This is a genomic window from Pseudomonas sp. GD04091 (assembly GCF_029836165.1).
In the GTDB taxonomy this organism is placed as follows: Bacteria; Pseudomonadota; Gammaproteobacteria; order Pseudomonadales; family Pseudomonadaceae; genus Aquipseudomonas.
In genome coordinates, this window is sequence record NZ_JAOEBG010000001.1 from 286,912 (window position 1) to 342,956 (window position 56,045).

The following is a 56,045-nucleotide window of genomic DNA, read 5'->3' on the forward strand; positions in this document are numbered from 1 at the left end:
GCCGAACACCGCCGGGGGCATGTCGGGATGGCGCACCAGGTTGTGCGGCTGGCCGACCAGCTCTTCGTAGGTGAAGCCACTGATGGCCACGAACGCGTCGTTGCAATAGGTGATGCGGCTGTTCAGGTCGGTGGTGGAGATCAGCCGCTGGTCCTGGGGAAAGGTTCTTTCATGCTCAGTGACGGGCAAATTCATGCGCATCGTTCGCGGTCCCTTGCTTATCCAGATGAGTGGGGAAATTCATCAGAGCAAGTAGATATTTAGCAGATGGCCAGCACGCCATCGGTCAAGTTTTGTAGGAAATGGTCTGAAGCTGACGGAATGCGCTGAAGGATGTAGGAATCAACCTACGTTGAGCTGGCTCTTGAGCAGGTCGCGGAACGTCTGGATCAAGGGTTCACGGCTGCGGCCACGACGGATGATCAGGGAAAACGGCGCCTGGTAGCCAAAGGTCGCGGGCGACAGAACCCGCAGGTCGCCCTTGTCGACCCAGGCTTGAGCGTAATGCTCAGGCAGGTAGCCAATATAGGCGCCAGAGAGAATCAGAATCAGCTGCGCCTCCATGCTCTCCACCGTCGCGGCACTGTGCTTGAAGCCGTGCCGGGCCAGCTCCGCCTGGCTCCAGTAGCCACGCCCGACCATGCGCTGCTGGGTGACCACCGGTTCCGGGATGCGCCGCTCGGCGAACAGCGGGTGACGGTTGCTGCAGTAGAGCCAGTGCTGCTCGCGATACAGCGGCTGGTACACCAGCCCGCTCATGCGCGAGGAAAACGCGCCAATCGCCAGGTCCAGGCGGTTGTCCTGCACGCCCAGCTGCAGCTCGTAGGGGCTGGACACCGAGAGGTGCAGGTGCACGGCCGGGTGTTCCTGGCTGTAGGCGCCAATCGCCTCGGCCAGTGGCAAGGCGCGGTCACCGACGGTGGAGTCGATCACGCCCAGGTTGAGGGTGCCGCGCAGTTCGCCCTTGAGCGCCGCCGCGTATTGCTCGAAACCGTCCAGTTCGCCAAGCAGGCGCAACGTCTCCTGATGGAACAGCTCCCCCTTGCTGGTCAGGCTGAAGCCGCCGCGGCCGCGATGGCACAACACGATCCCCAGCGCCCCTTCCAGCTGGCTCATGTAGGTGCTGATGGCCGAGGTGGACAGGTTGAGGTCGCGCTGGGCATTGGCGAAGCCTTGGTGACGCACCACGCTGGCGAAGATGCGCAGTAGTTTCAGGTCAGGCAGCGATGAGGCCATGGGGCGGGGTTCCGCAGGCTGGAAATCGCCAGAGTCTAACCTGCCTTCACCTCGATAGTTCAGAATTTCCTGAAGTAAGTATTTGTCGGTAGCGATTCTTCCAGGGCACTACCTTGCGCAGACTTGGCCGAAATGTCCCTGCCCGCCGACAAGACCAGACGAACGAGGCGCGCGGCGGCACAGGTTCGAACAAACAGAACAATCGACCGACTGATGAGGCCCACCGTGGACAAGATTCTCCACCAACCACTGGGCGGCAACGAAATGCCGCGTTTCGGCGGCATCGCCACCATGCTCCGCCTTCCCCACCTGCAAAGCGCCGAAGGCCTGGACGCCGCCTTCATCGGCGTGCCGCTGGACATCGGCACCTCGCTGCGCTCCGGCACCCGTTTCGGCCCACGGCAGATCCGCGCCGAATCGGTGATGATCCGCCCCTACAACATGGCCACCGGCGCCGCCCCGTTCGACTCGCTGTCGGTGGCCGACATCGGTGACGTGGCGATCAACACCTTCAACCTGCTGGACGCCGTGCGCATCATCGAAGAGGCCTACGACGAGATCGTCGAGCACAATGTCATCCCGCTGACCCTCGGTGGCGACCACACCATCACCCTGCCGATCCTGCGTGCTCTGCACAAGAAGCACGGCAAGATCGGCCTGGTGCACATCGATGCCCACGCCGACGTCAACGACCACATGTTCGGCGAGAAGATCGCCCACGGCACCACCTTCCGCCGCGCCGTGGAAGAGGGCCTGCTCGATTGCGACCGCGTGGTACAGATCGGCCTGCGCGCCCAGGGCTACACCGCCGACGACTTCAACTGGAGCCGCCGCCAGGGCTTTCGCGTGGTGCAGGCCGAAGAGTGCTGGCACAAATCGCTGGAGCCATTGATGGCCGAGGTACGCGAGAAGGTCGGCGGCGGCCCGGTGTACCTGTCGTTCGACATCGACGGCATCGACCCGGCCTGGGCGCCTGGCACCGGCACCCCGGAAATCGGTGGCTTGACCACCATCCAGGCGATGGAGATCATTCGCGGTTGCCACGGCCTGGAGCTGATCGGCTGCGACCTGGTCGAAGTTTCTCCCCCCTACGACACCACCGGCAACACCTCGCTGCTGGGCGCCAACCTGCTGTTCGAAATGCTCTGCGTGCTGCCGGGCGTGGTGCGTCGCTAGCCGTCAAGCAACGCCCATTTGTAGGAGCGGCCTTGCGTCGCGAAAGGGCTGCGAAGCAGCCCCGGCGTCTTATGTGAAAACGCCGAAACCCGGGGGCGCTGCGCCCCCCTTTCGCGACGCAAGGCCGCTCCTACAGGGCGTTGCGCTGCAAGCGATTGCTTGACCCCGGCAGGAGCCATTCGGGAGGGCCATAGAGGCCCGCCAACACAAGACAGAACCGCCGGGCGCCGCACAGCGTCCGGACGGCCGATCTCGCCATAATAAAGATAATCGGGAGACCCCCAATGGCCTTGGACATCATCGTTGTACTGATCTATGCCGCTGGCATGCTCGGGCTTGGCTGGTACGGCATGCGGCGCGCGAAGACCCACGAAGACTACCTGGTGGCCGGGCGCAACCTCGGCCCGACCCTGTACATGGGCACCATGGCCACCACCGTGCTTGGCGGTGCCTCCACCGTCGGTACCGTGCGCCTGGGCTACGTCCATGGCATCTCTGGCTTCTGGCTGTGCGCCGCGCTGGGCCTGGGCATCATCGCGCTGAACCTGTTCCTCGCCAAGCCGCTGCTGCGCCTGAAGATCTTCACCGTCACCCAGGTGCTGGAACGCCGCTACAACCCGATGGCACGCCAGGCCAGCGCAGCGATCATGCTCGCCTACGCCCTGATGATCGCGGTGACCTCGACCCTGGCCATGGGCACCGTGCTGCAGGTGCTGCTCGACGTGCCGTTCTGGATGGCCCTGCTGTTCGGCGGCGGCGTGGTGGTGGTGTACTCGACCATCGGCGGCATGTGGTCGCTGACCCTGACCGACATCGTCCAGTTCGTCATCAAGACCGTGGGCCTGATGTTCATCCTGTTGCCGGTGTGCCTGTACAACGCCGGCGGCTGGGACGCCCTGGTGACCAAGCTGCCGGCGGCCAGCTTCAGCTGGACCACCATCGGCTGGGACACCATCATCACCTACTTCCTGATCTACTTCTTCGGCATCCTGATCGGCCAGGACATCTGGCAGCGGGTGTTCACCGCCCGCGACGAGAAGGTCTGCCAGCGCGCCGGCACCACCGCCGGCATCTACTGTGTACTGTACGGTCTGGCCTGCGCCCTGATCGGCATGGCCGCCCATGTGCTGATGCCCGACCTGGCGAACCCGAACAATGCCTTCGCCGAAATGATCAAGGGCCAGTTGCCCGAAGGTGTTCGTGGCCTGCTGATGGCCGCCGCCCTGGCCGCGATGATGTCCACCGCCAGCGCCGGCCTGCTGGCGGCCTCGACCACCCTGACCGAGGACCTGCTGCCCAAGCTGCGTGGCGGCAAGCAGTCGAGCCTGGGCATCAACCGTCTGTTCACCCTGCTCACCGGCCTGGTGGTGCTGGGCATCGCCCTGGCGGTGAACGATGTGATCAGCGCCCTGACCTTGGCCTACAACCTGCTGGTGGGCGGCATGCTGATCCCGCTGATGGGTGCGATCTTCTGGAAACGCGCGACCACCGCCGGTGCCATCGCCAGCATGTCGCTGGGCTTCGCCACCGCGCTGTTCTTCATGTTCAAGGATGGCCTGGATGCCAACTCGCCGATCTACTACAGCCTGGCGATCGGCCTGGTGAGCTTCGTGCTGGTCAGCCTGGCTTCGCGCAAGCCGGTCGCCACCGTGAACCTGGCCTGAAGACGAAGAGGCCGGCACAGGCAAAGATCAACACCAGAAACGCAAAAGGCCGCCGCATCGAGGAGATGCGGCGGCCTTTTGCCTGGTTGTCAGCGCCGACGCGGCTGGCGCTTGCGCTGTTCTTCGTCGGTAGGGATCGGCACCGGCTGTAGGGGTGGCGGGAGCAAGCCCAAGGCGACGGCGAGGTCGTGGAGCCAGTTATACATGCGTTCGTTCATATTGCCCCCTTGACGGGTCAGCCTCACGGTCAATCAATCCTGCGATGCGTCATACAGATCATAGTCCGATGTCCTGTATTGCGCATGCCTCTGCCTTTACAGATAAGGGCGATTTTGACCCGGATCAAGCCGAAGCGGCAGCTTCCGACGGCCGGTTAATCGTTTCGCTTTGTTGCAGGTCGATCCATGCCTGCAAGTTCGCTCCGCATTTGCCCTGTCGCCACATCAGCCAGGTAGTAGCCCGGTCGAACGGCGCCTGCAACCGATGTACCCTCACCCGATCGCGCCCAGGCAGGCTATCGAGCATCGATTGCGCCATCATCGCCACGCCGGCACCCGCGATGACGCAGGCCAGCATGCTCTGGTACGACTCGATCTCCATCACCCGCACCATCGGTGTGTGGACATGGGCGTACCAGGCCTCCAGGCGCATGCGATACGAACAGCCCTGGCGGAAGGTGAACACCGCCTTGCCGGCCACATCCCTGGCACTCTGCACGGTTGGGTGCTCGAGACTGGTGATCAGCACCAGTTCCTCTTCGCACAACGGCACGCCGTCCAGCCCGGCCAGGCTCAAGGGTCCGTCCACCAGCGCCGCGTCCAGCCGGTGGCTGAGCAACCCTTCCAGCAGGTCGCCGCTAGGCGCCGCCTGCACCTGCAGGTTCACCGCCGGGTAGGCCTGGTGGTAGCGCGCCAGCAAGACCGGCAAATGAGTGGCCGCCGTGCTGTACATGGTGCCCAGCACGAAATCGCCAGCCGGCTGCCCACCCTGCACCGCAGCCAGCGCTTCGTCATGCAAGGCCGACAGGCGATTGGCGTAATCCAGCAGGACCTTGCCGGCCGGGGACAGCTGCAAGCGCTGGCGCTCGCGCAGGAACAACTCCACACCCAGCTGCTCTTCAAGCTGGCGCAGACGTGTCGACAGGTTCGAGGGTACCCGGTGCAGGCGCTCGGCGGCGCGGGTCACCGAGCCTTCCTCGGCCACGGCCTGGAAGATACGCAGTTGGCTGAACTCCACGACATTCTCCAAAACAGAACAACTTGATCATCATTATTCAATTTTTTTGAAAGTCAATCCGCCCTACCCTGCCAGTCATCGCATCCCTTCGTGCAGGAGACTTTCCATGTCGCCCTTCGTGCAACTGCTGGCCAGCGCCGTGGCGCTGATGATGGCCATGGGCATCGGCCGCTTCGCCCTCACACCACAACTGCCCCGGCTCATCGCCGAGGGTCAGTTGGACCTGACCGCCGGCGGCCTGATCGCCGCCGCCAACTACCTGGGCTACTTCCTCGGCGCCGTCGACGCGATGTTCGTCCGCCAGCCGGCTCAGGTACGCCTGCGTCTGCATGGCGGCCTGTGGCTGTGCGTGCTGTTGACCCTGGCCTCATGGGCGGCCAATGGTTTCTGGAGCCACCTGTGGCTGCGCTTTGGCACCGGTGTGGCCAGCGCCTGGGTGCTGGTGATGATTGCCAGCCTCAGCCAGCAGCTGGCCGCGGCCCATGGCCGCCAGCGCCTGGGCGCGATGGTGTTCGCCGGGCCCGGTGTCGGTATCGCCGTCAGCGGATTGCTGGCGCTGGGCGCGCATCTGAATGGGTTGGATTCGGCGGCCCTGTGGCTGATCTACGGCGTGGCGGCGCTGGTGATGCTGCTGGCAGTGCTGCCGTGGCTGCCCCGGACGCTGGAGCCGGCAGCCGCCGTATCTGCCAGCACCAGCCAAGGCCGTGGCAATGGCATAGGGCGCCTGGGCCTGGTCTATGGGCTCTACGGAATCGGCTACATTCTGCCAGCCACCTTCCTGTCACAGATGGCCAGCCAGCAATTTCACGGACAATGGCTGGCCGACCTGTTCTGGCCGGCATTCGGCCTGGCGTCGGCGCTGGGGGTGGTGGTCGTCAGCCTGCGCCGGCCGGGACAGACCTCGGGCTGGCTGACCGTGACCCTGTGGTTGCAAGGGTTGGGCGTATTGGCCTGTCTGTTGGGCGGCGGTGTCGGCCTGGCCTTGGGGGTGATTCTGTGCGGCGGTCCGTTCCTGGCCTGCATGCAACTGGTGATGCAGCGCTCGCGGGAGCTGGCGCCCCACGCCACGCAACGCAATGCCGGGCTGCTGACCGCATGCTTCGCCCTTGGGCAGTTGAGTGGGCCATTGCTGGCGGCGTCGAGCAGCCACTTCAGTGGTGGGTTGCAGCCGGCATTGGTGCTGGCTGCAGCGGGGATGGGGGTGGCCGGGGTGCTGGCCGGAGGCTTCTCGAGTTCGCAACCCTGCTCCAGCCTGGGACAGGTGGGATGACCCAGCCGGCCGAACGCTTATCCCACCACCCTGCGCAACTGCTGCCGCACCCACGTCTCGGCGCTGACCATGATCACCCCGAGCAGTACCATCACCGCGCCGATCACAAAGTTCAGGCTCAACGGCTCATCCAGCAGCAGCACACCAAAGGTCACACCGAACAACGGCGTGATGAACGAGAACACCGCAAGATTCGAAGCCAGGTATTTGCGCAGCAACCAGAACCAGGTCAGGTAACTGACGAACGACACCATGATGCCCTGGAACAGCACACTGCCCACCGCCAGCGGAGTGAACGAGAAGTCGCTGATCTGCCCGCTCAACAGGGCCATGATCACCAACCCGACAAACCCCACCGCCAGCTGGTAGAACAGGGTCAGGGTCGCCGGCGCCTCCGACAGCCGCGAGCCGCGCACCACCACCGTGGTCGCCCCCCAGGCCAATCCCGCCAGGATCGCCAGGGCATCGCCCAGCAACATGCGACTGTCGAGGTGCTCGAGCGAAACACCGCCGGCAAAGGCCAGGGCAATCCCCCCGAACGCCAGCAGGATGCCCAGCCACTGCAACAGCCGCAGCCGCTCGCTGGGCATCATGAAATGCAGGCCCAAGGCAGTGAAGATCGGCGCGGTATAGAGGAACACCGACATATGCGCAGCCGAAGTCAGCTTCAGCCCCTCGGCGATGAACAGGAACTCCAGACCGAACAACCCACCGGCCAGCAACCCGGCTCGCCAAGTGCTACCCACCTGGCTCCAGCCACCGCGCAAACAGATCAGCAGCCCCACCAGCACGGCAGCGATGCCGTTGCGAAACGCCGCCTGCATCACCGGGGCGATGTCCTCCGCGGCCGACTTGATCAGCACCTGCTGGCAACCCCAGATCAGGCACAGCCCCAGCATGACCTGGAACGCGAAGGCATCGGGATTCTTGCGGGCGGCGGTCATGAGCGCCCCCTGTGCTGGTCGAATGTCATGGCAAGGCTCGGCAGTGAAAATGGATCCAGATTATCGGGTGCCCGGCGGCGCCGATGCCAGCCTAAATTTTCCCGCTTGCGATCCGTGCCGTAATGGCACCCCGGTCAGCCAGACTGAACTTCCTCGCGCTCATCCAACTCCACCGAGCATGCTCAACACCGGAGGTAAAAAGGATGAAACCACTGCGCCCCCTCATCTGCGCGGCCACCTTGCTCTGCGCCATGCCCAGCTGGGCATGCACACCGGAAGAAGCCACGCAAAAAAGAGAAGAGCTGGCCGGGCTGGTAAGTCGCCTGACCGAGCAGAACGCACAGAAGGCCAAGGAGATCAACGACGAGCTCCAGCACATGGAGCTCGGCACCGCCAGCAAGGACCTGCCGGACAAGTGCCAACTGATCGACAAGCGAATCCAGGAACTGAAGGAAGCGGAGAAAAAGACGTGAGCCGAACAAGGCTCAGCGGCGCTGCTGGGCCAGCATGTACTGGCGAAGCAATTGGTTGATGCGGGTCTGGTAGCCGGCGCCCTGCGCCTTGAACCACTCGAGGACATCGGCGTCCAGGCGGATGGTTACCGTCTGCTTGGCGGGTACCCGCAGTTCGGCATGATGGAAGAAGTCATCGCCGAGCTCCGGGATCTCCGAGGTATCGACTGTTCCCTGATCAGCGTTTTGGGATGGTTTCGACATAGCGCGTCACCTCGCGTCGGGTAGCTCTTCTGGCAGAGATGACGCGTATCGCATCCCCTTGCCGTTCGGTATAGGCAACCACGCTGACCCAGGCGTTGATCCCGCCCATGCTGATCCAGCGTGCTTCCTCGTAGTCGAACCGCTCATCCCACAATGCCAGCATGGGGTGCCGGAACATCTCGGGCACATCGTTGAAATCGACACCGTGCTTGCGGATGTTGAGCAGGTTCTTTTCTTCGTCCCATTCAAACCGCATGGGACACCTCGTATTTACAGATGTACATACGCTACTTCTCTTGACCAGGGCATGCCAGAGGAAGTGTGCAGGCCGAACGGCAAAATGCCTGGGCCAATGTGCGGTTTGGGAATCGAGCTACAAGCCTCGGGGAACAAGATGAAACAGCCCGCCACCGTTGCAGTGGCGGGCGCGTAGCGACAGAGCCTTATTCAGCCGCTGGCGCACGCTTCTTCAGCGGCGCCATGCCATCGGAGCTGGCCAGAGGTGCCTTGGCCTTGGGCTTGGCGGCCGGCTTGCGCTTGGCGGCGGCCTTCTTGTCGGCACCGGTCTTCTTCTCGACCTTCTTCTTCTTGGTACCGGCAGCCTTGCCCGAGGCCTTCACCTTCTTCGGCCCGCTGTAGGTGCCCTTGACCTCCTTGATGACGCGGCGCTCGAACTGCTGCTTGAGGTAGCGCTCGATGCTCGACATCAGGTTCCAGTCGTTATGGGTGATCAGCGAGATCGCCAGGCCTTCGCCACCAGCGCGACCGGTACGGCCCACGCGGTGCACGTATTCGTCGCCGCTGCGCGGCATGTCGAAGTTGATCACCAGGTCCAGCCCGTCGATGTCCAGACCGCGGGCGGCGACATCGGTGGCCACCAGTACCTTGGAGCTGCCCTGCTTGAAACGCTCGATGGCCAGCTTGCGGTCTTTCTGGTCCTTCTCGCCGTGCAGCACGAAGGCTTTCACGTCCTTGGCGACCAGGTGACCGTAGATGCGGTCGGCCAGGGCGCGGGTGTTGGTGAAGATGATCGCCTTGTCGAAGGTCTCGTTGGCCAGCAGCCACTGCGCGATCTGCTCTTTGTGCTGGTCGTGGTCGGCGGTGATGATCTGCTGGCGGGTGCCTTCGGCAAGCTGCGAGACGCTGTTGAGCATCAGGTGCTCAGGGTCCTTCAGCACCTTGCCGATGATGTCGCGCAGGGCCGCGCCACCGGTGGTGGCGGAGAACAGCAGGGTCTGCTCGCGCTGCTCGCACTCCTTGCACAGGCGCTCCATGTCCTCGGCAAAGCCCATGTCGAGCATGCGGTCGGCTTCATCGAGGATCAGCACCTGCACGTGGGACAGGTCGAGGTTGCCAGCGTTGAGGTGCTCCAGCAGGCGGCCCGGGGTGCCGATCAGCACGTCGGGGACCTTGCGCAGCATGGCGGCCTGTTCCTTGAAGTCTTCACCACCGGTGATCAGGCCCGACTTGATGTAGGTGAACTGGGAGAACAGCTGTACCTGCTTGAGGGTCTGCTGGGCCAGTTCGCGGGTCGGCAGCAGGATCAGGGCGCGGATCTCGACGCGTCGCTCGCGCAGGTCGACCAGGCGGTTGAGCAATGGCAGCACGAATGCGGCAGTCTTGCCGCTGCCGGTCTGCGCCGTCACCCGCAGGTCACGCCCTTGCAGGGCCAGGGGGATGGCCGCTGCCTGCACCGGCGTCGGCTCGACAAATTTCAGCTCGGCCACGGCTTTGAGCAGGCGTTCGTGCAGGGCGAATTGGGAAAACACGGGGGTAACCTCGGGCAAGTGCGAAAAATTCAAGTTGCATAGGGTAACGTTTTCCGTGACCAGAACCGAATTTCTTTTGGCAACTTTGCGCCGATCCACGCTCTAATGCGGCTTCGTACCGCAACACAGACTGTTTATACGCCTATGGACATCCAACGATTCTGGCGCGATGCCCTCGACCTCTGGGGCACCCTCGACCAACACCCGCTGCTGCACGCCACGCTCGGCCTGATCGTGCTGCTGCTCGTTTCGCTGCTGATCGGCCGCCTGGCCCGCTTCCTGGTGCTGCATTCCAGCCGCCTGCTGGCCCGCCAGCAGGCGCTCAGATGGCTGGACGACCTGCGCCACAACAAGGTGTTTCACCGCCTGGCGCAGACCACCCCGTCGCTGGTGGTGCAGTTCGGCCTGAAGCTGGTGCCGGAGCTGTCGGCCACCGCCCAGCACTTCCTCGGCAACCTCGCCCTGGCCGTGACCCTGCTGTTCATGACCCGCGCCCTGTCCTGCCTGCTCGACGCCCTGCTGGACATCTACGCCCGCACCGAACACGCCCGCACCCGCTCGATCAAGGGCTACATGCAGCTGGCCAAGATGATGCTGTGGATCTTCGCCGCCATCGTCATCGTCGCCACCCTGATCGATCGTTCACCACTGCTGTTGCTGTCGGGTCTGGGCGCCATGTCGGCGGTATTGCTGTTGGTCTACAAGGACACCCTGCTGTCGTTCGTCGCCAGCGTGCAGCTGACCAGCAACGACATGCTGCATGTCGGCGACTGGATCGAGATGCCCCAGGCCGGTGCCGACGGTGACGTGGTGGACATCACCCTGCACACGGTCAAGGTGCAGAACTTCGACAAGACCATCGTCTCGATCCCCACCTGGCGCCTGATGAGCGAGTCGTTCCGCAACTACCGCGGCATGCAGCAGTCGGGCGGGCGACGGATCAAGCGCAGCCTGTTCATCGATGCCGGCGGGGTGCGCTTCCTCAACGCGGAGGAAGAGCAGCGCCTGGGCCAGGTCCGCCTGCTCGGCGATTACCTCGCACAGAAGCGCCAGGAGCTGCACAGCTGGAACGAGGCGCTGGGGCCGGTGGCCGAACTGGCCGCCAATCGTCGCAAGCTGACCAACATCGGCACCTTCCGCGCATTCGCCCTGGCCTATCTGAAGAACCACCCCAACGTGCACCCGAACATGACCTGCATGGTCCGCCAGATGCAGGCCACCGCCGAAGGCGTGCCGCTGGAGATCTACTGCTTCACCACCACCACTGCGTGGGCCGAGTACGAACGCATCCAGGGCGACATCTTCGACTACCTGCTGGCGGTACTGCCCGAGTTCGGCCTCAGCCTGTACCAGCAACCCAGCGGCAACGACATGCGCGCCGGGCTGGCGGCCAGGCCGCAACTGGAGCCGCAGGCACGCAGGCTGAACGAACTGAGCGACGCCTGACCCTCAAGAAGGGGCACCTGCCAGGTGCCTCTTTGCTTCATGGCGCTCTCAGACCGCTCCCGGTACCCGGACGCGCGGGGTTCCCCAGCGACTCATCCACACTGACGCAAGGATGATCGAGCCGCCGATGGCCAGGCGCCCAAGTGGCTCGTCCTGGTTCCAGATCAACAGGTTGAGCAGCAGCCCCACCGGCACATGCAGGTTGTTCATCACCGCCAGGGTGGCACCGGAAACCAGGCATGCGCCCTTGTTCCACCAGTACAGCCCCAGTGCCGTCGGGCACAGGCCAAGGAACAGCAGCACCAGCCACTGGGTGTCGGTGCTGGGCAGGTGCTGGGCGTTGCCGAACAGCAGGAAAGCCGGCAACACCACCAGCAGCGCGCCCAGGTAGAAGTAGCCGAAACGCCGATAATGCGGCAGATCGCTCGGATGGCGGGCGACCAGGTGACGGTACAGCACCTGGCCGGCGGCATAAGTGAAGTTGGCCAGCTGCAGCAGCAGAAAACCGATGAAGAACTCGCCCGAGATGGTATCGAAGCGGATCACCGCAGCACCGGCCACCGCCACCAGCGCGGCGAGCAGCGCCCAAGGGTTGAAGCGGCGGTTCAGGGCATCCTCGATGAGCGTGACGTGCAGTGGCGTGAGGATGGTGAACAGCAGCACCTCCGGCACCGTGAGCACGCGGAAGCTGAGGTACAGGCAGACATAGGTGATGCCGTACTGCAGCGCGCCGATCAGCAGCATCGAGCGCATGAAGCGCGGCTCGACCTGACGCCAGCGGGTTAGCGGCAGGAATATCAGCCCGGCCAGGACCACCCGCGCCAGCACGGCGAAATAGCTGTCGACATGGCCGGCCAGGTATTCGCCAATCAGGTTGAAGGAGTACGCCTGGATCAGCGCGACGATTATCAGGTAGCCCATGGTTGGCCCTCGTGGATCAAGGCGGGGACCTTAGCGGGTTGGGCCTGGGCAGTTCAACCATGGGGATTGTGGGGCTGCTGCGCAGCCCATCGCCGGCAAGCCGGCTCCCACACCGGTCGTGCAGTTCTCAAGACCTGCGCTGTATCTGTGGGAGCCGGCTTGTCGTGGCGACGAACCGCGGCGAAAGGGCCGCAAACAAATCATTCGCCATCCCTTGCCAACGATCAGGCCAGCGTGGGATGGCAATTCCTGCGAGCAAAAAAAGCCCGGCCATCTCAATGGCCGGGCAGGCACACCCAAAGGAGCACAAGGTGTCAAGGTTGGGAATTCGTCGCGTATCAGGCCACCGCGGCCAGCTTGGCCTTGGCCTGGTTCAGACCCTTCTCATGGAACTCGCCGCTCATGTTCAGCCCTTCGGCGTGGATGAACTCCACCTCGTGGATACCGATGAAGGCCATCACCTGGCGCAGGTAGGGTTCCTGATGATCGCTGCTGGCACCGGCATGAATGCCGCCGCGAGCGGTCAGGACGATGGCGCGCTTGCCATTGAGCAGCCCCTGTGGACCGGTCGGGGTGTACTTGAAGGTGATGCCTGCGCGCAGCACGTGGTCCAGCCAGGCCTTCAGGGTGCTGGGTATGGTGAAGTTGTACATCGGCGCGGCCATCACCAGCACATCGGCGGCCAGCAGCTCGTCGGTCAGCGCGTTGGAACGCTCCAGCGCTTCGCGCTCGACGCCGCTGCGCTGCTCTTCGGGCTTCATCCAGCCCCCGAGCAGGTTGGCGTCCAGGTGAGGCACAGGGGTCACGGCCAGGTCACGCACCGTGATCTCGTCGGCCGGATGCGCCGCCTGCCACTGCCGGATGAAATCCTGGGTCAGTTGGCGGGAAACGGAATCCTGCTGGCGGGCGCTGCTTTCGATGATCAGTACGCGGGACATGGGTGCCTCCATCGGCGGTAAAGGGTGGCGATTCGATGGAGGTGAGATTAAATGTTGACCTATCGATAAAAAAGCGTAAAAAGTGGGATCAATCTATCGATTAATCCGTTTATTCCGCTTTGCAGTCCAGGGCGATGCGCAGCTTGATGATCTGCCGGTTGAACTTGGCGGTGACATCCACGCTCCTGCCGGCCGGGACATTGACCCGGCGCACGCGCGGGGCCTCGGGGCCATTGCGGAAGGTGACCTTGCAGGCGGCCGGGACCTGCCCATAGTTGTTGAGGCTGATCGAGCCGATGTCGTAGGCCGTGTCGTAGGCGGTGTAGTCCACCTTGACCCCAGTCATCGCCTTCTCCACATCGATAGGGTATGCCATGGCCCCAAGGGGCAGGCACAGCAGCAAAGCCGCACAACATTTCTTCATACGGGCGCTCTCCTTGAGAAGAGCGCAGCTTAGGACAACAGGAGCCTTGGATGAAAGCGCCGCGCGTAACTCTGGATCAGTGGCGGACCCTGCAGGCGGTGGTCGATCACGGCGGGTTCGCCCAGGCCGCCGAAGCCCTGCATCGCTCGCAGTCGTCGGTGAGCTACACGGTGGCGCGCATGCAGGAACAACTGGGCGTGCCGCTGCTGCGCATCGATGGGCGCAAGGCCGTGCTCACCGAGGCCGGCAGCGTGCTGCTGCGCCGCTCGCGGCAGCTGGTCAAGCAGGCCAGCCAGCTCGAGGATCTGGCGCACCACATGGAGCAGGGCTGGGAGGCCGAGGTGCGCCTGGTGGTCGATGCCGCTTACCCCAGCGCCCGCCTGGTCAGGGCCCTGAGCGCGTTCATGCCGCAGAGCCGCGGTTGCCGGGTACGCCTGCGCGAGGAGGTGCTGTCCGGCGTCGAGGAGGTGCTGCACGAAGGCATCGCCGACCTGGCCATCAGCAGCTTCAACATCGGTGGTTACCTGGGCACCGAGCTCAGCCCGGTGGAGTTCGTCGCCGTCGCCCACCCCGAGCACGCCCTGCACCGCCTGGGCCGCGAGATCACCTTCCAGGACCTGGAAAGCCAGCTGCAGGTGGTGATCCGCGACTCCGGCCGGGCCCAGCCACGCGATGTCGGCTGGCTCGGCGCCGAGCAGCGCTGGACCGTCGGCAGCCTGGGCACCGCCACCACCTTCGTCAGCAGCGGCCTGGGCTTTGCCTGGTTGCCCCGGCACATGATCGAGCGTGAGCTGCGTGACGGCGTGCTCAAGCCGCTGCCGCTGGATCAGGGTGGCAGCCGTCACCCGCTGTTCTACCTTTATTCGAGCAAGGAAAAGACCTTGGGCCCGGCCACGCAGATCCTCATCGAACTGCTGCGCAATTTCGACACCGCGCCGCTGGACGTGCCCTTCGCAGCCCCCCCGCAAGCCTGAGAGGACCGCGCCCATGGCCTGTTTCGAACACGACGGATGCCAGCTGCATTACCAGGAACACGGCCAGGGCGCCCCCCTGGTGCTGCTGCATGGGCTGGGCTCGAGCAGCCAGGACTGGGAACTGCAGGTGCCCGAACTCAGCCGCCACTATCGGGTGATCCTCATGGATATCCGCGGCCACGGGCAGTCATCCAAACCACGCGCGGGCTACCGGATCAAGGCCTTCAGCGAAGACCTGCTGGCCCTGCTCGAACACTTGGAAACCGGCCCGGTCCACTTCGTCGGCCTGTCCATGGGTGGCATGGTGGGGTTCCAGTTCGCCGTCGACCACCCCGAATGGCTGCGTAGCTTGTGCATCGTCAACAGCGCCCCGGAGGTCAAGCGACGCACCCGCGGCGACTGGATCTGGTGGCTCAAGCGCTGGAGCCTGGCGCGCCTGCTCAGCGTCGAGACCGTCGGCAAGGGCCTGGCCGAGCGCTTGTTCCCCAAGCCCGAGCAGGCCGAACTGCGGCGCAAGATGGCCGAGCGCTGGGCACGCAACGACAAGCGTGCCTATCTCAAGAGCTTCGACGCCATCGTCGACTGGGGCGTGCAGGAACGCATCGGCCTGATCCGCTGTCCCACCCTGGTGATCACCGCCGACCACGATTACACACCGATACAACTGAAGGAGCGTTACGTCGCCCTGATGCCCAACGCCAGGCTGGCGGTCATCGACGATTCGCGGCACGCTACGCCCCTTGATCAACCTGAAGTCTTCAATCGTACCGTGCTGCAGTTCCTCGCAGCCGCTTCCACCTCTCAAGGATCTTTGAGCCCATGCTGAAAAAACTTCTGCTCACCGCCTGCTCGGTCGCCTTCGCCACCAGCGTCATGGCCTCGGACAAGACCCCGCACGTGCTGCTGGACACCAGCTTCGGCCAGGTCGAAATCGAGCTGAACGCAGAAAAAGCGCCGATCAGTACCAAGAACTTCCTCGAGTACGTCGACAGCGGCTTCTACAACAACACCATCTTCCACCGCGTGATCCCGGGCTTCATGGTCCAGGGCGGCGGTTTCACCGACCAGATGGTGCAGAAGAGCACCAAGGACCCGATCCGCAACGAGGCCAGCAACGGCCTGCAGAACACCCGTGGCACCCTGTCCATGGCCCGCACGTCCGACCCGAACTCGGCCACCAGCCAGTTCTTCATCAACGTCGCCGACAACGATTTCCTCAACCCGGGTCGCGACCGTGGCTACGCGGTGTTCGGCAAGGTCACCAAGGGCATGGAAGTGGTCGACCAGATCGTCAATTCGCAGACCACCGTCAAGAAAGGCATGCGCGATGTACCGGCGGATCCGGTGTACATCAAGTCGGCCAAACGCATCGACTGATCCCGCGCCACACAGGGACGTGAGTCGGGTCGAACAGGAGTGTCGTCACCCATGCTGTACCGTCGTTTCGAACAGTTGATCGACATTTTCCGCGAGGCGCCGAGCGAGGCGCCTCCCGGCAAGGTCTGGCCGTTCTACCTCTACTACCTGCGCCAGGTCTGGCCGAGCTTCCTCGCCCTGCTGATCGTCGGGCTGATCGCCTCGTTGATCGAAGTGGCGCTGTTCAGCTACCTGAGCCGGATCATCGACCTGGCCCAGGGCACGCCCAACGTCAACTTCTTCAGCGAGCACAGCGGCGAGCTGATCTGGATGCTGGTGGTGGTGCTGGTGCTGCGGCCGGTGTTCTTCGGCCTGCACGACCTGCTGGTGCACCAGACCATCAGCCCGGGCATGACCAGCCTGATCCGTTGGCAGAACCACACCTACGTGCTCAAGCAGAGCCTGAACTTCTTCCAGAGTGACTTCGCCGGGCGCATCGCCCAGCGCATCATGCAGACCGGCAACTCCCTGCGCGACTCGGCGGTGCAGGCCGTGGATGCCTTGTGGCACGTGCTGATCTATGCCATCAGCTCGCTGGTGCTGTTCGCCGAAGCGGACTGGCGGCTGATGCTGCCATTGCTGGCGTGGATCGCCTGCTACATCGGCGCGCTGTTCTACTTCGTGCCCCGCGTCAAGGAACGCTCGGTAATCTCTTCCGACGCCCGCTCCAAGCTGATGGGGCGCATCGTCGACGGCTATACCAACATAGCCACCCTCAAGCTGTTCGCCCACACCGACTACGAGCAGCAGTACGCCCGTGAAGCGATCAGCGAGCAGACCGAGAAGACCCAACTGGCCTCGCGGGTCATCACTAGCATGGACGTGGTGATCACCTCGCTGAACGGGCTGCTGGTGGTCACCACCACCGGCCTTGCCCTGTGGCTGTGGAGCCAGTCGCTGATCACCGTGGGCGCGATCGCCCTGGCCACCGGCCTGGTGATCCGCATCGTCAACATGTCCGGCTGGATCATGTGGGTGGTCAACGGCATCTTCGAAAACATCGGCATGGTCCAGGACGGCCTGCAGACCATCGCCCAGCCCGTCACCGTCAGCGACAGGCCCGGCGCTCCCGCGCTCAAGGTCAGCCGCGGGGCGGTGCGCTTCGACCATGTCGACTTCCACTACGGCAAGGGCGGCAAGGTGATCGACGCGCTGAACCTGGACATCCGCCCTGGCGAGAAGATCGGCCTGATCGGTCCGTCCGGCGCCGGCAAGTCGACCCTGGTCAACCTGCTGTTGCGCCTGTACGACGTCGACAGCGGGCGCATCCTCATCGACAACCAGGACATCGCCGAGGTCAACCAGGCCAGCCTGCGCGCGCAGATCGGCATGATCACCCAGGACACTTCGCTGCTGCACCGGTCGATCCGCGACAACTTGCTGTACGGGCGGCCGGATGCCAGCGACGAGGACGTCTGGGAGGCGGTGCGTCGGGCGCGGGCCGACGAGTTCATCCCGCAACTGTCCGACGCCCAGGGCCGCACCGGCTTCGATGCCCATGTCGGCGAACGCGGCGTGAAGCTCTCCGGCGGCCAGCGCCAGCGCATCGCCATTGCCCGGGTACTGCTGAAGAACGCGCCGATCCTGATCATGGACGAGGCCACCTCGGCGCTGGATTCGGAGGTCGAGGCGGCGATCCAGGAAAGCCTGGAGACCCTGATGCAGGGCAAGACAGTGATCGCCATCGCCCACCGCCTGTCGACCATCGCCCGCATGGATCGGCTGATCGTGCTGGACAAGGGGCATATCGTCGAGAGCGGCAGCCACGCCGAACTGCTGGCCCAACGCGGTTTGTATGCGCGGTTGTGGCATCACCAGACGGGCGGGTTCGTCGGGGTGGACTGAGCGGGCTGGGCGCAAGTGTACTTGTGAGAGCGGGCTTGCCCCGCGATGGCGGCAGCCTGGGCGGATGCCATCGCGCGGCAAGCCCGCTCCCACGCCGCCATCGTTTCAGCCTTGGCGATACGGCAACATACCCCTGGCCTCCTCGGCATACGCCCTCACCCCCACCCGCTCCTGCTCCAGAAATTCATCCACCGCCCGCCGCAACCCCGGATGCAGCAGGTAATGCCACGAGCGCGTGATCACCGGCTCGAACCCGCGAATCAGCTTGTGTTCGCCCTGGGCACCGGCATCGAAGCGCTGCAAGCCTGCGCTGATCGCGTAGTCCATGCCCTGGTAGAAACAGGTCTCGAAGTGCAGGCGATCGAATTCATCCAGACACCCCCAGTAGCGACCGTAAAGGCTGTCGCCACCGACCAGGCTGAACGCCATGGCTACATCGCGCCCGTGCTGTCGGGCAATCACCACGCGAATCGCGTCGGGCATGCGCTCGGCAACAAGGCCGAAGAACTCGCGAGTCAGGTACGGCGCCCGTCGTCGCACGGCATAGGTGTTGGCATAGCAGCGGTAGACGAAATCCCACTGCGCCTCGCTCAGCTCATCGCCGCGGTACCAGGTGAAGTCGATCCCCTGTCCCGCCACCTGCTCGCGCTCCTTGCGCATCTGCTTGCGCTTGCGTGAGCTGAGCGTGTCGAGAAAGTCCTGGAAATCCCGGTAGCCGCGATTGCGCCAATGGAACTGGCAACCCAGGCGCTCCATCCATGCCGGCACGCCGGCAATGGCCTCATCCAGCACACTGTCGGTGAAATTGATATGCGCCCCGGACAACCCGCCCTTGCCCAGGTACTCCGGAATCGCCTGCAACAGCAACGCGCCATCGCCAGCATCGGCCGCCAACAGGCGGGGTCCGCTCACCGGGCTGAACGGTACCGCGCCCAGCAGCTTGGGGTAGTACGCGATGCCCGCGCGCTCGCAGGCATCGGCCCAGCCATGATCGAACACATACTCGCCGAACGAATGCCACTTGCGGTAGGCCGGCAGCAACGCCCGCACCTCGCCGTCGCGCTCCAGCACCAGGTGCTCGGCGGCCCAACCGGTAGCGGGCACGACACTGCCGCTGTCCTCCATGGCCGTCAGGAAAGCATGGCGCAGGAACGGTTGGCCGGCGGGCACCAGGGCATCCCAGGTGGCCGCCGGCAGATCGCGCAGATGGGCAAGGCTATGAAGGCTGATCACGATACCGACTCGCTTGAGAACAGGGCGCCAGTATTGCCAAACCGGCCGTGACACTCAAATGACGCCCCGTTTACTTAACAACAGTGCCACTGTTTAGACATTATTCTGTCATCCGCCCCCGCAATACTTGCGCCTGTTTTCCGGAACCCCAGAACCTGTCTATTCAGGCCCTTTCCGAAGACATGCCAACTCGGGGGCGGGCGCTTGAGCCTCCCCACTTTTTCCAACAGGGAGAACCTTATGCGTCTTGTTTCTACACTTACTGGAGTGAGCCTCACCGGCATGATGCTGGCTCTGAGTACTCCGGCCAGTGCTGCTGTCGACGCCAAGCTGCTCGAAATGCTCCGCGCCAATGGCTCGATCAACCAGGCGCAGTACAACGAACTGCAGGGCGACCTGGCAAAGGAAACCAAGGAAAAGGCCGACCAGAAAGCCCAGTCCGAGCGTCTGAGCTCCTTCGAACAGAAAGTGGCATGGGCCGCCAAGACCCAGATCAAAGGTGACGTGCGCCTGCGTTACGAAGACGTCAACGTCGACAACCCCAACAGCCGCAGCGGCAACCAGGACCGCGAGCGTGTTCGTGCCCGCGTCGGCTTCTACAGCGAGATCAACCCGCAGGTCGACGCCGGTATTCGCGTGGCCACCGGCAGCAGCTCGGACGCCCGCTCGACCAACCAGAGCCTGGACAACTACTTCGACAAGAAATCGCTGTGGGTCGACCTGGCCTACCTCGACTGGCACCCGACCGCCGTGCCCAACCTGCACCTGATCGGCGGCAAGATGATGCAGCCTTGGGTGAGCATGGGCGACATCATCTGGGACAGCGACATCAACCCCGAAGGCGTGGCCGTCACCTACAAGACCAACCTGGGCGGCGCCGAGCTGTTCGGCAGCGCCGGTCACTACACCCTCAAGGACAACGTCGACGGCGACGGCGTGCAGTTCAAGCATGACGCACAGCTGTACCACGGCCAGCTGGGTACCAAGTTCAACCTGGCCGATACCGTCAAGGTCACCGTCGGTGGCAGCCTCTACGGCTTCGACAACGACAAGCGCTCGGCCGTGCTGCGCAGCTTCGGCAACACCACCACCGAATTCAACCTGGCGGAAGGTTTCGGTCAGGTGGACTTCACCGGCTTCGCCATTCCGCTGTCGGCCTACGGCCAGTTCGTCAAGAACACCGACAGCACCGACGGCGAGGACAAGGCCTGGTTGGCCGGTCTGAAGACCAAGGTGGGCGCCTGGAGCCTGGACTACAACTATCGCGACGTACAGCGCAACGCCGTGGTCAGCCTGTTCACCGACTCCGACTTCGGCGCCGGCTTCACCGGTTCCCGCGGCCACAAGTTCAAGGTCGGCTACGAGATCGACAAGAACTTCTCCCTGGGCGCGGCCTACCTGATGGCCAAGACCGACCTGTCGCAGCTGCCGAACAACAATGCTGATGTCGACACCCTGCAGGTCGACCTGGAAGCCAAGTTCTAAGCGCTACGCTCCTTTGCTCCACCCTGAAGCGGGAAATGCTGACCCCATCCAGCATTTCCCGCTTTTTTTGCCTGTCAGAAAGCCGGGGCTGCTTCGCAGCCCTTTCGCGACACAAGGCCGCGCCTACAGGAGAATGCAAATCCCTGTAGGAGCGGCCTTGTATCGCGAAAGGGCCGCAGAGCGGCCCCGGCATTCTCGAATCAGAAATCAGCGCTTGCGCAGCACCACGCTCCCGATCGAATACCCTGCACCAAACGAGCTCAACACACCCAGCGAACCCTTGGCCAAATCATCCTGATACAGGTGGAAGGCAATTACCGAGCCCGCCGAACTGGTATTGGCATAGCGATCCAGAATCACTGGCGCATCTTCCTCGGCCACTTCACGCCCCAACAGCTTCTTGACGATCAGGTGATTCATGCTCAGGTTGGCCTGGTGCAGCCAGAAGCGCTTGACGTCCGACGGCTGCAGGTCGTTCTCGGCCAGGTGCTGACCGATCAGCTCGGCAACCATCGGGCAGACTTCCTTGAACACCTTGCGGCCTTCCTGCACGAACAGCTTGTCACGGGCACCGATGCCCTCTTCCGCGGCGCGGTTGAGGAAGCCGAAATTGTTGCGGATATTGTTGGAGAACGCCGTCAGCAGCTTGGTGCTGACAATATCGAACTGATGCTTCGAGGTAGCCAGGTCGGCACGCTCGACCAGCACAGCAGTAGCAGCGTCGCCGAAGATGAAGTGGCTGTCGCGGTCGCGGAAGTTCAGGTGTCCGGTGCAGATCTCCGGGTTGACCACCAGAACAGCGCGCGATTGCCCCAGCTGCACGCTGTTGGCGGCGGTCTGGATACCGAAGGTGGCCGACGAACAGGCCACGTTCATGTCGAAGGCGAAGCCCTGGATACCCAGTGCCTGCTGTACTTCGATGGCGATGGCAGGGTACGGGCGCTGCAGGTTGGAGCAGGCGACGATCACCCCGTCGACATCGGCGGCGCTGCGACCGGCACGCTCCAGGGCTTGGCGGGCGGCGGCCACGCCCATCTCGCAGAGGATCGACTGCTCATCGTTGGAACGCTCCGGCAGGCGCGGCTTCATGCGCTGCGGGTCGAGAATGCCGGCCTTGTCCATGACGAAGCGGCTCTTGATGCCCGAAGCCTTCTCGATGAAGGCGGCGTCGGACAGCGGCGCCGCCTCGACCTCGCCACGCTCGATGGCGGCGGCATTGTCACGGTTGAAACGCTGCGCCCAGGCGTTGAAGGATTCCACCAGTTCTTCGTTGGAAATGCTCTGGGCCGGGGTATACAGGCCGGTGCCGCTGATCACGACGTTGTGCACGGTCGTTCCTCTGGTCTGGGGCCGGCGCCGGACGGGCGCAGGCCAAAAATTGGGGTTCGATACTGGCACCTTGGTACCAGTTTGCAATCGTAATAATCCGTATCGGCGAGGGCGTTGCCCTCGTACGCTGACAAGCCAACGCCTACAGGGGCCATTACCGGAACCTGTGGGAGCGGGCTTGCCAACGATGGGCCGCGAAGCGGCCCAAATTCCACCAAGTTTGCCACAACTTGGAGGTTTTAGGCTTCCACCAGACTCCACTGCTTGCTCAGTCGTTTGTCGGAAACCGGCACCTTCGTCCCCAGTTGCTGGGCGAACAACGACACCCGGTATTCCTCCAGCAGCCAGCGGTACAGCAGCAACTGCTCATCGCGCTTGCCTTCCTGGGCATGCTTGTCGGCGCGGGCCTGGTACTGCGCCCAGCAATTGGCCAGTTCGCCACTCCAGACCCGATCCTTCTGCACCTGCGAACCCAGCTTCTCCAGGCGCAGTTCCACCGCCTTGAGATAGCGCGGCAGCTCCTTGAACCAGGCACCCGGCGTCTCCCGCACGAAGCCCGGATAGACCAGGTTGGCCAACTGCTGCTTGATGTCATTGAGCGCCACGGCCTGGCTCAGGTCGATCTTGCCCTTGAAGCGCTTCTGCAGGCCATGCCACAGTTTCAGCACCTCGAGCGTCTGGCGCGCCAGACGCTCGGCATGTTCGCTCCAGTTGCCACGCTTGCGCTCGGCCAACGAGGCCAGGCCGGCGCCATCGCGCGGCAGTGGGTCTTCGCCTTCCAGCACGCAGCTATCGAGGCTGGCGAGCAGGATGTCTTCGACCAGCGCCTCGACCCGCCCCAGCTCGCGGTACAAAAGCCCCAGTTCGGTCAGCCCCGGGAGCTTGCCGCGCAGGAACTTGGCCGGCTCGGCCAGTTGCTGCAACAACAGGCGCTGCAGCGCGCGACGGTGCTGGAACTCGGCTTCGGCCTGGGTCGAGAAACGCCCTTCGCGCACGGCGCCATTGTCCTCCACCAACGCCGGATAGACCGTCATCGACAGCCCGGCGATCTTCTGCTGGACGGTCTGCGCGACTTGCGCAAAGGCCTTGGCCTGCACCGGCTGCTCGGCCTTCTCGTTGCGCGGCAGGGCCAGCGCCGCCTGGCTGGCGGCGGCGAAGCGGGCAGTCAGCTCGACCAGGTCGCGACCCTCGCCAAGGAACTTGCCCTGGGCATCGACCACTTCGATGTTCATGCGCAGATGCCCCTCGACCAACCCGGCGGCTTCCGCCCAGGCCTCGTCGGCCACCCGCGCCCCGGTCATGCGCAGCAGTTCCTGACCCAGGGCCTGAGGCAGCGCGCCCTGACCGAACGCCATGCGCGACAGGGCCGCCTTGACGAAGTCCGGCACCGGCACGAAATTCTTGCGCAGGGCCTTGGGCAGGTTGCGCACCAGGGCGATGCACTTGGCCTCCAGCAAGCCGGGCACCAGCCATTCCAGGCGCTCGCCCGGCAGGTTGGGCAGCAACGGTGCCGGCACCCGCACGGTCACGCCATCGCGCGGGTGATTCGGCTCGAAGTGATAGCTCAGCGACAGGCGCAACTCGCCCACCTGCAGATGGTCCGGGTACTGCGCGGCGGTGACTTCGCTGGCTTCGCGGGCCAGCACGTCCTCTTCGCGCATGATCAGCAGGTTCGGATCCTTCTGGCTGTTCATCCGGTACCAGCTGTCGAAGGTCGCGGTCTGGTGGATCTCTTCGGGCAGGCGCGCCTCGTAGAAGGCGTACAGGGTTTCCTCGTCGGCGAGAATATCCCGCCGGCGGGCCTTGGCCTCCAGCTCGTCCAGTTGCTCCAGCAGACGCTTGTTGGCCGCCAGGCATTTGGCCCGCGACTGGATCTCGCCACCGACCAGGCCTTCGCGGATGAACAGCTCGCGGGACGTGACCGGGTCGATCGGGCCGAAATGCACCGGGCGTCGACCGACCAGGATCAGCCCGTACAGGGTGATCTGCTCGTACGCCACCACCTGGCCACGCTTTTTCTCCCAGTGCGGCTCGAAATGGTTCTTCTTGATCAGGTGCGTGGCCAGCGGCTCGATCCAGTCCGGCTCGATCTTGGCCACCATGCGCGCATACAGCTTGGTGGTCTCCACCAGCTCGGCGGCCATCACCCACTGCGGGCGCTTGCGACCGATTCCGGACGAGGGGTGAACCCAGAAACGACGCTGACGCGCGCCCTGGTAGTCGCCCTCTTCGGTCTTGTGGCCGATCTGGCTGAGCAGGCCACTGAGAATCGCCTTGTGCATGCGCTGGTAGTCGCAGGCGTCCTTGTTCACCGCCAACTGCAGATCGCGGCAGATCAGCGCCAGTTGGCGATGCGCGTCGCGCCATTCGCGAAGACGCAGGTAGTTCAGGAAGTTCTTCCGGCACCAGTTGCGCAGCGGGTTGGCGGTCAGCGCCTGGCGCTGCTCCTCGAAGCCGCGCCACAGGTTGACCAGCGCGGCGAAGTCGGAATCGACGTCCTTCCATTGGGCATGGGCCTGATCGGCAGCCTGCTGACGCTCCGGCGGACGCTCGCGAGCGTCCTGCACCGACAGCGCGCTGGCGACGATCAGGACTTCCTGCAGGCTGCCCTGGCGGGCGCCTTCGAGCAGCATGCGGCCCAGCCGCGGGTCGATCGGCAAGCGCGCCAGCTGGCGCCCCAGGGGCGTGAGCTGGTTCTCGCGGTTGACCGCCGACAGCTCCTGCAACAGGTTGAAGCCGTCGCTGATGGCCTTGCCATCCGGCGGTTCGATGAACGGGAAGGCATCGATGGCACCCAGACGCAGGTGCAGCATCTGCAGGATCACCGCCGCCAGGTTGGTGCGCAGGATCTCCGGATCGGTGAACGCCGGCCGGCCGTTGAAGTCCTCTTCGCTGTACAGGCGGATGCAGATGCCCGGCTCGACCCGGCCACAACGGCCTTTACGCTGGTTGGCGCTGGCCTGGGACACCGCCTCGATGGGCAGGCGCTGGACCTTGGCGCGGTAGCTGTAGCGGCTGATGCGCGCGGTACCGCTGTCGATCACGTAGCGGATGCCCGGCACCGTCAGCGAGGTTTCCGCGACGTTGGTGGCCAGCACCACGCGCCGTCCGCTGTGGGACTGGAAGATCTTCTGCTGCTCGGCCGGTGACAGCCGCGCATACAACGGCAGGATCTCGGTGTGACGCAACTGGGCCTTGCGCAGGATCTCGGCGGCGTCGCGGATCTCGCGCTCGCCGGGCAGGAACACCAGCACATCGCCCGGGCCCTTGCCCTGGCTGCGCTCGTGCTGGGCGATCTCGTCGAGGCTGGCGAGGATCGCCTGGTCGACGGAAAGGTCTTCCTCGACCTGGTTGCCCTCCTCGTCCTGCTCGCTGGTCAATGGGCGATACCAGGTCTCCACCGGATAGGTGCGGCCGGACACCTCGATGATCGGCGCGCCATCGAAGTGCTTGGAGAAGCGCTCCAGGTCGATGGTCGCCGAGGTGATGATCAGCTTCAGGTCCGGGCGGCGGTGCAGCAGAGTTTTGAGATAGCCAAGCAGGAAGTCGATGTTCAGGCTGCGCTCGTGGGCTTCGTCGACGATGATCGTGTCGTAGCGCTCGAGGAAGCGGTCGTGCTGGGTTTCGGCCAGCAGGATGCCGTCGGTCATCAGCTTGACCAGGGTGTTCGAATCGCTCTGGTCCTCGAAGCGCACCTGGTAGCCGACCAGCGCGCCCAACGGCGTGCCCAGCTCCTCCGCGACCCGCGCCGCCACGCTGCGCGCGGCGATCCGCCGAGGCTGGGTGTGGGCGATCAGGCCATGGCTGCCACGGCCCAGTTCCAGGCAGATCTTCGGCAACTGGGTAGTCTTGCCCGAACCGGTCTCGCCGGCGATCACCAGCACCTGATGCTCGGCCAGGGCCTTCTTGATCTCGTCGCGCTTGGCGGCGATCGGCAGGCTGTCGTCGTAGCGGATGGTCGGCACGCTCTGCTGGCGCGCAGTGACCTGGGCACAGGACGCCTGGACCTTTTCCACCCACTGCGCCAGCTTCGCTTCGTCAGGGCGCTTGCGCAGCTCGTGCAATTGCCGACGCAGCCGATGGCGGTCGGTGATCATGGCGTGGTCGAGGTTTTTCAGCAGTTGATCGATGGCGTGGTCTGTCATGGGGCTTTTTAATGATGCAGGCAAGTGCTGCTTTTTCATGATCGGCAGGCGTAAGTGGCGCGATTGTCGCAGATTTGCCAGCTGGATGCTGCCTGTTACGCCCCTGTCGCGGGTCAAGCCCGCTCCCACGCCCTTCCCCTCGATGAGCCAGGAGTCATCAATCCCTATCACGCTCGAAACAAGATGAGCGTTTAAAGAGTAGCGGCGTGCCAATCGCTAAAAAAACGGTCATCCACTCAAGACCATCGAGCAGCAAGAATTCCCGATCGACAAGTTGCGTACAACTCGTCATGGCAGCACTCATGAAAATCACATATAGGAAAACCCTGACTCGTGTTGACCGGCATGCCCAATCAACGAATAGCCCGACAACAAGAACAATGAGCATGAGGAAAATCCACGACATGACCATTCCCCCCTTAGACAATCAACAGCATGCTGCTGGATTGAGGGCCGATGCCGCCACTGACCTTGGCAAACAGTGACACCAACCTATCCCCCGCATGGAACGTAGGGATACTTTTCTGTGCCAACCATGCCGCCGCTCCAGTGGCCGCGAAGCCAGCCACAAAACCCGCCGGGTTGCCGCCCAAGAACGCTACAGCTGACCCCGTCGGATTGCCGACTGCGCTCCCGACAAGCCCGGAAATTACGTGCCTCTGCTGATTGAGAAGGTCCCCTTGTTCTCGCGTCAGCGGCCGAGAAGCGGCCACCCGCACCTGACAAGGCCGTTCGCCTACCTGCATCCGCTCATAAAGCTCCACCACTTTCTCCACCACCTGATCGTGCCCTCGATGCACGAACGGCAAGCCTAGCTGCCTCAACTGACAGCAAGTTCCGGGCTGAATGGTGAGTTCGCCGACGTCGAAAACGATCCCGTGATGTGCAATGACCTGATACACCCTCTCGATCCGCATGCCCGATCCTGCTGCCCGCTTTTCATGGAGCACGGACAATGATCTCGAGCGAGCTAACCGCCTATCAGGGTGCTAGCGGTTCTACTGTGGGAGGGTTCTTTTTCCATAGCAGCTGTCGCCATCGCAGGAGCGCACAACCTCCACCTGGAGAAGCTCGCCTCAAATGTTTAGCCAAACCTGGAATGAAGGTTGCCATTCACTGCTTTAATCAACCTTACGGCCCATGTGAGGATCCAAGGCATGCTTCCCGTCCCGCTGCCCGCCCGCCCGCTATCCCGCCCTTCGCTGCCGAAGGCCCGGGCCCGTGCCGGCGAGAATCCGCTGGTGCACATCATCCTCGCCTTCTGGGCCCTGTGGCACTGCCGCCACGCGCGCCCACCGGATACTCCGCTCGCCACGCACTGACCCGTGCCGGCCTCGCTGCCGGTCTTTCAGTCCGACCGATCGTGGCTATCACGACGGTCTCGTGCGCCCGTGGGCGCGAGCGAACCCATCATGCATTTTGCTCCTGCAGAACACGCCAGGCGTTTCCTGGCCGACAACCCCGATATCGACCTGATCGAACTGTTCATCCTCGACGCCAACGGCGTGCCACGCGGCAAGCTGCTGCACCGTGACGAGTTGCTGGCGGTGTACGAGAGCGGCCGACCGCTGCCCAGCACCATCCTCGGCCTGACCGTCAACGGCGATGATGTCGAGAACTCCGGCCTGGTCTGGGATGTCGGCGACATCGACTGCCGCGCCTACCCGCTGGACAACAGCCTGGTACGCCTGCCCTGGCGCCGCGTGCCGACCGCCGCCGTGCAGGTCAGCATGCACCCCAGCGAAGGGCTGCCGGCCAGCGTGGCCGATCCGCGCCATGTACTGCTGCGCGTGATCGACGCCCTCAAGGCTGATGGTTACCACCCGGTGATGGCCTGCGAGCTGGAGTTCTATCTGCTCGACCAGCAACGCGATGCCCAGGGCCGCCCGCAGCCGGCACTGGACAGCGACGGTGGGCGTCCGCGTGGCACCCAGGTCTATGGGCTACGTGAGCTGGAACAGATCGAGCCGTTCCTCGCCGACCTCTACGCCGCCTGCAAGGCCCAAGGTATTCCGGCCCGCACGGCCATCTCGGAGTACGCGCCGGGCCAGGTGGAAATCACCCTGGAGCACGGCGACGCACTCGAAGCGATGGACCAGGCCGTGCGCTACAAGCGCCTGGTGAAAGGCATCGCAAACGCCCACGGCATGCAGGCCTGCTTCATGGCCAAACCCTTCGCCCAACTGGCCGGCACCGGCATGCACATGCACCTGAGCCTGGCGGACGCCGAGGGCAACAACCTGTTCGCCAGCGAAGACAAGGCCGGCACCCCGCTGCTGCGTCAGGCGGTGGCTGGCATGCTCCGCCATCTGCACGAGTCGCTGCTGCTGTTCTGCCCCAACGCCAACTCGTTCCGCCGCTTCCAGGCCAACAGCTACGCACCGCTGGCGCCGACCTGGGGCGTCGACAACCGTACCGTCAGCCTGCGGGTGCCCGGCGGTCCGGCCAACAGCCGTCATGTGGAACACCGCATCTGTGGTGCCGACGCCAATCCCTACCTGGCCGCCGCGGCAATCCTCGCCGCCAGCCATGCCGGGATCCGCCAGCTGCTGGATCCCGGCGCGCCGGTGGAAGGCAACGGCTACGCCCAGGCCAGCGAACACCTGCCCACCGACTGGCTGACCGCCCTCGATGCCCTGGAACGCTCGAACTGGGCCCGCGAAGCACTGGGCGAGGCTTTCCTCGGCGTCTACCTGAAGGTCAAGCGCGCAGAGTACCGCCAGTTCATGGCCGAAGTCGGCGAACAGGACTGGCGCTGGTACCTGCACCAGGCCTGAGACACGCATTACCACAAGGAACATTCATGAACGCAGCAACCAGCAATGGATCGGCCCAGCGCGCGCCGTCCTATTACAGCGCCACCCTCAACGACCACACCGAATACCCCACGCTCAAGGGCACGGTGCAAGTGGACGTGGCGATCATCGGCGGCGGCTTCACCGGCGTGGCCACCGCGGTGGAACTGGCCGAGCGCGGCCTGAAGGTGGCCATCGTCGAGACCAACCGCATCGGCTGGGGCGCCAGCGGGCGCAATGGCGGGCAGGTCACCGGTAGCCTGTCGGGCGACGAAGCCATGCGCAGCCAGATGCGCGAACGCCTGGGCACCGAGGTGGATGATTTCATCTGGCACCTGCGCTGGCGCGGCCACCAGATCATCGAGCAGCGGGTCGCACGCTACGGCATCCAGTGCGACCTCAAGCACGGCCACCTGCATGCCGCGATGAAACCCTCGCACATGAACGAGCTGCGCGCCTTCGAGGCCGAGGCTCAACGCCGCGGCATGGGCGACCAGGTGCAGCTGCTCGACCGCGCCGAAGTGTCCCGCCACCTGCAAAGCCCGCTCTACCTGGGCGCCTTGAAGAACCTGCGCAACCTGCACCTGCACCCGCTCAACCTGTGCCTGGGCGAAGCCCGTGCCGCCCATGGGCTGGGTGCACTGATATTCGAGCACTCGCAAGTGCTGGAGATCGTCCATGGGCCGCGCCCGGCGGTGATCACCGCCCAAGGACGGATCGAGGCTCGCCAGGTGATGCTCGCCGGCGACGTCTACCACAAGCTGGAAAAGCGCCAGCTCAAGGGCAAGATCTTTCCGGCCATGGGCGGCATCGTCACCACCGCGCCGCTGGGCGAGCTGGCCGAGCGGATCAACCCGCAGGACCTGGCGGTGTACGACTGCCGCTTCGTGCTCGACTACTACCGCCTGACCGCCGACAAACGCCTGCTGTTCGGCGGCGGCGCCAACTATTCCGGGCGTGATTCGCGCGATATCGAAGGCGAGCTGCGCCCGTGCATCGAGCGCACCTTCCCGGCGCTCAAGGGCGTGCCGATCGAGTTCCAGTGGAGCTGCGCCATGGGCATCGTGGTCAACCGCATCCCCCAGCTGGGCAAGCTGTCGGACAACGTCTGGTACTGCCAGGGGTACTCCGGGCACGGCATCGCCACCAGCCACATCATGGGCGAGATCATGGCCCAAGCACTGACCGGGACACTGGAGAAGTTCGATACCTTCGCGGCATGCAGGCACATCAAGGTGCCGATGGGGGACTTGCTGGGGAATCCGCTGCTGGCGGCGGGGATGTGGTACTACCAGATGCTTGAAAAGTTGCGCTGAATCTCATATCGCCAACGTGGGAGCGGGCTTGCCCCGCCCCCACGTTTCAGTCCCACAGCAGACTGCAGATCAGGCGATCTTCTTCAGCCCTTGCTTCTTCAGTTCTTCGTCACGCAGTTCGCGGCGCAGGATCTTGCCGACGTTGGTGGTCGGCAGCGCGTCGCGGAACTCGATGGCCTTGGGCACCTTGTAGCCAGTGACGTTGGCACGCATGTGCTCCATCACCTGCTCCTTGGTCAGCGTCATGCCCGGCTTGACCACGATGAACACCTTGATCACCTCGCCGGACTTCTCGTCCGGGATACCGATGGCCGCGCACTGCAGCACACCCGGCAGCGCGGCGAGCACGTCTTCGAGCTCGTTGGGGTACACGTTGAAGCCCGACACCAGGATCATGTCCTTCTTGCGGTCGACGATGCGCATGTAGCCGTCCGGCTGGATAAGGGCGATGTCACCGGTCTTCAACCAGCCATTGCTGTCGAGGATTTCCGCGGTGGCCTCTTCACGCTGCCAGTAGCCCTTCATCACCTGTGGCCCCTTCACGCACAGCTCACCCACCTCACCCAGCGGCAGCTCCTGGCCACTGTCGTCGATGATCTTGCACAGGGTCGAAGGCACCGGAATGCCGATGGTACCGACCTGGTTGGCCTCGGACGGGTTGACCGCCGCCACCGGGCTGGTCTCGGTCATGCCGTAGCCTTCGCAGATGGCGCAGCCGGTCACGGTCTTCCAGCGCTCGGCCACGCTCAGTTGCAGGGCCATGCCGCCGGACAGGGTGATCTTCAGCGCCGAGAAGTCCAGGCTGCGGAACGCCTCGTTGTTGCACAGGGCGACGAACAGGGTGTTCAGGCCGACGAAGCCGCTGAACTTCCACTTGCCGAGCTCCTTGACCATGGCCGGCAGGTCACGCGGGTTGCTGATCAGCACGTTGTGGTTGCCGATCAGCATCATGGCCATGCAATGGAAGGTGAAGGCATAGATGTGGTACAGCGGCAGCGGGGTGATGAGGATCTCGCAACCTTCATGCAGGTTCGAGCCCATCAGCGCCCGGCACTGCAGCATGTTGGCGACGAGGTTGCGGTGCGTGAGCATCGCGCCCTTGGCCACGCCAGTGGTGCCACCGGTGTACTGCAGCACGGCGACATCGCCGGACTGCGGGTTGGCCTCGGTGACCGCGCCACCCTTGCCCAGCGCCAGGGCATCATTGAAGCGCACGGCGCCCGGCAGGCTATAGGCCGGCACCATTTTCTTCACATACTTGATGACGCTGTTGATCAGCAGACGCTTGAGCGGTGGCAACAGGTCGGCTACTTCGGTGACAATGACGTGTTTGACCTGGGTCTTGGGCACGACCTTCTCGGCCAGGTGCGCCATGTTGGCCAGGCACACCAGCGCCTTGGCGCCGGAGTCGTTGAACTGGTGCTCCATCTCGCGCGCGGTGTACAGCGGGTTGGTGTTGACCACGATCAACCCGGCACGCATCGCGCCGAAGACGGCGACGGGGTATTGCAGGACATTGGGCAGCTGGACGGCGATGCGGTCACCGGGTTTCAGGTCGGTATGCTGCTGCAGCCAGGCGGCGAAGGCGCCGGACAGGGTATAGAGCTCGCCGTAGGTGATGGTCTTGCCCAGGTTGCTAAAGGCAGGTTTGTCGGCAAAGCGTTGGCAGGATTGCTTGAGTACCGCCTGGATATTGGGGAATTCGTCAGGATTGATGTCCGCCGTAATTCCGGCTGGGTACTTATCCTTCCAAAAATGTTCGATCATGGAAGCCCGCTCCTTCAGCAACAGCGAATTCGGTACGCGTCGATGCGCTTATTATTGATATGAGAGGCCGGTTCATTGCAAACCGGATCCTCCGAAAGCGCGCCGAGAGTAACAGCTTTGCCAGGGGTCGCCTAGAGGCCGAAATGGGCTGACAGGTCACAAAAATGACTCTATGAAGAATACAGGTCATTTTTAGAGTAATTATACAAAATGTCGCAATTCAGGCCGAAAGCGGCAGGCTAGAGGGGCCAGAGCCACTCTAGCCTGCCGCTTCATCGTTTCAGGCGATGTCACGCAGTTCACGGCGCAGGATCTTGCCCACCGGGGTCATCGGCAACGATTCACGCAGCACGATGTGCTTGGGCACCTTGTAGCCGGTGAAGTTGGCCTTGCAGAACGCCTTGAGCTCATCGACGCTGACCCCACCCGCCCGCGGCACGACGAACAGCTTCACCGCTTCGCCGGAGCGCTCGTCGGGCACGCCGATCGCCGCGCAACTGGCCACCTGCGGATGACTCATCACCACGTCCTCGATCTCGTTGGGATACACGTTGAAGCCCGAGACGATGATCATGTCCTTCTTGCGGTCGACGATGCGGGTGTAGCCATCCGCATCGATGATCGCGATGTCGCCGGTCTTGAACCAGCCATCCGCGTCCAGCGCCTGGGCGGTGGCTTCCGGCTGCTGCCAATAGCCCTTCATCACCTGCGGCCCCTTGATGCACAGCTCGCCTCGCTCGCCCAGAGGTTGCTCGCGGCCTTCGTCGTCGACCACCTTGAACGCGGTGTCGGGTACCGGGATACCGACAGTCCCCAGACGCGCCAGTTGCCCATACGGGTTGGTACTGGCCACGGGCGAGGTCTCGGTCAGGCCATAGCCCTCGACGATGCGGCAACCGGTCAGCGCCTCCCAGCGCTCGGCGGTGGCCTTGACCAGCGCGGTGCCACCGGAATTGGTGACCTTGAGCGCCGAGAAGTCGAGGGACTTGAAACCCGGATTGTCCATCAGCGCGACGAACAACGTGTTGAGCCCCAGCAGCGCCGAGAAACGCCACTTGCCCAGCTCCTTGATGAAGCCCGGGATATCGCGCGGATTGGTGATAAGCACGTTGTGGTTGCCGGTGACCATCATGCACATGCAGTTCGCGGTGAAGGCATAGATGTGGTACAGCGGCAGCGGCGCGATCATCACCTCCTGCCCTTCCTTGATCAGCGGCTGGCCATCAGGGCCGTGCTGGGCGAAGCAGGCCAGCACCTGGAGCATGTTGGCGACCAGATTGCCATGGGTGAGCATGGCACCCTTGGCCAGGCCCGTGGTACCGCCGGTGTACTGCAGCACCGCGACATCCTCGAGTGCCCGCGCAACCGGCTTGTGGCTAAGCGCGCGGCCCTGGCGCAGGACCTGCTTGAATGAAACGGCCTGGGGCAGTTGATACGCCGGGACCATCTTTTTCAGCTTGTCGACCACGGTATTGACCAGCCAGCCCTTGGCGGTGGGCAACAGATCGCCCATCTTCGCCTCGATCAGGTATTCGATGCCGGTATCCGGCAGGACCTCCTGAACCCGCTTGCCGAACATGTTCAGGTAGACCAGGGCGCGCGCGCCGGAGTCCTTGAACTGGTGGCGCATCTCGCGCTCGGTATACAGCGGGTTGGTGTTGACCACGATCAGCCCGGCGCGCATCGCGCCGAACACGGCGATGGGGTACTGCAGGACGTTGGGCATCTGCACCGCGATGCGATCACCCGGCTGCAGGTCGGTGTGCTGCTGCAACCAGGCGGCGAAGGCCGCCGAAAGACGCTCCAGCTCCGCGTAGTTCAGGGTGACCCCGAGGTTGCTGAAGGCCGGGCGATCGGCGAAGCGCTTGCAGGACCGCTCGAAGACGTCGACGACGGACCTGTATGCATTCATGTCAATGGTGGAAGGCACGCCCGTCGGGCGCTTGTCATTCCAGAAATCGGCTTGCATTTATTGTTGTTCCTCTGCCGGGACCGTCCCTGACCTGATCGCCTGATGGCAAAAAGGCGTTGCGCCGACGTTAGCAGCAATGTCGAAGGTGGCAAATACGCCAAGTGCCGCCATTAACATTGTGAATCTCTTTTCTGGCCTTCCTGCAATCGGCCGCTTTGCGCATACACTGTTGACCAATCTCCGCGCGCAAGGACCCGCCATGCCCCATGACGCCTTCTGGCTGCCCGCCAGTGAGCACTGCAGCCTGTACGTGCACCAGTGGCTACCGGCCACGCCGGTCAAGGCCGTGGTGCTGCTGGCCCATGGCATGGCCGAGCACGCCGGGCGCTACCAGCGCCTGGGCCATGCACTCAACGAGGCGGGTTATGCCCTGTTCGCACCCGACCTGCGCGGCCACGGCCGCACCGCTGAACTCGGCAGCCTGGGCCTGTTCGCCCGGAAGAATGGCTGGAATGCCGTGGTCAACGACCTGGGTCTGCTCGCCCAGCACATCGGCCAGCAGTTCCCTGGCACGCCCCTGTTCCTGTTCGGCCACAGCATGGGCAGCTACATTGCCCAGGCCTTCCTGTTGCACCACAGCGCCAGCCTGCAGGGTGCGATCCTCAGCGGTTCGAACTTCCAGCCGGCGGCGCTGTACCGCGCCGCGCGCCTGATCGCCCGGCTCGAGGCCTGGCGCCAGGGGCCGCTGGGCAAGAGCGCGCTGATCGAATGGCTGTCGTTCGGTTCGTTCAACAAGGCATTCAGGCCCAATCGCACGGCATTCGACTGGCTCAGCCGCGATGACGGGGAAGTGGACAAGTACATCGCCGACCCGTTGTGCGGTTTTCGCTGCAGCAACCAGCTGTGGCTCGACCTGCTGCAAGGCCTGACGCAGATCAGCCAGGCCAAGCACCTGGCGCAGATCGATCCGAACCTGCCGCTGCTGGTGACGGGCGGCGAATGTGATCCGGTGAGCCTCGGCAAGCGTCTCACCGATCTGGCCAATGCCCTGCGCGCGACCGGCAACCGTCATGTACAGTTGCGCATCTACCCTGGTGCACGCCACGAAGTGCTCAACGAAACCCATCGCGACGAGGTGACCGCCGACATCATCGCCTGGCTGGAGCAGGCGCTGGCCCTTGGCCGCCCTGCCCGCAGCGAATGACAGGCGCCCTCGTCCCCCACAAGGAAGCCCCGATGACCCAGGTCAGCAACACGCCTTACGAAGCTCTAGAAGTCGGCCAGAAAGCCGAGTACAAGAAGTCCGTGGAAGAACGCGACATCCAGCTGTTCGCCGCGATGTCCGGTGATCACAACCCGGTACACCTGGATGCCGAATTCGCCGCCAAGAGCATGTTCAAGGAGCGTATCGCCCACGGCATGTTCAGCGGCGCGCTGATCAGCGCCGCGGTGGCCTGCACCCTGCCTGGCCCCGGCACCATCTACCTGGGCCAGCAGATGAGCTTCCTGAAGCCGGTGAAGATCGGCGACCACTTGACCGTGCGCCTGGAAATTCTCGAAAAATTGCCCAAGTTCAAGGTGCGTATCGCCACCAACGTCTACAACCAGAACGATGAGCTGGTGGTCGAGGGGGTCGCCGAGATCCTCGCGCCACGCAAGCAGCAGACCGTCGAGCTGGTGAGCCCGCCGAACTTCGTCGCCAGCTGATCATCGGGTCGCAAGCGAGACGCGCCTGTGGAAGCGGGTTGGCCCGCTCCCATAGCGCCTTGGCTCATGATCATGCGCCCAACTCGCGCAAGCGCCGCTCGATGTGCCGCCGCTCCGGCCCCTGCCGCGTCAACGTCAGCGCCTGCTGCCAGGCCTCGCGGGCCTGCGCCGTGTTGCCCAGCTGGCGATGCAGTTCAGCCCGCGCCGCATGAGCCAGGTGATACTCGCCCAACTCTCCCCGTCGAAGAATCGCCTCCACCGCCTGCAACCCCACCGCTGCTCCGTCACGCCTGGCCAACGCCACCGCCCGGTTCAACTCCACCACGGGCGAAGGCCAGTGATGCTGCAACACATCGTACAGGCCGACGATCTCGTCCCAGTCGGTGGCATCGGCACTCGGGGCTTCGGCATGCAGCGCGGCAATCGCCGCCTGCACGCTGTATGGACCGAACGCTCGGCTGCGCAGCGCCTGGCGCACCAAACGACAGCCCTCGTCGATCTGCGCCCGGTCCCACAGGCTGCGATCCTGCTCGTCAAGCAGCACCAGGTCGCCCTGGGCATCGCTGCGCGCCTGCTGGCGCGAAGCCTGCAACAGCATCAGTGCCAGCAACCCGAGCACTTCGGCATCCGGCAGCAACTGCGCCAGCAAGCGGCCCAGGCGGATAGCTTCGTCGGTCAGCTCTCGGGTGGTCACGTCCTCGCCCGAGGAGGCCGAATACCCCTCGTTGAACACCAGGTAGATAACGCGCAGCACACTCTCCAGCCGCCCGGGCAGCTCACCCAGTTCCGGCACCTGATAAGGGATTCCGGCATCGCGGATCTTGGCCTTGGCACGCACGATACGCTGGGCGATGGTCGCGGGGCTCTGGAGGAAGGCGCGGGCGATCTGCTCGGTGGTCAGGTCGCAGACTTCCCTCAAGGTCAGCGGCACCTGGGCGTCGAAGGCCAACGCCGGGTGGCAGCAGGTGAAGATCAGCCGCAGCCGGTCATCGGCGAGCAGTTCTTCCTCGCCTGGATCCTGCGCCTGGCCCTCGAGCAGCATGATCAGGTCCGCCTGGGAACGATCGAACCGGGCACGCCGACGCAGGCCGTCGATGGCCTTGAAACGGCCGGCGGAGACCAGCCATGCCCGCGGATTGTCCGGGATGCCGTCGCGCTGCCAGCGCTCGACGGCGATGAAGAAGGCATCGTGCAGGGCCTCCTCGGCCAGGTCGAAGTCCCCCAGCAGGCGGATCAGGGTCGCCAGGATGCGCCGGGAATCGCGGCGATAGACCGCCTCGACCTCCTGGCGCACACGCGCATCGCCGACCATCAGTCCGGCATCCGCTGGGTCACCACCTCCACCAGGCGGTCCAGGCTTTCTCCCCAGCCCTGGTGGAAGCCCATCTCCTCGTGGGCCCGGCAGTCAGCGGCGCTCCAATGCCAGGCGCGCGCGGTGTAGCGGGTCTTGCCCTGCTCCTGCTCGAAAGTCACCACGGCGGTCATGAACGCCTTGTCCGCAGGCACCCAGCCAGGGCGGAAGGCATCGGTGAACACCAACCGCTCGGGCGCATGGATCTCGAGGAATACGCCCTGATGGGGGTATTCGCTGCCATCAGGCGCCCGCATCAAGGTTCGGAACAGGCCACCAGGCCACAGTTGCATCTCGCACTCAGGGGTCGTCATGCCGTGCGGCCCCCACCACTGCTTCAGCCACTCGGGGTCGGTCCAGGCACGGAACACCTTGGCCGGTGGCGCATCGATCAGGCGGCTGATGGACAGTTCATGCTGCGCCGCCACAGGTTGTACCAGCGTCATTCTTGTTGTTCTCCGTCTGGGTCAGGGTTGCAGGTCACGCACCGGCCGCACCTCGACGCTACCCACGCGCGCCGCCGGAATGCCCTTGGCGATGTTCAGCGCTTCGTTCAGGTCGCGGGCATCGATCAGGTAGAAACCGGCCAGTTGCTCCTTGGTCTCGGCGAACGGGCCATCGGTCAGGCTCATGTGTCCGCCGCGCATGCGCACCGTGGTGGCCGTCTGCACCGGCTTGAGCGCCTCGGCGGCCAGCATGCGCCCGCAGCTCAGGATCGACTCGGCGTAGGCCATGCATTCGGCGTCTTCGGGGCTGTCGGGCAGGCTGTGCAACAGTGCTTCATCACAATAGACCAGGCACAGGTATTTCATGATCGTCTCCAGCGTGGCAGTGGGCGATGAATGGCGGTGCCATCAGGGCTTGAGATCGAACAGCGCTTTCTGCGTCTGCATGTCGAACGGCGCCGACCAGTGTTCGTGGATCACCTGCCATTGTCCGTTGCTACGCCGGTAGCCGACAGTGACGCGTATGAAACCGCACTGGCTTTCATCGCTGGACGGGCCGCAGCGATTGAGCCAATGGGCCAGGCCCAGGTCGCCGTCGGCATGCACGGTCAACTGCGCCACCTCGAACACCATCGGACCGGGGCAGTAGCTCATGCACATTTTCCAGTGCTCGAGATAAGCGGCCTTGCCTTTGAATTGCAGGGCCTGGATCGCATCGAAGGCCAGGATGTCGTCGGCGTAAGGCGCGGCGATGCCGTCCAGATCACGCTCGCGCACTGCTTGTATCCAGCGCTCGATCAGTTGACGGATTTCGGTTTCGGCTGCGGTGTTCATCGGTGTTTCCTCCGAGGCTTCATCAGCGGGGGAGCCGGGCGATCCGGCGCCTTCAACACTGGTCGAACGGGAAAACGGCAAATCGACAACAGACGGAAAAAATAGTCGAAGCATCCGGGACATTGCAGTGCCCCCGGCAGGTTCGATAGCGTAGCGCGGACTCTTCAGGTGGAACCGATCGATGCCGCTGACCTGCTCTGCCCTGCACGCCTGCACCGAGCTCGAACTTTCCTGGGTACGCGCCGGGGGTGGTGCCAGCTTTGCGCGCCATACCCACGACGAGTACGTACTGGGTGCCAACCTGCGTGGCCATGAGCAGATCTGGCTGGATGGTCGCGAGCTCGATGTGCCGGTACGCCAGGTCACCTTGTACAACCCGCTGGCGGTGCAGGGCTCGACGTTCGGCCCGGACGGCGTGGAATACGTCAGCCTGCATCTCTCCACCGACGCCCTGCGCCAGGTCATCCGCGACAACAACCTGCGTTCGACCGACCAGCCTCCGGTTTTCCAGCAGGGCATCCTGGAACACCCAGCGCTGTTCACCGCGCTGACGGACCTGGCGCAGTCCGCTGAGGCCGAGCGGGAGCAGGCCCTGCTGTCGCTGTTCGCCCAGTTGCTGGAGCAACCCTGCGCCACGCCGGGCGAACAGTCAGCCGCCATCGCCCGTAGCCAGGCGGCAATGAGGGCCAACCTCGACTGCCGCCTTGGGCTGGACCAGCTGGCCGCGCTGGCGGGGCTGAGCAAGTACCACTTTGCGCGCTGCTTCAAGAAGGCGACGGGCCTAGGGCCGTTGCAATACCACATGCAACTGCGTCTGATCGAGGCGCGGCGCCGCCTGCGCCGTGGCCAGCATCCGCAGGACGTGGCGCACGACCTGGGCTTTTACGACCAGAGCCATTTCATCACGGCCTTTCGCCGGGTCCACGGCTTCACCCCACAGCAGTACGCGACGCGCTACAGCGGTGGACTGACCAGAATGAACTCCCGGTAGCCGGAAACGATCACGTACACCGCGAAGTAGCAGAAGATCGCCGCAGACAGCAGATACGACCACGTCAACAGCCGGTCGCCGAGCAAGCGCCCGCCATGGCTGGCGATACCGCACAGCGACACGCACCAGAACAACCCCGCGGCGAAGAACCCTGCCAGGAACGACCCGGCCTCCAGGAGGCTGCCGCCCCCCGAGCGTGAAATCAGCACCCCGCCCACCGCGGCGAACCAGAGAATCGCGCTGGGCGAGGACATGGCCAGGAAGATCCCGCGCAGGAACTCGCGCCAGCCCGACTCCACCACCACGTGTCCGCGTGACTCCAGGTGCCCGCCGCGCCAGGCCGCCAGCAGCATTTTCAGCGCGAACCACACCAGCAGCGCAGAGCCGCCCACCCAGAGCGTCCAGCGCACGGCTTCGAACTGCAGCAGCACGGCCATCCCGGCCAGGGCGGCGATGGCGTAGATCAGGTCACCGACGCAGGTGCCCAGGCCCAGCCAGAAACCCTGCAGAAAGCCGCGCTGCATGGCCAGGGTGATCATCGCGATATTGGCCATGCCGATGTCCAGGCACAGGGAAAGGCTGAGGAGAAAACCGTTGGAAAATGGCATGCAGCGCTCACGCATTGGAAAAGTACGGCCATTGAATCCTGGCCGGGGCGCGGGGGTATTGGAAAAAATTGCGCCCCGTCATCCCGCCAGCACGCGCGCATACCGCTCGCGATCAACGTTCGCCCCACTGAGCACCACGGCCACGCGCTTGCCGGCTTGACGCTCGCGCTCCTGCATCAGTGCGGCCAAGGCCGCGGCGCCGGCACCCTCGGCCGTGTTGTGAGTGGTTTCGTGGTAAAGGCGCATGGCCTCGGCGATCTCGTCATCGGTCACCCGCACGATACGCGCGGCATGCTCGCGCACCAGGGCGAAAGCCTCCGGGTGCGGAACGCGGCAGGCCATGCCATCGGCAAAGGTGTCGGCGCTGGCAGTGGTGACGATGCGACCCTGCTCGAAGCTCAGGGCATAGGCATCGGCGGCGCTGGACACCACCCCGACGATCTCGGTGGACAGCCCCAGCAGGTTGCGCGCCTGGATCAACCCGCAGATGCCCGAGCCCATGCCGATCGGAACATACACGCAATCCAGGGCGGCCACGGCCTCGAACAGCTCCAGAGCATAGGTGGCCACGCCACGCACCAGCTCCGGGTGGAACGACGGAACCATCGCATATCCCCGCGCATCGGCCAGGCGCGCCGCCTCCTCACGGGCGACGTCGAAATCCGCCCCATGCTCGACCAGCTCCGCCCCCAGAGCGCGCATGGCCGCATTCTTCTCCCGCGAATTGCCTTCCGGCACCACGATCAGCAACGGTAACCCGGCCTGGCGTGCCGCCAGGGCCATGCTCTGGCCGTGATTGCCTCGGGTGGCGGTGACCAACCCACGGGGCGTATCACCAGCGGCCAGCAGCGAACGCACATAGACCAGGCCCCCGCGCACCTTGAAAGCGCCGGTGGGCGCATGGTTCTCATGCTTGACCCACAGCTGGCAGCCCAGCCGCTCGGCCAGCAGTGGCCAGGCATGCTGCGCAGTCGGTGGCACATGCTGGTGAACGAACGCAGCAGCTTCACGCAGGGCGGGCAGGTCGAACATGGCGATCATCCTTCATCGGTGTGGGGTTGAACCGATCCTACGTGCCGGGCATTGTATGGGTCCAAGCTTATATTGCATGGGAGGCAATTTCGTGTGGATCCCGACCCTGCCCGACACCCACCAGCCGCGTTACCTGGCGTTGGTCGAGGCCATCGCCGCCGCCATCGAGCAGGGCGAGCTGAAGGTGGGCGAGCGCCTGCCACCCCAGCGTCGCCTGGCCTGGGCGCTGGGCCTGAACCCCAGCACCACGCAGCAGGCCTATCGGGAAGCGGCCGCGCGGCATCTGGTGGCAGGGGAAGTGGGCCGCGGCACCTATGTGCTGGCCAGCAGCAAGGAGGCGACGCTGTTTCGCCTCAAGCAGCGAGACCGGCAACGCCAGGTAATCGACCTGTCGACCAACGTGCCGGCGGTCGACCCGCACAATCAGGATTTCAACAACAGCCTGCGCACCCTGCTGGGGCAAGGCCAGGACACCCTGCTCGATCACTACCCCGGCCCCGAGCAACTGCTGCTCGGACGCATCCAGGTAGCTCGCTGGCTGGCCAATCGCGGCCTGGAGCTGTCGGCGGACGACCTGTTGCTCTGTGGCAGCGCCCAGCAGGCACTGGCCCTCGTCCTGCAGTCGCTGTGCCAGCCGGGCGAGCCGGTGATGGTCGAAGCCCTGACCGCACCCGGCATCAAGGCCGCGTGTCGCCAGTTGCGCCTGCCGGTCCACGGCGTGGCCCTGGACGCGCAAGGCTTGCGTGCGGAGGAACTGGATCGCGTGGCCCGCGCCAGCGGTGCTCGGATCGTGATCGCCACGCCTACCCTGCACAACCCCACCGGAGCCTGCATGAGCGAGGCGCGGCGTCAGGCCATCGCCGAGGTGGTCAGGCGGCACCGGTTGCTGTTGATCGAGGACGACGTGTATGGCGCGCTGAGCGACCATGCACCGCTTCATCCCCTGCTCGAAGGACGCGGGATCCTGGTTGGCAGTCTGTCCAAGACCGTCGCCGCCGGCCTGCGCCTGGGCTGGATTGCCGCCAGCCCCGAATGGCTGCGGCAGGTCGACCCCTACACCCAGGCGACGCACTGGCCGGTGTCGCCGCTGACCCTGCACATCGCCTGCCAGTGGCTCGGCGACGGCACGGCGGCACGACGCCTGGCCTGGCAACGGCGGGAAACCGAGGAACGCTGGCGGCTGGCCCGCGCCCTGTTCCCCATGCTGGAGGGTATGCCTTCGCCCCATGCCTGGCTCACCGTGCCAGGGGACACCGAGGCACTGGTCAGCGCCTGCCGGGAACACGCTGTGGAAATCGTGCCGGCCAGCGTGTTCGCCATTGGCACACAGGCGGTTCAGGCGGTGCGCATCAGCCTGTCGGCGGCAGCGAGCCGCGCGCTGTTGAAGCAAGGGCTGGAGATCGTATCAGCCGCATCGCAGGCACGCCTGCGATGCGTGACAGGCAATCAACCCTGACGGCAACCCTCGCCCATGGCCCGGTACTGCAGGACATGCACCTGCCCCTGGTGGTCTTCGTAGGTCATGGTGGCGGGCACCACTTCGCAGACGTCGGGGATGGTCGACAGGCTGATGACACGCTTGATGTCGAGGTTGGTGGAATAGTCGTACTGCTCGACCACCGGTGGGTTGGCGGCGGTCTTGGCCTCCTCGGCGAGGGCGAACGAGGACATACCGACCAATGCAAGAATCAGTAGGGCTTTCATGGATATCGACCTTGATGGCTATCAAGCTGATCGCGTGACTTCTGATGCCGTCAATGGCGCGGAGAAGTTGTCATCGACTGCGAAGATGACACGAAGTACCGATCCCGCTTTCTCGTACTGCTGGGGGGATGAGGAAAAGTCTACTCCCGGGATGGAATAGTTGAACCCCAAAGTCGGACATTCACCCTTGCCGGATTTGCAACAATCTGCGACAAAGCGTGCGCCGAAATCGGCCTGCTCGAGCCTCAGGATGGGCTCCATCGTGACTCTGTGAACCCCATGCCGCCACTGACCTGCACCCACCTGCCCTCCCTCCAGCGCCGCCTGCTGGAGCAGTTCTACCGCCAGCATGGCTCGCGCATGCGCGCCGCAGGCGACGGCCAGCAGTGGGTGGCCCGTGCCGGAGAAATCGTCGCGGGAATGAACCTCACGCCCATGGCCGGCGGCCAATGGCTGACCGGCCTGTTCGTCGCGCCGTCGTGGCGCGGCCAGCAGGTCGCCTCGCGGCTGGTCGAAACCGCGCTGGGTGACGCCGCTACTGCGACTTGGCTGTTCTGCCATCCGGACCTGGTGCGGTTCTACCAGCGCCTGGCCTTCACCCCGGCAACCACCCTGCCCGAGATGCTCGCCTCGCGCCTGGCCCGCTACCAGCGCGGCAAAACCCTGGTGGCGATGGTGCGGGGTCAGTCGTCGGCCACGTCAAGCCCGGGGAACAGCACTTCGGTGTAGCCGAACTTGCTGAAATCCTGGATCCGCGAGGGGTACAAGCGGCCGATCAGGTGATCGCACTCATGCTGCACCACCCTTGCGTGGAAGCCATCGGCGAAGCGGGTGATCGGCTTGCCCTGCGGGTCGATGCCCGAGTAGCTGATGTGCTTGTAGCGCGGTACCACGCCACGCAGGCCCGGCACCGACAGGCAGCCCTCCCAGCCATCCTCGACTTCCGTGGCCAGCGGCGTGATCACCGGGTTGAGCAGGATGGTCCGGGGGACCGGCTCGGCGTCCGGATAGCGCTCGCTGCGCTCGAAGCCGAAGATCACCAGCTGCAGGTCGATACCGATCTGCGGCGCGGCCAGGCCGACACCGCCGACATGGGCCATGGTCTGGAACATGTCGTCGATCAGTTGCTGCAGCTCGGCACTGCCGATCATGTGCTCGGGAACAGGGGGCGCGATGCGCAGCAGGCGTTCGTCGCCCATCTTCAGGATGTCTCGGATCATCGGGGACTCGGCTCGGATGGCTGGGGATCGGATTCTACCGGATGCTCGTGGCCGAGCACGGTGATGGTCTCCTTGCGTTGCTCGCCCGCGAAGTCCTTCTCGCCAGGGTTCTTGCCCTCGGCCGACATGTGCTCGATCACCGCGTTCATCTCCGCCCCGAGCAACAGCACGGCGGCGGAAATGTAGAAGTACAGCAACAGCACGATGATCGCCCCGATGCTGCCATACATGGCGTTGTAGTCGGCGAAGGTCTTCACGTAATAGGCAAAGCCCAGTGACGCGACGATCCATACCACCACCGCCAGTACCGAGCCCGGGGTGATGAAACGGAATTTCTGTTTCACATCGGGCATCACGTAGTAGATCAGCGCCACCGCCACCATCATCAGAATGATGATGGCCGGCCAGCGCAGCACGGTCCACACGAAGACGACGGCTTCCTGCAGCCCCACCTGGGCGGCGATCCACTCCATCACCTGCGGCCCCAGCACCATCAGCGCGGCGGCCGCCAGCAACATGCCGGCGATACCGACGGTGTAGATGATCGACAGCGGGATGCGCTTCCACACCGGGCGCCCCTCCGGCACGTCATAGGCGGCGTTCATCGCGCTCATCATCAGGCGCACGCCCGCCGAGGCGGTCCACAGGGCAATCACGATACCCACCGACAACAACCCACCCTTGGATTGCTGCAGCTGGTCGATCACCGGGTTGACCTGTTCCAGCGCCTGGGGTGGCAGCACCAGCTCCGACTGCAGGCGCAGCCAGGAGAAGAAGTCCGGCAGGTGCAGGAAACCGATCAGGGCGATCAGGAACAGCAGGAAGGGGAACAGCGAGAACAGCATCTGGTAGGCCAGCGCGGAGGCATAGGTGGACATCTCGTCGTCGAGGAATTCCTTGACGGTGCGCACCAGCACACGGTGCAGGGGCAGGCCGCGCAGGTCGGGGAAAATCATAGCGTCTCCTTTCGCCGCTTGATCGTCATGGGGCTGGCCAACAGCATGGGGAAGGCCTTGTCGATGCAGACAAGTCTAATAGACCACGCGGCAACTGTGGCTGCTGCGTGCGGCGGCAAAAAAATCGCGGGGCAGGCCCGCTCCCACAACGCGCGTGAGAACGGGCTTGCCCCGCGCTGACACGGGCGCGGTCAAGGCTTCTTGACGGCGTCCTTGACCTTGCCCACCGCCTGCTGCGCCTCGCCCTTGAGCTCCTGGGCCTTGCCTTCGGCGCGCAACTTGTCGTTGTCGGTCACCTTGCCGACGCCCTGCTTGATATTGCCCACGGCCTCGTTGGCCAGGCCCTTCGCTTTGTCCTTGGTGCCACTCATGGGATGTCTCCTTGCAAGAAAGACACGGGAAATCGTGTCGACACCTGATCGACCCATGGCCATTCAGCGGAGTTTCAAATGTTTCGCGCGTCGCCAGCCGAACGGTAAACAGCGGGCGAATATCGCACCGAATCGGTAGTGGCAACGCCGCGGCAGCCGCCTGCTCCCCTAGAATCCCGCCCAGACAAGCGCTCCTCGATAGCGCTGCATAAAAACAACAGTCAGTGGAATTCCTCCGATGCGCCTCTTGCCTGTGCTGGCCGCCCTGCTGCCGCTGCTCCCCCTGTACGCCCACGCCACCGCACCGCAAACCCTTACCGTCGACCGCTACGCCGACGATGGCCAGCCCGGCACCCTGCGCTGGGTCATCGAGACCAGCAACCAGAACCCCGGCCACTACCGGATCGACATCGCCGCCGTCGGCCAGCCGCCGTACGTGATCCGTCCGTCCCGCGCGCTCCCCGAGATCAAGGGGCCGGTCAGTCTCAACGGGCTGGCCTGGGCGCGCGACGGCCAGTACATCGCCATCGATGGCTCCGCCTACATCAAGGACCAGGGTGTGCGGACCTGCCCAGGCGCCCTGCCCGGCCAGTTCGGCACCAACGTCCGCACCACCACCAACCCAGGCCTGGTGCTGCGTGACACCCAGGGCGTGCATATCCGGGGGCTGGAGGTGCGCAACTTCTGCATTGGCATCCTGGTCAATCGCGCCAGCCACAACGTCATCGAAGACAACCGCATCGTCGCCAACAAGGGCGGCGCCGGGATCATGCTCACGGGCGACGATGGCGCCGGCAATCCGACCGCCACCACCACGAACAACAACAAGGTCCTGCGCAACCAGCTGCTCGACAACGGCGATGGTCTGGAGCTGACCCGTGGCGCGGCGTTCAACCTGGTCGCCGACAACCTGTTCCGCTCCACCAGCGCCAATCCCGAGCCCTCCCAGGGCATCGAGATCCTGCTGGGCAACGACAACAGCGTGGTGCGCAACCGCTTCGAGAACTACTCCGACGGCCTGCAGATCAACTGGGGCAAACGCAACTACCTGGCCGCCAACACCTTCAGCGGCAACTCCATTGGCGTCAGCGTCACCGGCGACGGCAACGTGCTGGACGGCAACCTGATCCATGGCAATCGCATCGGCGTGGCGCTGCGCCCGGAGCCGGAGGTGACCGCCACGCGGCTGACCGCCAACCGCATCTGGGGCAACAGCCAGGACATCCGCCGCTGCGAGGCCGGCGGCTCCTGCGTGCCGGACCAACATACCGGGGCCATCGTCTTCGCAGTGCCTGCCCAGGCCCATGCGTTGTATGTGGGTTCGCGGGGTGTCGGCGCCGATCTGCCGAAGAAGGACCAGGCGATCATCTGCGATGCCAACGGCCAACCCGCGCCGTGCCAGCCCTTGCCCAACCACAACCAGCAGCCGCCACGGCTGACCGGCATCGAGGGCAACGTGCTGCGCGGCGAGCTGCAGGGCCCGGCGTCGAGCCTGTTGCGGGTCGAGCTGTTCGGCAATGCCTCGCTGGAGGGGGGTGAGGCCGAGCAGTACCTCGGCGAGGTGCTGGTCAACAGCGACCCCCAGGGCATGGCGCGCTTCGCCCAGGCACTGGAGCAGGCCGATGGACTGCGCAGTTTCACCGCGACCGTGACGACGGCCGACGGTGCGACTTCGGCACTGAGCCTGCCCATTCATCGCTGAGGCGACTGACCTCCGCGCAGCCACGGCTTCCCCCACAGCAATGGCGCATGGCTCAAGATCAGTGCGGTCGCTGTGGGAGCGGGTTTACCCGCGAAGCGGCCGGCACAGGCGATACAGACAGCAAACCTTGCCCCGCCCCACGCCACCCCGCACAATGTCGGGCCCTTCTGGCGTCAACCCGCAGGAACCTGCATGAAACTCGACAAACCCACCGCCATCGCCCGCCGCAACGAAGCGCTGACCCGGCCGGTGCTCAACCGCGACAACACCCTGTTCGCCATCCTCGACAACAAGCGCAACCTGTGGTGGTTCGAAGTGCCGGTGGCGCTGCTGCGCAAAGGCCAGCCCGACTGGGTCAATCTGCTGCTGCACACCCCGCAAACCGATGCGCTGCAGCACCTGAAGGTGCCGACCAACTTCCTGCGCGCTCACCAGGAGCAGATGGAAGTGCGCAATCCCGGCAAGCGTCGCTCGACCATCAGCCTGGCCCTGAGCGCCGACCGCGACTCGCTGCTGCGCGATACCCGCCCGGGTGGCGAGCAACTGGACTTCAGCACCTTCGTGCAGGCCTGATCAGGCCCGCTCGATGCGATCATCATGGATGACGATCCGGCCCTGCTTGAACAGCGCGCCGATGGCTTTCTTGAAGTTGCCCTTGCTGACATTGAACATTTGGCTGATCACCGCCGGATCGCTCTTGTCGCACACCGGCAACACCCCACCATTGGCCTCCAGGCGCTGCATGATCTGCTCGTGCAGGCCGTCGGCCAGGGCCTGGCCCACCGGTTGCAGGCTCAGGGCGATCTTGCCGTCGGCCCGCACTTCCTTGATGAAGCCCTTCTCGTGCATGCCCGAGCGCAGGAACTTGAACACCTCGTTCTTGTGGATCAGGCCCCAGTGGCGGTTGTTGATGATCGCCTTGAAGCCCATCGGCGTCTCGCCGGCCACCAGCAGCTCGACCGGCTGGCCGACCTTGTAGTCGACCGGCGTGAGGTCCAGGTAGCGGTCCAGCTTGGCGGTGGCGGTGATGCGCCGGGTGCGTTTGTCCAGGTAGGCGTGGACCACGCAGTAGTCGCCGATCTTCAGCGGGCGGGACTCTTCCGAATAGGGCATCAACAGGTCTTTCGACAGGCCCCAGTCGAGGAAAATGCCCGCGCCGTTGATGTCCTTGACCTTGAGGCTGGCGAACTCGCCGACCTGCATCTTCGGTTTCTCGGTGGTGGCGATCAGCTGGTCTTCGCTGTCGAGGTAGATGAACACGTTGAGCCAGTCGTCCAGCTCGAGCTCGGCATCCTTGGGGAAGTAACGCCGTGGCAGGAGGATCTCGCCATCGGCGCCGCCGTCCAGGTACAGGCCGAATTCCACGTGTTTCACGATTTGCAAACTGTTGTAACGCCCAAGCAGAGCCATTTCCGAAGATCCTCAAGACAAGGCGGCTATTCTAACACCTGACCCGCCCGATCGCCCGAGCGCGCATGCGAAGGAACCATCGGGCCCACCTTGCGTCCACCGCCTGGCCAGCCCGTGCAAGGATTCGCTCATGCCCCTACGCCTGACCCACGCCCTGCTACTCGTCATCGGCTTCGCCCTGGCCCTGACGGCCTGCAGCCGCATCGACCTGGCCTACCGCAACCTCGACCGCCTGGTGCCGTGGTCGCTGGATGATTACCTGGACATGAACCGCGAACAGAAGCGGCTGCTCGACGAACGGCTCAAGGCGCATCTGGCCTGGCACTGCAAGACCCAACTGCCCGGTTACCTAGACTGGCTCGACCGGGTGCGGCTGATGGTCGCCAACGACGCGGTGACCGATGAGGCCTTGCAACAGCGCACCGCCGAGGCACGCCAGGCGGTCGGCCGTGTCACCGAGGCGATCACCCCATCCGCCGCCGAGCTGCTGCGTGGCATGAGCGATCAGCAGGTCGCCGAGATGCGCCAGGCCTTTCGCGCAGACATCGACAAGCGCCAGAAGGAGTACGTCGATACGCCTTTGGCCAAGCAGATCGACAATCGCGCCACGCGCATGCGCAAGCGTCTCGAGCCCTGGCTGGGCGAGCTCAGCGCCGAGCAACGCCTGCGGGTGATGAGCTGGTCCCAGGCGCTGGGCGACCAGAACCGCCAGTGGATCGCCAACCGCGCCCATTGGCAGCAGCAGCTGGTGCTGGCGATGGACCAGCGCGCCACCCCCGCCTTCGAACCCCGCCTCGCACAGTTGCTGCAACGCAAGGAGAGCCTGTGGACGCCGGAGTACCGCCAGGCGTTTCAGAACACCGAGCAGCAGGCGCGCAGTCTGCTGGTGGACCTGATCAGACAGAGCAGCCCGGCGCAGCGCCAGTTACTGCAGCAACGCCTGAGCAAGGTGCGGGCGGACTTCAGTGAGCTCAAGTGCCTGAAAGGCTGAGGCCATCCCGCGCTCACCCGTTGATCTGGCGGAATCCTGTGGGAGCGAGCCGGGCAAGCGCATGCAGGTTCTGAGCTACGACCTAACGCCCCTTGCGCCGGTACGGGAATACATCGATCACCTTCCCTGCCCGGATCGTCTCCTGCAACCCTTTCCAGTAATCGGCGTCGTACAGCTCACCATGCAGGCGGCTGAACAAGCGGCGCTGGCCGATATCGGCGAACAGGAACGGTGGAAACTCCTCGGGGAACACGTCATGCGGTCCGATGGAATACCACGGTTCGCCGGACATCTCGTCCTCCGGATAGCGCGGCGGCGGGATATGCCGGAAATTGACCTCGGTAAGGAAGCTGATCTCGTCGTAGTCATAGAACACCACCCGACCATGGCGGGTGACGCCGAAGTTCTTCAGCAGCATGTCGCCCGGGAAGATGTTCGCCGCCGCCAACTGCTTGATGGCCAGTCCGTAGTCCTCCAGCGCCTCGAGCACCTGGGCCTCGCTGGCCTGTTCGAGATACAGGTTGAGCGGCGTCATGCGCCGCTCGGTCCAGCAGTGGCGGATCAGCACCGTATCGCCTTCCAGCGCCACGGTCGAAGGTGCCACCTCCAGCAGCTCGGCCAGGCAATCAGGGTCGAACTTGCCGCGCGGGAAGCGAAAATCGGCGAACTCCTGGGTGTCGGCCATACGCCCGACGCGGTCGACACTTTTCACCAGACGGTACTTTTCGATCACGGTGGCGCGGTCGACGGTCTTCGAGGGCGAAAAGCGGTCCTTGATGATCTTGAACACGGTGTTGAAGCCCGGCAGGGTGAACACGCTCATCACCATCCCGCGCACCCCGGGTGCCATGACGAAGCGGTCGTCACTGTTGGCCAGGTGGTTGATCAACGCCCGGTAGAATTCCGACTTGCCGTGCTTGTAGAAGCCGATCGAGGTGTACAGCTCGGCGATATGCTTGCCCGGCAGGATGCGCTTGAGAAAATTGACGAACTCCGCCGGCACCGGCACATCGACCATGAAGTACGAGCGGGTGAAGGAGAAGATGATCGACACCTGCGCCTCGTCGGTGATCAGCGTATCGGCCTCGATGCCATGGCCTTCGCGGTGCAGCAGCGGAATCACCAGCGGCCACTGCTCCTCGGGGGTATACAGGCGGCCGACCAGATAGGCGCCTTTGTTGCGATAGAGCACGGGGGTGAACAGCTCCACGGCCAGCGTCGGGTCCTTGCATACCCAGTCGGGCAGGCATTCACGCAGCTGTTCCTCCAGGCGCGCCAGATCCCCATCCAGGTTCCCGTACGGCACGCTGAACGCATAATCGGCGAAGATCGCCCGCAACAGCCCCTTCAGCCCACCACCCAGCGCATAGGTGCGGGTCTGGGCCGCACGCTCGTGGCCGCGCATGGACGGGCGGGTGGTGTGGATGAACATGCAGCCGTCGCTGATCAGGTCGTGGCTGAACAGGCTGCAGAACAGCGAGTTGTACCAGGTCTCGGACAGCTCGTCGTCCAGGCGAGGATCGATCAGGCGGATGTAGGCATTCTTGACCAGCGGCCACTGCTCGACGTCGAGCAGCACGGCGGCGTCGAATGCCCTGTGCAGCCAGCCATTGACCTCGGCGACCTTCTCTTCGTAGAGCGTGATGCGTGCCGCCGCCGCGTGCTGGATATCCTGCCAGCGCGCCTGCTCGAAGCGCTCGCGGGCACCCAGGGTGATGCGCCGGAAATGCTCGCGGTAATCGTCGAAGCCGTCGAGGATCATCCGGGCGATATCGACGGCGGGCCAGGGTTGAGTCATGCGCTGGATCTCGAGGCATGTGGAGTTAGACAGCTTAGTCGTCCGCAAGCGGTTCGCAGGCTGTGTGAGCGTGCCCCACGATCAGGCTTACACAGCAAGAAAGCACAAGAATCCCGCTTGCCCACTGACGTACACTCGCGCCCCTGCCCCACCGCCGGAGACCACCCGTGAGCCCCATCGCCCTTGCCCGCCTGCTGACCCTCGCCGCTGTCTGGGGCGCAAGCTTTCTGTTCATGCGCATCATCGCTCCGGAACTGGGCACCGTACCCACGGCGTTCTTGCGCGTGTCGATCGCCTGCCTGGGGCTGGTGGCCATTCTCGCCGCCGCCCGCGTGCGCTGGGACTTCGAGGGCAAGCTGGGCGCCTGCCTGGTGCTGGGCATGATCAACTCGGGGATCCCGGCCACTTTCTATTCCGTGGCGGCGCAGGTGCTGCCGGCCGGCTATTCGGCGATCTTCAACGCCACCACACCGCTGATGGGCGTGCTGATCGGCACATTGTTCTTTCGTGAAGCGATGACCCTGCCCAAGCTCTGCGGAATCTTCCTTGGCTTGTTCGGCGTCGGTATTCTCAGTGGCGCCGGCCCAGTGGCGCTGGACATGGCCCTGGTGCAAGGCGCCCTGGCCTGCCTGGCGGCGACCACCTGCTATGGCGTCGCAGGTTTTCTGGCACGGCGCTGGGTCGGTACGCTGGACAGCCGCCTGTCGGCCCTGGGCAGCATGCTCGGCGCCACCCTGCTGCTGACCCCGCTGTTCGCCTGGAGCGCCCTGACCCAACCGCCAGCAAGCTGGGGCGGCTGGCAGGTGTGGCTGTCGCTGCTCGGCCTGGGCCTGCTGTGCACGGCGTTCGCCTACATCCTGTATTTCCGTCTGCTCAACGAGATCGGGCCGGTCAAGGCCAGCACCGTGACCTTCCTGATCCCGGTGTTCGGCGTGCTGTGGGGGGCCTGGCTGCTGGATGAGCCGCTGTCGATGGCGCACCTGTACGGCGGCCTGCTGATCGGGGCGGCATTGTGGCTGGTGCTGCGCCCGGCACGAGCGTGACACGTGGGGGCGGGCTTGCCCCGCTCCCACGTTGCAGTTTCACGCTTGGGCCGTACGCATGGCCGGCTTGCGGAACACGAACAACAGTCCCACCACGATCAGCCCCATTCCCAGCAGGCTCAACGGCGCCAGGCGGTTACCGAAGATGATGAAGTCCATCACCGCCGTCACCGCCGGCACCAGGTAGAACAGACTGGTGACATTGACCAGGTTGCCCCGGGCGATCAGCCGATACAGCAACAGCGTGGCCAGCAGCGAGACCACCAAGCCCATCCATAGCAGCGCGCCGACGAAGCTGGCGTTCCATTCGACATGCAGCGGTTGCAGCGGCGCGAACACCGCGCACAGGGCAAAACCCGCCATGTACTGCAACGGCAAGGTGCCCATGGGGTTGTCGGTGATGCGCTTCTGCAGGATCGAGCCCAAGGTCATGCTGGCCAACGCCAGCAGGGCAAACAGCATTCCCGCCAGCGAAACCCCGCCAATATTGATGCCCTGGTAGACCACCATCACCAGCCCACACAGCCCCAGGCCCAGGCCGAACATCCGGCTCCAGGAACGCTGGCGCTCCATCAGCACCACGGTGAGGATCGGCTGCACGCCCATGACCGTGGCCATGACGCCAGGCGTGACATGGGTGTTCAACGCCAGCAGGTAGAAGATCTGGTAGGCGCCCAACAGCACGCAACCGGTGCCCAAGGCACGCAGGATGCCGCTGCGACTGCGCGGCCAGCGCAGCCCCAGCAGCGGGCCGATCAGCAGCAGGCCGGCCAGGGCCAACGCCGAACGCAGCAGGAGAAAGGCAAAGGGACTGGCCTGGGCCAGGCCGAGTTTGGAGACGATCGCCCCGCTGCTCCACAGCAGGACGAACAGGCTGGTGGTGGCCGCCGAGGCCACGGATGCTTTGGAAAAGACAGACATGTATTGCCACCTGTATACGGGCAAATGAGCCGTACGGAGGGCCTATCGCATATCGAGGAGATAGCCGACCGTGTTCAGTAGGTTGCGAGTGCGGTGGGGATGCGGCCAGCGGCCGATCAGCCCAACACCACGACTGCGCAAGGAGGCGGAGCTACGCCGCCTACGACGCCACTGACAGGTGGTGGGTAGTGACTGATCATGGCCGGCTGCTGGCTACCACGCACGACCACGCCCGCGACAGGCGCGAGAACGTAGGCAGTGGTGGAAGGGATGGCTGGCATGAACAGGTCTTCTTGGGAAGATAGTGTTTCGGAATATAACGGGGGAACAATCACGAGGCAAGCCCGCTCCCACCTGGAAAGGGAGCAGGCTTGCGCAACCGGATCAGAACAGCCAGCGGTACAGCGCGTAGGCGACGACGACCGCCAGCACCGGCCGCAGAATGCGGTAGGCCTTGGGATTGGCGCGCTTGAACTGCTTGACCCGGGTGCTGATGACATTGCTGAAGCGCTTGCTCCAGGCATAGGCCTGGTTGATCCCGCCGACACGCTCGTCATCGGTGTTCTGCGGCGCGGTGGCGCGGCCGAGGAAAGCGCTGACCTTGCGGTTGATGCGGGTCATCAACGGGCTGTTGAGCGGACGTTCGATGTCGCAGAACAGGATCACCCGGGTGACGTCGGTCTCGTTCTTGACCCAGTGCACGAAGGTCTCGTCGAACATCACGTCCTCGCCGTCGCGCCAGGCGTAGGGCTGGCCATCGACGTAGATGCGGCAGTTGTCCGAATTCGGCGTGGACAGGCCCAGGTGGTAGCGCAGGGAGCCGGCGAACGGATCGCGGTGCGGGTTCAGGTGGCTGCCGCCGGGCAACAGCGCGAACATCGCGCCCTTGACGTTGGGGATGCCGCTGACCAGTTCGACGGTCTTCGGGCAGAGCATTTGCGCCGACGGCAGCGGTTTGTCGTACCACTTCAGGTAGAACCGCTTCCAGCCCTTCTTGAAGAACGAACCGAAGCCGGCATCGTTGTCTTTTTCCGCGGCGCGGATGTAACCCTCGTCGAACAGGCGCATGGCCTCTTCGCGGATCACTTGCCAGTTGTCCTTCAACACATCCAGCTCGGGGAAGCGCTGGCGGTCCAGGTAAGGCTTGGAGGGCACGCCGGAGAACAGGTACATCAGGCTGTTGTAGGGAGCGAACAGCGCCGAATGGTTGACGAACTGGCGCAGTACCGGCAGGCGTGCCTTGCCGCGCAGGTGCACGAACAGCACGCTGGCGAAGAACACCAGCAGGACACCCGCCTTGGCGAGGAAGGAAAAGGTCATGCAACACTCCTTGGAGGGGAAATCAGGCCATCCCCGGATAGCCGGACATGATAAACCCATCAGGAGCCGCTGCAAGCCAGAAGCTGCAAGCGGCAAGCCTGGAGCTGATCCGCGTCAATGCGGCCATGCCTTTGACTTGCAGCTTGCCGCCAGTCGCCTACTGCTGGTTCTCCTGCTCGCTGAACATATCGCTGAACAGCATGCTCGACAGGTAGCGCTCCCCCGAATCCGGCAGGATCACCACGATGGTCTTGCCCTGCATCTCCGGCTTCTCGGCCAGGCGCACCGCCGCTGCCATCGCCGCGCCACAGGAAATGCCGCAGAGGATGCCCTCCTCCTGCATCAGGCGAATGGCCATGGCCTTGGACTCCTCATCGGTCACCGTCTCGACCTGGTCGACGATCGACAGATCGAGGTTCTTCGGCACGAAGCCCGCGCCGATGCCCTGGATCTTGTGCGGGCTGGGCTTGAGCTCCTCGCCGGCCAGGGTCTGGCTGATCAGCGGCGAACTCACCGGCTCCACCGCCACGCTGAGGATCGACTTGCCCTGGGTGTGCTTGATGTAGCGCGAAACGCCAGTGATGGTGCCGCCGGTACCAACGCCCGCCACCAATACGTCGACGGCGCCGTCGGTGTCGTTCCAGATTTCCGGGCCGGTGGTCTTTTCGTGGATCGCCGGGTTGGCCGGGTTGTCGAACTGCCCCGGCAGGAAATACTGCGCTGGGTCGCCAGCGACGATCTCGTTGGCCTTCTCGATGGCGCCCTTCATGCCCTTGGCGGGCTCGGTGAGCACCAGCTCGGCGCCGAGGGCCTTGAGCACCTTGCGCCGCTCCAGGCTCATCGACGCCGGCATGGTCAGGATCAGCTTGTAGCCCCGGGCGGCAGCGACGAACGCCAGGCCGATGCCAGTGTTGCCCGACGTCGGTTCGACGATGGTCATGCCAGGCTTGAGCTTGCCGCTGCTCTCGGCGTCCCAGACCATGTTCGCGCCGATCCGGCACTTCACCGAGTAGCCCGGGTTGCGCCCTTCGATCTTGGCCAGGATGGTCACCCCGCGCGGGGCGATGCGGTTGATCTGCACCAGTGGTGTATTGCCGATGGAGTGGGCGTTGTCTGCGTAGATACGGCTCATGGCAGGGGTCCTTGAACATGAAAGAGCAGGGAAAACCATGAGGGTAAGCCTGCAGCCGGGGGGCGTAAAGCCCGTTCGAACTCGGCGAAGCAGCTGGTGGTCAACCGCACAACCCGCTTCGGAGAACCTCGATGAAAGCTCGGTATCGCTGGCCGTTGGTCGGCCTGGCCAGCCTGATCGTGCTGCTGCTGGCCCTGCACCTGGCCCTGCCCTCCCTCGTGCGCGACTACCTCAACGACAAGCTGGCCGACATGGGCGACTATCGTGGCCAGGTCAGCGACGTGGACCTGGCATGGTGGCGCGGCGCCTACCAGATCAACGGCCTGAAGATCGTCAAGACCACGGGCAAAGTCCCCGTGCCGTTCCTGAACGCGCCACTGATCGATCTGTCGGTCAGCTGGCACGCGCTGTGGCATGACCGGGCCGTGGTGGCCGAAGTGACCTTCCAGCGCCCCGAACTGAACTTCGTCGACGGCGGTAACCGGCAGAACTCGCAGACCGGTCAGGGTACCGACTGGCGCCAGCAGCTGGGAAAACTGCTGCCGATCACC

The 56,045-nt window shown here is 64.4% G+C and carries 55 protein-coding genes (2 of these 55 only partly in view); 23 read left to right on the top strand and 32 right to left on the bottom strand.

The window, feature by feature from the left end:
• Both N7422_RS01280 and N7422_RS01285 read right to left on the bottom strand, forming a co-directional pair.
• A protein-coding gene (locus N7422_RS01280; RefSeq protein ID WP_279804742.1) for a PAS domain-containing methyl-accepting chemotaxis protein crosses the window boundary here: on the bottom strand, window positions 1–201 show its start. The gene continues 1,365 nt to the left of window position 1, outside the view; 201 of the gene's 1,566 nt are visible here — the first part of the coding sequence; its start codon is at window positions 199–201; its stop codon lies beyond the left edge, outside the window.
• Window positions 202–342: 141 nt separating this feature from the next.
• Complete coding sequence (locus N7422_RS01285) at window positions 343–1,236, bottom strand: LysR family transcriptional regulator (protein WP_279804743.1); 894 nt, start codon at window positions 1,234–1,236, stop codon at window positions 343–345.
• Window positions 1,237–1,461: 225 nt separating this feature from the next.
• Between N7422_RS01285 and speB the strand changes: the two genes are divergently transcribed.
• Together speB and N7422_RS01295 are read left to right on the top strand one after the other, a co-directional pair.
• Window positions 1,462–2,412: an agmatinase gene (gene speB / locus N7422_RS01290; protein ID WP_279804744.1), complete on the top strand. Its 951-nt coding sequence runs from the start codon at window positions 1,462–1,464 to the stop codon at window positions 2,410–2,412.
• Window positions 2,413–2,696: 284 nt separating this feature from the next.
• Window positions 2,697–4,076 (top strand): sodium:solute symporter, encoded by a 1,380-nt coding sequence (locus N7422_RS01295; protein WP_279804745.1) that lies wholly within the window; start codon window positions 2,697–2,699, stop codon window positions 4,074–4,076.
• An 89-nt stretch (window positions 4,077–4,165) separates the two neighbouring features.
• Here the strand turns inward: N7422_RS01295 and N7422_RS26865 are convergent, their stop codons facing one another.
• Window positions 4,166–4,294 carry a PA1414 family protein gene (locus N7422_RS26865; RefSeq protein WP_256206021.1) on the bottom strand — a complete coding sequence of 43 codons (129 nt, stop codon included), beginning with the start codon at window positions 4,292–4,294 and terminating at the stop codon, window positions 4,166–4,168.
• A gap of 124 nt (window positions 4,295–4,418) precedes the next feature.
• Window positions 4,419–5,312: a LysR family transcriptional regulator gene (locus N7422_RS01300; protein WP_279804747.1), complete on the bottom strand. Its 894-nt coding sequence runs from the start codon at window positions 5,310–5,312 to the stop codon at window positions 4,419–4,421.
• Between the two features lie 106 nt (window positions 5,313–5,418).
• Here N7422_RS01300 and N7422_RS01305 point away from each other — a divergent pair, with 106 nt between their 5' ends.
• Entirely contained in the window at window positions 5,419–6,582 is a 1,164-nt protein-coding gene (locus tag N7422_RS01305) for an MFS transporter (protein WP_279804748.1), read from the top strand.
• A gap of 17 nt (window positions 6,583–6,599) precedes the next feature.
• Here N7422_RS01305 and N7422_RS01310 read toward each other — a convergent pair whose 3' ends face one another.
• Entirely contained in the window at window positions 6,600–7,526 is a 927-nt protein-coding gene (locus tag N7422_RS01310; protein ID WP_279804750.1) for a DMT family transporter, read from the bottom strand.
• 203 nt (window positions 7,527–7,729) lie between these two features.
• Between N7422_RS01310 and N7422_RS01315 the strand changes: the two genes are divergently transcribed.
• Window positions 7,730–7,999: a hypothetical protein gene (locus tag N7422_RS01315; protein ID WP_279804751.1), complete on the top strand. Its 270-nt coding sequence runs from the start codon at window positions 7,730–7,732 to the stop codon at window positions 7,997–7,999.
• Window positions 8,000–8,011: 12 nt separating this feature from the next.
• Here N7422_RS01315 and N7422_RS01320 read toward each other — a convergent pair whose 3' ends face one another.
• From N7422_RS01320 to N7422_RS01330, 3 genes are all read right to left on the bottom strand, one after another.
• The gene (locus N7422_RS01320) at window positions 8,012–8,242 is read right to left on the bottom strand and encodes a BrnA antitoxin family protein (RefSeq protein ID WP_279804752.1); all 231 of its coding nucleotides are present in this window, start codon (window positions 8,240–8,242) and stop codon (window positions 8,012–8,014) included.
• A complete protein-coding gene (locus N7422_RS01325; protein WP_279804753.1) occupies window positions 8,217–8,498 on the bottom strand; it encodes a BrnT family toxin in 282 nt (93 codons plus the stop codon). Before N7422_RS01325 ends, N7422_RS01320 begins: the two co-directional genes overlap by 26 nt.
• 187 nt (window positions 8,499–8,685) lie before the next feature.
• Entirely contained in the window at window positions 8,686–10,011 is a 1,326-nt protein-coding gene (locus N7422_RS01330) for a DEAD/DEAH box helicase (RefSeq protein ID WP_279804754.1), read from the bottom strand.
• Window positions 10,012–10,155: 144 nt separating this feature from the next.
• Here N7422_RS01330 and N7422_RS01335 point away from each other — a divergent pair, with 144 nt between their 5' ends.
• Window positions 10,156–11,457, top strand: coding sequence for a mechanosensitive ion channel family protein (locus tag N7422_RS01335; RefSeq protein WP_279804755.1), 1,302 nt, complete (start codon window positions 10,156–10,158; stop codon window positions 11,455–11,457).
• A 48-nt stretch (window positions 11,458–11,505) separates the two neighbouring features.
• Here the strand turns inward: N7422_RS01335 and N7422_RS01340 are convergent, their stop codons facing one another.
• The 3 genes from N7422_RS01340 to N7422_RS01350 form a co-directional block, all read right to left on the bottom strand.
• The gene (locus tag N7422_RS01340) at window positions 11,506–12,378 is read right to left on the bottom strand and encodes a carboxylate/amino acid/amine transporter (protein ID WP_279804756.1); all 873 of its coding nucleotides are present in this window, start codon (window positions 12,376–12,378) and stop codon (window positions 11,506–11,508) included.
• A gap of 338 nt (window positions 12,379–12,716) precedes the next feature.
• Window positions 12,717–13,316: an FMN-dependent NADH-azoreductase gene (locus tag N7422_RS01345; protein WP_279804757.1), complete on the bottom strand. Its 600-nt coding sequence runs from the start codon at window positions 13,314–13,316 to the stop codon at window positions 12,717–12,719.
• 109 nt (window positions 13,317–13,425) lie between these two features.
• Window positions 13,426–13,740, bottom strand: coding sequence for a 3-phosphoglycerate kinase (locus N7422_RS01350; protein WP_279804758.1), 315 nt, complete (start codon window positions 13,738–13,740; stop codon window positions 13,426–13,428).
• Window positions 13,741–13,790: 50 nt separating this feature from the next.
• On the opposite strand from N7422_RS01350, the gene N7422_RS01355 reads away from it, so the two are divergent.
• From N7422_RS01355 to N7422_RS01370, 4 genes are read left to right on the top strand one after another with little or no spacing between them, the layout of a single operon-like run.
• On the top strand, window positions 13,791–14,714 hold the full coding sequence (locus N7422_RS01355) for a LysR family transcriptional regulator (RefSeq protein WP_279804759.1): 924 nt from the start codon (window positions 13,791–13,793) through the stop codon (window positions 14,712–14,714).
• Between the two features lie 13 nt (window positions 14,715–14,727).
• Window positions 14,728–15,540 (top strand): alpha/beta hydrolase, encoded by an 813-nt coding sequence (locus tag N7422_RS01360; protein WP_279804760.1) that lies wholly within the window; start codon window positions 14,728–14,730, stop codon window positions 15,538–15,540.
• The gene (locus N7422_RS01365) at window positions 15,534–16,091 is read left to right on the top strand and encodes a peptidylprolyl isomerase (RefSeq protein ID WP_279804761.1); all 558 of its coding nucleotides are present in this window, start codon (window positions 15,534–15,536) and stop codon (window positions 16,089–16,091) included. Before N7422_RS01360 ends, N7422_RS01365 begins: the two co-directional genes overlap by 7 nt.
• A 51-nt stretch (window positions 16,092–16,142) precedes the next feature.
• Complete coding sequence (locus N7422_RS01370) at window positions 16,143–17,975, top strand: ABC transporter ATP-binding protein (RefSeq protein ID WP_279804762.1); 1,833 nt, start codon at window positions 16,143–16,145, stop codon at window positions 17,973–17,975.
• A 105-nt stretch (window positions 17,976–18,080) separates the two neighbouring features.
• Here the strand turns inward: N7422_RS01370 and N7422_RS01375 are convergent, their stop codons facing one another.
• A complete protein-coding gene (locus N7422_RS01375; RefSeq protein ID WP_279804763.1) occupies window positions 18,081–19,208 on the bottom strand; it encodes a GNAT family N-acetyltransferase in 1,128 nt (375 codons plus the stop codon).
• 240 nt (window positions 19,209–19,448) lie between these two features.
• Between N7422_RS01375 and N7422_RS01380 the strand changes: the two genes are divergently transcribed.
• A complete protein-coding gene (locus N7422_RS01380; protein ID WP_279804764.1) occupies window positions 19,449–20,693 on the top strand; it encodes a putative porin in 1,245 nt (414 codons plus the stop codon).
• 207 nt (window positions 20,694–20,900) lie between these two features.
• On the opposite strand, the gene N7422_RS01385 is transcribed toward N7422_RS01380, so the two are convergent.
• The 3 genes from N7422_RS01385 to N7422_RS01395 form a co-directional block, all read right to left on the bottom strand.
• Entirely contained in the window at window positions 20,901–22,022 is a 1,122-nt protein-coding gene (locus tag N7422_RS01385) for a beta-ketoacyl-ACP synthase III (RefSeq protein ID WP_279804765.1), read from the bottom strand.
• A gap of 239 nt (window positions 22,023–22,261) precedes the next feature.
• Window positions 22,262–26,167 carry an ATP-dependent RNA helicase HrpA gene (gene hrpA / locus N7422_RS01390; protein WP_279804766.1) on the bottom strand — a complete coding sequence of 1,302 codons (3,906 nt, stop codon included), beginning with the start codon at window positions 26,165–26,167 and terminating at the stop codon, window positions 22,262–22,264.
• A gap of 419 nt (window positions 26,168–26,586) precedes the next feature.
• Window positions 26,587–27,084, bottom strand: a complete 498-nt coding sequence (locus tag N7422_RS01395) for a hypothetical protein (protein WP_279804768.1) — start codon at window positions 27,082–27,084, stop codon at window positions 26,587–26,589.
• A 240-nt stretch (window positions 27,085–27,324) separates the two neighbouring features.
• On the opposite strand from N7422_RS01395, the gene N7422_RS01400 reads away from it, so the two are divergent.
• From N7422_RS01400 to N7422_RS01410, 3 genes are all read left to right on the top strand, one after another.
• Entirely contained in the window at window positions 27,325–27,489 is a 165-nt protein-coding gene (locus N7422_RS01400; protein ID WP_279804769.1) for a hypothetical protein, read from the top strand.
• A 90-nt stretch (window positions 27,490–27,579) separates the two neighbouring features.
• The gene (locus tag N7422_RS01405; RefSeq protein WP_279804770.1) at window positions 27,580–28,944 is read left to right on the top strand and encodes a glutamine synthetase family protein; all 1,365 of its coding nucleotides are present in this window, start codon (window positions 27,580–27,582) and stop codon (window positions 28,942–28,944) included.
• Window positions 28,945–28,970: 26 nt separating this feature from the next.
• Window positions 28,971–30,278, top strand: coding sequence for an FAD-binding oxidoreductase (locus tag N7422_RS01410; protein WP_279804771.1), 1,308 nt, complete (start codon window positions 28,971–28,973; stop codon window positions 30,276–30,278).
• Window positions 30,279–30,347: 69 nt separating this feature from the next.
• Here N7422_RS01410 and fadD1 read toward each other — a convergent pair whose 3' ends face one another.
• Together fadD1 and fadD2 are read right to left on the bottom strand one after the other, a co-directional pair.
• Window positions 30,348–32,045, bottom strand: coding sequence for a long-chain-fatty-acid--CoA ligase FadD1 (gene fadD1 / locus N7422_RS01415; protein WP_279804772.1), 1,698 nt, complete (start codon window positions 32,043–32,045; stop codon window positions 30,348–30,350).
• A 280-nt stretch (window positions 32,046–32,325) separates the two neighbouring features.
• Complete coding sequence (fadD2, locus tag N7422_RS01420) at window positions 32,326–34,014, bottom strand: long-chain-fatty-acid--CoA ligase FadD2 (protein ID WP_279804773.1); 1,689 nt, start codon at window positions 34,012–34,014, stop codon at window positions 32,326–32,328.
• 202 nt (window positions 34,015–34,216) lie between these two features.
• On the opposite strand from fadD2, the gene N7422_RS01425 reads away from it, so the two are divergent.
• Complete coding sequence (locus tag N7422_RS01425) at window positions 34,217–35,161, top strand: lysophospholipase (protein WP_279804774.1); 945 nt, start codon at window positions 34,217–34,219, stop codon at window positions 35,159–35,161.
• A 32-nt stretch (window positions 35,162–35,193) separates the two neighbouring features.
• Entirely contained in the window at window positions 35,194–35,664 is a 471-nt protein-coding gene (locus N7422_RS01430) for a MaoC family dehydratase (protein WP_279804775.1), read from the top strand.
• A 70-nt stretch (window positions 35,665–35,734) separates the two neighbouring features.
• On the opposite strand, the gene N7422_RS01435 is transcribed toward N7422_RS01430, so the two are convergent.
• From N7422_RS01435 to N7422_RS01450, 4 genes are read right to left on the bottom strand one after another with little or no spacing between them, the layout of a single operon-like run.
• On the bottom strand, window positions 35,735–36,976 hold the full coding sequence (locus N7422_RS01435) for an RNA polymerase sigma factor (protein WP_279804776.1): 1,242 nt from the start codon (window positions 36,974–36,976) through the stop codon (window positions 35,735–35,737).
• On the bottom strand, window positions 36,976–37,461 hold the full coding sequence (locus N7422_RS01440) for an SRPBCC family protein (RefSeq protein ID WP_279804778.1): 486 nt from the start codon (window positions 37,459–37,461) through the stop codon (window positions 36,976–36,978). The genes N7422_RS01435 and N7422_RS01440 overlap by 1 nt, the downstream gene beginning before the upstream one ends.
• Window positions 37,462–37,482: 21 nt before the next feature.
• Complete coding sequence (locus tag N7422_RS01445; RefSeq protein ID WP_279804779.1) at window positions 37,483–37,827, bottom strand: YciI family protein; 345 nt, start codon at window positions 37,825–37,827, stop codon at window positions 37,483–37,485.
• 42 nt (window positions 37,828–37,869) lie between these two features.
• Window positions 37,870–38,295, bottom strand: a complete 426-nt coding sequence (locus N7422_RS01450) for a nuclear transport factor 2 family protein (protein WP_279804781.1) — start codon at window positions 38,293–38,295, stop codon at window positions 37,870–37,872.
• Window positions 38,296–38,476: 181 nt separating this feature from the next.
• Between N7422_RS01450 and N7422_RS01455 the strand changes: the two genes are divergently transcribed.
• The gene (locus N7422_RS01455) at window positions 38,477–39,286 is read left to right on the top strand and encodes an AraC family transcriptional regulator (RefSeq protein WP_279804782.1); all 810 of its coding nucleotides are present in this window, start codon (window positions 38,477–38,479) and stop codon (window positions 39,284–39,286) included.
• Here the strand turns inward: N7422_RS01455 and N7422_RS01460 are convergent.
• The gene (locus N7422_RS01460) at window positions 39,250–39,894 is read right to left on the bottom strand and encodes a LysE family translocator (RefSeq protein WP_279804783.1); all 645 of its coding nucleotides are present in this window, start codon (window positions 39,892–39,894) and stop codon (window positions 39,250–39,252) included. The two genes, N7422_RS01455 and N7422_RS01460, sit on opposite strands and share 37 nt — an antisense overlap.
• A gap of 78 nt (window positions 39,895–39,972) precedes the next feature.
• Window positions 39,973–40,926, bottom strand: a complete 954-nt coding sequence (locus N7422_RS01465; protein WP_279804784.1) for a threonine dehydratase — start codon at window positions 40,924–40,926, stop codon at window positions 39,973–39,975.
• A gap of 91 nt (window positions 40,927–41,017) precedes the next feature.
• Between N7422_RS01465 and N7422_RS01470 the strand changes: the two genes are divergently transcribed.
• On the top strand, window positions 41,018–42,382 hold the full coding sequence (locus N7422_RS01470) for a PLP-dependent aminotransferase family protein (protein WP_279804785.1): 1,365 nt from the start codon (window positions 41,018–41,020) through the stop codon (window positions 42,380–42,382).
• On the opposite strand, the gene N7422_RS01475 is transcribed toward N7422_RS01470, so the two are convergent.
• The gene (locus N7422_RS01475; protein ID WP_279804786.1) at window positions 42,373–42,630 is read right to left on the bottom strand and encodes a DUF2790 domain-containing protein; all 258 of its coding nucleotides are present in this window, start codon (window positions 42,628–42,630) and stop codon (window positions 42,373–42,375) included. The two genes, N7422_RS01470 and N7422_RS01475, sit on opposite strands and share 10 nt — an antisense overlap.
• 279 nt (window positions 42,631–42,909) lie before the next feature.
• Between N7422_RS01475 and N7422_RS01480 the strand changes: the two genes are divergently transcribed.
• Complete coding sequence (locus tag N7422_RS01480; RefSeq protein WP_279804787.1) at window positions 42,910–43,359, top strand: GNAT family N-acetyltransferase; 450 nt, start codon at window positions 42,910–42,912, stop codon at window positions 43,357–43,359.
• On the opposite strand, the gene def is transcribed toward N7422_RS01480, so the two are convergent.
• The 3 genes from def to N7422_RS01495 all read right to left on the bottom strand — a co-directional run bounded on the left by def (window position 43,314) and on the right by N7422_RS01495 (window position 45,177).
• Entirely contained in the window at window positions 43,314–43,850 is a 537-nt protein-coding gene (gene def / locus N7422_RS01485; protein WP_279804788.1) for a peptide deformylase, read from the bottom strand. The two genes, N7422_RS01480 and def, sit on opposite strands and share 46 nt — an antisense overlap.
• Window positions 43,847–44,806 carry a YihY/virulence factor BrkB family protein gene (locus N7422_RS01490; protein WP_279804789.1) on the bottom strand — a complete coding sequence of 320 codons (960 nt, stop codon included), beginning with the start codon at window positions 44,804–44,806 and terminating at the stop codon, window positions 43,847–43,849. Before N7422_RS01490 ends, def begins: the two co-directional genes overlap by 4 nt.
• A gap of 191 nt (window positions 44,807–44,997) precedes the next feature.
• The gene (locus N7422_RS01495) at window positions 44,998–45,177 is read right to left on the bottom strand and encodes a CsbD family protein (protein WP_023629533.1); all 180 of its coding nucleotides are present in this window, start codon (window positions 45,175–45,177) and stop codon (window positions 44,998–45,000) included.
• Between the two features lie 238 nt (window positions 45,178–45,415).
• Between N7422_RS01495 and N7422_RS01500 the strand changes: the two genes are divergently transcribed.
• Window positions 45,416–46,879 (top strand): right-handed parallel beta-helix repeat-containing protein, encoded by a 1,464-nt coding sequence (locus N7422_RS01500; RefSeq protein ID WP_279804792.1) that lies wholly within the window; start codon window positions 45,416–45,418, stop codon window positions 46,877–46,879.
• A 192-nt stretch (window positions 46,880–47,071) separates the two neighbouring features.
• Window positions 47,072–47,452, top strand: coding sequence for a hypothetical protein (locus tag N7422_RS01505; RefSeq protein WP_279804793.1), 381 nt, complete (start codon window positions 47,072–47,074; stop codon window positions 47,450–47,452).
• On the opposite strand, the gene N7422_RS01510 is transcribed toward N7422_RS01505, so the two are convergent.
• The gene (locus tag N7422_RS01510; RefSeq protein ID WP_279804794.1) at window positions 47,453–48,289 is read right to left on the bottom strand and encodes a S1-like domain-containing RNA-binding protein; all 837 of its coding nucleotides are present in this window, start codon (window positions 48,287–48,289) and stop codon (window positions 47,453–47,455) included. It lies immediately after the preceding gene.
• A gap of 130 nt (window positions 48,290–48,419) precedes the next feature.
• Here N7422_RS01510 and N7422_RS01515 point away from each other — a divergent pair, with 130 nt between their 5' ends.
• A complete protein-coding gene (locus N7422_RS01515; RefSeq protein WP_279804795.1) occupies window positions 48,420–49,280 on the top strand; it encodes a DUF6279 family lipoprotein in 861 nt (286 codons plus the stop codon).
• An 82-nt stretch (window positions 49,281–49,362) separates the two neighbouring features.
• Here N7422_RS01515 and aceK read toward each other — a convergent pair whose 3' ends face one another.
• Complete coding sequence (gene aceK / locus N7422_RS01520; RefSeq protein WP_279804796.1) at window positions 49,363–51,078, bottom strand: bifunctional isocitrate dehydrogenase kinase/phosphatase; 1,716 nt, start codon at window positions 51,076–51,078, stop codon at window positions 49,363–49,365.
• A gap of 167 nt (window positions 51,079–51,245) precedes the next feature.
• Between aceK and N7422_RS01525 the strand changes: the two genes are divergently transcribed.
• Window positions 51,246–52,121, top strand: coding sequence for a DMT family transporter (locus tag N7422_RS01525; protein WP_279804797.1), 876 nt, complete (start codon window positions 51,246–51,248; stop codon window positions 52,119–52,121).
• 39 nt (window positions 52,122–52,160) lie between these two features.
• On the opposite strand, the gene N7422_RS01530 is transcribed toward N7422_RS01525, so the two are convergent.
• From N7422_RS01530 to cysK, 3 genes are all read right to left on the bottom strand, one after another.
• Window positions 52,161–53,042 carry a DMT family transporter gene (locus N7422_RS01530; protein ID WP_279804798.1) on the bottom strand — a complete coding sequence of 294 codons (882 nt, stop codon included), beginning with the start codon at window positions 53,040–53,042 and terminating at the stop codon, window positions 52,161–52,163.
• Between the two features lie 384 nt (window positions 53,043–53,426).
• The gene (locus N7422_RS01535) at window positions 53,427–54,362 is read right to left on the bottom strand and encodes an aspartyl/asparaginyl beta-hydroxylase domain-containing protein (protein WP_279804799.1); all 936 of its coding nucleotides are present in this window, start codon (window positions 54,360–54,362) and stop codon (window positions 53,427–53,429) included.
• A gap of 157 nt (window positions 54,363–54,519) precedes the next feature.
• A complete protein-coding gene (gene cysK / locus N7422_RS01540) occupies window positions 54,520–55,494 on the bottom strand; it encodes a cysteine synthase A (RefSeq protein WP_279804800.1) in 975 nt (324 codons plus the stop codon).
• A gap of 131 nt (window positions 55,495–55,625) precedes the next feature.
• Between cysK and N7422_RS01545 the strand changes: the two genes are divergently transcribed.
• On the top strand, window positions 55,626–56,045 hold the 5' end (the start) of the coding sequence (locus N7422_RS01545; protein ID WP_279804801.1) for a DUF748 domain-containing protein. Its footprint extends 654 nt past the window's final position; 420 of the gene's 1,074 nt are visible here — the first part of the coding sequence; it begins with the start codon at window positions 55,626–55,628; its stop codon lies beyond the right edge, outside the window.

Bases quoted from the DNA above. Each gene is read 5' to 3' on its own strand.
- N7422_RS01335 (WP_279804755.1), top strand. From the start codon at position 10,156: ATGGACATCCAACGATTCTGGCGCGATGCCCTCGACCTCTGGGGCACC.
- fadD2 (WP_279804773.1), bottom strand. From the start codon at position 34,014: ATGCAAGCCGATTTCTGGAATGACAAGCGCCCGACGGGCGTGCCTTCC.
- N7422_RS01535 (WP_279804799.1), bottom strand. From the start codon at position 54,362: ATGACCTTTTCCTTCCTCGCCAAGGCGGGTGTCCTGCTGGTGTTCTTC.
- def (WP_279804788.1), bottom strand. From the start codon at position 43,850: ATGATCCGAGACATCCTGAAGATGGGCGACGAACGCCTGCTGCGCATC.
- hrpA (WP_279804766.1), bottom strand. From the start codon at position 26,167: ATGACAGACCACGCCATCGATCAACTGCTGAAAAACCTCGACCACGCC.
- N7422_RS01355 (WP_279804759.1), top strand. From the start codon at position 13,791: ATGAAAGCGCCGCGCGTAACTCTGGATCAGTGGCGGACCCTGCAGGCG.
- fadD1 (WP_279804772.1), bottom strand. From the start codon at position 32,045: ATGATCGAACATTTTTGGAAGGATAAGTACCCAGCCGGAATTACGGCG.
- N7422_RS01440 (WP_279804778.1), bottom strand. From the start codon at position 37,461: ATGACGCTGGTACAACCTGTGGCGGCGCAGCATGAACTGTCCATCAGC.
- N7422_RS01435 (WP_279804776.1), bottom strand. From the start codon at position 36,976: ATGGTCGGCGATGCGCGTGTGCGCCAGGAGGTCGAGGCGGTCTATCGC.
- aceK (WP_279804796.1), bottom strand. From the start codon at position 51,078: ATGACTCAACCCTGGCCCGCCGTCGATATCGCCCGGATGATCCTCGAC.
- N7422_RS01325 (WP_279804753.1), bottom strand. From the start codon at position 8,498: ATGCGGTTTGAATGGGACGAAGAAAAGAACCTGCTCAACATCCGCAAG.
- N7422_RS01370 (WP_279804762.1), top strand. From the start codon at position 16,143: ATGCTGTACCGTCGTTTCGAACAGTTGATCGACATTTTCCGCGAGGCG.
- N7422_RS01450 (WP_279804781.1), bottom strand. From the start codon at position 38,295: ATGAACACCGCAGCCGAAACCGAAATCCGTCAACTGATCGAGCGCTGG.
- N7422_RS01400 (WP_279804769.1), top strand. From the start codon at position 27,325: ATGCTTCCCGTCCCGCTGCCCGCCCGCCCGCTATCCCGCCCTTCGCTG.
- N7422_RS01515 (WP_279804795.1), top strand. From the start codon at position 48,420: ATGCCCCTACGCCTGACCCACGCCCTGCTACTCGTCATCGGCTTCGCC.
- N7422_RS01445 (WP_279804779.1), bottom strand. From the start codon at position 37,827: ATGAAATACCTGTGCCTGGTCTATTGTGATGAAGCACTGTTGCACAGC.
- N7422_RS01480 (WP_279804787.1), top strand. From the start codon at position 42,910: ATGCCGCCACTGACCTGCACCCACCTGCCCTCCCTCCAGCGCCGCCTG.
- N7422_RS01395 (WP_279804768.1), bottom strand. From the start codon at position 27,084: ATGCGGATCGAGAGGGTGTATCAGGTCATTGCACATCACGGGATCGTT.
- N7422_RS01510 (WP_279804794.1), bottom strand. From the start codon at position 48,289: ATGGCTCTGCTTGGGCGTTACAACAGTTTGCAAATCGTGAAACACGTG.
- N7422_RS01350 (WP_279804758.1), bottom strand. From the start codon at position 13,740: ATGAAGAAATGTTGTGCGGCTTTGCTGCTGTGCCTGCCCCTTGGGGCC.
- N7422_RS01310 (WP_279804750.1), bottom strand. From the start codon at position 7,526: ATGACCGCCGCCCGCAAGAATCCCGATGCCTTCGCGTTCCAGGTCATG.
- N7422_RS01500 (WP_279804792.1), top strand. From the start codon at position 45,416: ATGCGCCTCTTGCCTGTGCTGGCCGCCCTGCTGCCGCTGCTCCCCCTG.
- N7422_RS01305 (WP_279804748.1), top strand. From the start codon at position 5,419: ATGTCGCCCTTCGTGCAACTGCTGGCCAGCGCCGTGGCGCTGATGATG.
- N7422_RS01490 (WP_279804789.1), bottom strand. From the start codon at position 44,806: ATGATTTTCCCCGACCTGCGCGGCCTGCCCCTGCACCGTGTGCTGGTG.
- N7422_RS01530 (WP_279804798.1), bottom strand. From the start codon at position 53,042: ATGTCTGTCTTTTCCAAAGCATCCGTGGCCTCGGCGGCCACCACCAGC.
- cysK (WP_279804800.1), bottom strand. From the start codon at position 55,494: ATGAGCCGTATCTACGCAGACAACGCCCACTCCATCGGCAATACACCA.
- N7422_RS01405 (WP_279804770.1), top strand. From the start codon at position 27,580: ATGCATTTTGCTCCTGCAGAACACGCCAGGCGTTTCCTGGCCGACAAC.
- N7422_RS01455 (WP_279804782.1), top strand. From the start codon at position 38,477: ATGCCGCTGACCTGCTCTGCCCTGCACGCCTGCACCGAGCTCGAACTT.
- N7422_RS01410 (WP_279804771.1), top strand. From the start codon at position 28,971: ATGAACGCAGCAACCAGCAATGGATCGGCCCAGCGCGCGCCGTCCTAT.
- N7422_RS01430 (WP_279804775.1), top strand. From the start codon at position 35,194: ATGACCCAGGTCAGCAACACGCCTTACGAAGCTCTAGAAGTCGGCCAG.
- N7422_RS01465 (WP_279804784.1), bottom strand. From the start codon at position 40,926: ATGTTCGACCTGCCCGCCCTGCGTGAAGCTGCTGCGTTCGTTCACCAG.
- N7422_RS01380 (WP_279804764.1), top strand. From the start codon at position 19,449: ATGCGTCTTGTTTCTACACTTACTGGAGTGAGCCTCACCGGCATGATG.
- N7422_RS01315 (WP_279804751.1), top strand. From the start codon at position 7,730: ATGAAACCACTGCGCCCCCTCATCTGCGCGGCCACCTTGCTCTGCGCC.
- N7422_RS01505 (WP_279804793.1), top strand. From the start codon at position 47,072: ATGAAACTCGACAAACCCACCGCCATCGCCCGCCGCAACGAAGCGCTG.
- N7422_RS01460 (WP_279804783.1), bottom strand. From the start codon at position 39,894: ATGCCATTTTCCAACGGTTTTCTCCTCAGCCTTTCCCTGTGCCTGGAC.
- N7422_RS01340 (WP_279804756.1), bottom strand. From the start codon at position 12,378: ATGGGCTACCTGATAATCGTCGCGCTGATCCAGGCGTACTCCTTCAAC.
- N7422_RS01475 (WP_279804786.1), bottom strand. From the start codon at position 42,630: ATGAAAGCCCTACTGATTCTTGCATTGGTCGGTATGTCCTCGTTCGCC.
- N7422_RS26865 (WP_256206021.1), bottom strand. From the start codon at position 4,294: ATGAACGAACGCATGTATAACTGGCTCCACGACCTCGCCGTCGCCTTG.
- N7422_RS01285 (WP_279804743.1), bottom strand. From the start codon at position 1,236: ATGGCCTCATCGCTGCCTGACCTGAAACTACTGCGCATCTTCGCCAGC.
- N7422_RS01295 (WP_279804745.1), top strand. From the start codon at position 2,697: ATGGCCTTGGACATCATCGTTGTACTGATCTATGCCGCTGGCATGCTC.
- N7422_RS01360 (WP_279804760.1), top strand. From the start codon at position 14,728: ATGGCCTGTTTCGAACACGACGGATGCCAGCTGCATTACCAGGAACAC.
- N7422_RS01345 (WP_279804757.1), bottom strand. From the start codon at position 13,316: ATGTCCCGCGTACTGATCATCGAAAGCAGCGCCCGCCAGCAGGATTCC.
- N7422_RS01320 (WP_279804752.1), bottom strand. From the start codon at position 8,242: ATGTCGAAACCATCCCAAAACGCTGATCAGGGAACAGTCGATACCTCG.
- N7422_RS01425 (WP_279804774.1), top strand. From the start codon at position 34,217: ATGCCCCATGACGCCTTCTGGCTGCCCGCCAGTGAGCACTGCAGCCTG.
- N7422_RS01365 (WP_279804761.1), top strand. From the start codon at position 15,534: ATGCTGAAAAAACTTCTGCTCACCGCCTGCTCGGTCGCCTTCGCCACC.
- N7422_RS01495 (WP_023629533.1), bottom strand. From the start codon at position 45,177: ATGAGTGGCACCAAGGACAAAGCGAAGGGCCTGGCCAACGAGGCCGTG.